Below are 57,671 nucleotides of genomic sequence, written 5' to 3'. Positions count from 1 at the left end.
CGCCGGGCCGCGCTCGCCAGGCTCACACGAAGCTACGGGGACGACATCGACCAGGTCCTGGAATGGGGGCGACGGGCAGCAGCCCGGTTGGACGAACTCGAAGGGTCGCACGATCGAATCGAAGCACTCCGCGCACAAGCGGCCAAGGAACAACAGATCCTGTCCGAAGCCGCAACAGCGCTGAGCCGAGCCCGGCAGAAGGTCGCGACGAGCCTGGGCCGAGCCGTGACCGAGGAACTCGCCCACCTGGCCATGGGACGAGCCCAGGTCGACGTGGTCGTCGACCAACAAGAAGACTCCGGACACGGCCTGCCGCTGGCCGACGGACGTCGGGTGCGTTGCCACCCACATGGCATCGACCTCGTGGAGATCAGACTGGCAGCCAACCCCGGAGCCCCGCCGCGCACCGTCGCCAAAGCGGCCAGCGGCGGAGAACTCTCCCGGGTCATGCTCGCCCTGGAGGTCGTCACCGGAGCCGTATCAGAGGACAGTTCGGCGCCCCGACCTCGTACGTTCGTCTTCGACGAAGTCGACGCAGGAGTAGGAGGAAAAGCAGCCTTGGACGTCGGAGCGAGACTGTCCCGACTGGCCCGCCACGCTCAGGTGATCGTAGTGACCCACCTTCCCCAGGTCGCCGCTTTCGCCGACGCCCACCTCGTGATCCACAAAAGCAGCGAAGGGCAGATCACGACCAGCGGGATCAGCGTCCTGGACGAGGACGGACGCCTCCGAGAACTGGCCAGGATGATGGCCGGAGCCGAAAGTGAGGTCGCCGTGCAACATGCTCGTGAACTGCGTGAACAAGCGACCCAACGCGCCCGATGACCGTTTCTCCCAAGCTCGCTGCCCCACATTCGTTTCCGACATCCTGACATGTGCTGGGGCTGTCCTGCTGCAGCGCAGGGGACCGTCAGCTGGGTCGGAAGGATCCCACCGCTCAGGAGAAAGGTCTGGACCCGGACGAAGGTGACGTAGAATCAAAGTCCGTGGCGCAAACGAAACATATCTTCGTGACCGGAGGCGTTGCCTCGTCCCTCGGCAAGGGACTGACGGCATCCAGCCTCGGATTTCTGCTCCGTCAGCGCGGGCTACGGGTCACCATGCAGAAACTCGATCCGTACCTGAACGTCGACCCGGGGACGATGAACCCCTTCCAACACGGCGAAGTCTTCGTCACGGACGACGGCGCAGAGACCGATCTCGACATCGGCCATTACGAGCGTTTCCTCGACGTCCCCCTCTCCCAGGCTGCCAATGTCACCACCGGGCAGGTCTACAGCCGAGTCATCGCCAAGGAAAGGCGCGGAGAATACCTGGGCGACACCGTCCAAGTCATCCCCCACATCACCAACGAGATCAAAGAACGGATGCGGGAACAAGCCTCGGCGAAGAGACCACCGCAGGTCATCATCACCGAGATCGGCGGAACCGTCGGTGACATCGAATCCCTGCCCTTCCTCGAGGCAGCCCGCCAGGTCCGTCACGACCTCGGACGGGAGAACTGCTTCTTCCTGCACGTCAGTCTCGTGCCCTATCTCGCGCCGAGCGGAGAACTCAAGACCAAACCCACCCAACACTCCGTCGCGGCGCTGCGACAGCTGGGACTCCAACCCGACGCCATCGTGCTACGCGCCGACCGGGAGATCCCCGAGAGCATGAAACGAAAGATCGCGCTGGCCTGCGACGTCGACCACGAGGGCACCATCGCCTGCACAGACGCCCCCTCGATCTACGACATCCCCAAAGTGCTGCACTCCCAAGGACTGGACGCCTACCTGGTCCGTCGCCTCGGGCTGCCTTTCAGGGACGTCGAATGGAAGGAATGGGACACCCTGCTGCGTCGGGTGCATCAACCGTCCCACCACGTCGAGATCGCCCTCATCGGCAAGTACATCGACCTGCCGGACGCCTACCTGTCGATCACGGAGGCGCTCCGCTCAGGTGGGTTCCACCACGACGCCAAGGTGAACATCCGTTGGGTGGCCTCGGACGAATGTCAGACCCCCGAAGGAGCCCAGACCGCACTCGCCGGTGTGGACGCCGTCCTGGTACCAGGAGGCTTCGGTGTCCGAGGGATCGAAGGGAAACTCGGTGCGCTCCGTTGGGCCAGGGAGAACGGCACCCCGACCCTGGGAATCTGCCTTGGACTTCAATGCATGGTCATCGAGTACGCCCGCCACGTCGCGGGGATCGATGGAGCAAGCAGTAGCGAATTCGACCCGCAGACCACAGCGCCGGTGATCGCCACGATGTCTGAACAAGAATCCTTCGTCGAAGGGGCCGGCGGCGACATGGGCGGCACCATGCGACTCGGCTCCTATCCGGCCCGTCTCGCCGAAGGAACTGTCGTCGCCGCAACCTACGGAACCTCGACGGCGGACGAACGCCACCGCCACCGGTACGAGGTCAACAACGCCTACCGGGAACAGCTCGAGAAAGCAGGACTGGTGTTCTCCGGGACCAGCCCCGACGGTTCCCTGGTGGAATTCGTCGAGCTCCCCTCCTCGGTACACCCCTACTACGTCTCCACCCAGGCACACCCCGAGTTCCTCTCCCGCCCCCACCGCGCGCACCCACTCTTCGCCGGACTCGTCCGTGCCGCGCTCAACCAGCAACAGACCGAGCCGAGCACAGATCCTGCGTCGGTGAAAAGCACCAACCGGCGAGGGAACAGCAAAAAATGAGCCTCGACGCTCCTCGCCTCGACGGCGACGCCCTGACCGACGACTTCCAGAGCAGACCGGTGCTCGCCCAGGAGACCGCCTTCCGAGGCATGGTCTGGGACGTCCGCGCCGATCGGATCGACCTCGGACCGGCAGGACAGGTCACCCGCCAGTACATCGAACACCCCGGTGCAGTCAGCATCGTGGCTCTGCGAGAGCGTCCCGGCGGACCTGACATCCTGCTGATCAAGCAGTACCGACACCCGGTGCGAGCCACCGAATGGGAACTCCCCGCAGGACTGTTGGACGTCCCCGGGGAAAGAGCCCAGGAAGCCGCGGCACGTGAGCTGGCCGAAGAAGCCGACCTGCGCGCAGAAACCTGGCACCTGCTCACCGACCTGTTCCCCTCACCCGGCGGACTGGGTGAAGCGATCCGTATCTTCCTGGCCCAAGACCTGTCCGAAGTGCCCGCCACGGAAAGACACGACCGAGACGCCGAAGAACTCGGAATGCCGACAGCCTGGGTTCCTCTCGACCAGGCAGAGAGCGCAGTGCTGTCCGGCAGACTCACCAACGGTGTCGCCCAGCTGGGGATCCTGGCCACGGCCGCTGCCCGGAGACACGGCTGGAACACCTTGCGGTCGGCGGACACGGAGTTCCTCGCGCACCCCGGAGGACGAGGATGAGCGGGGCCTTCGGCGCAGGTGTCTTCGGGAACATCCGACCGGCAGAGGAAGAACGCTGCCCCTGTGGCGGGACGGCGACAGACAGAACGTACGAAGGATGCTGTGCGCCACTGCACTCGGGCAAGGAACGGGCAATCACAGCCGAACAGGTGATGCGCAGCAGGTACAGCGCCTTCGCCCTGGGCGACGAGGCCTACCTGCTACGGACCTGGCATCCCCGGACCAGACCCGAAGCGTTGAACCTGGACCCCGGCCACCGTTGGATCTCATTGGAAATCTTGGAGACCAGGAAGGGAAAAGCCGACGACGACACAGGTGTGGTGACCTACCGGGCCCGATCCCGCGGACGCGAGGGCCGTGAACACGCCATGACCGAGACGAGCCGATTCGAGCGACGTGCCGGGCGGTGGGTCTACGTCGACGGGGAATTCCTCGACTGAGCCCGGGTAGGGCGTCCCCGGGGCCTCCCGCCCGAACCTTAATACGCTCGAAGCCGGCTGCGTCGGACGCGTACCATGGGACACGACCGTTGCGCCGTCCGGAACCTTCATCCACTCCACCGGTGCAGCGCCGTCCCCTGCACGACGCACCGCCCCGGGACATCTCGCGGGCCGGACGAGGCGGGCGACAACCCAGACCAGTGATCCACCGATCGAAGGACCCACCGTGCTCCGTACGCACACCGCCGGCTCCCTGCGGGCCGAGCACGCCGGAACGACCGTCACGCTCACAGGCTGGGTGGCCAACAGGCGCGATCACGGCGGCGTCGAATTCATCGACGTCCGGGACGCCAGCGGGATCGTGCAGATCGTCGCCCGTGACGAAGTGCTCACCGGAGCCGCTCACAGCCTGCGCAACGAGTACTGCGTCAAGGTCGTCGGCGAGGTCACCCCCCGCAGCGCCGAGAACGTCAACCCCGACCTGCCCACCGGACAGATCGAAGTCGTCGCGACCGACATCGAGGTGCTCTCCGAAGCCGCTCCGTTGCCTTTCCAGATCGACGAACGCACCACCGTCGGTGAAGAAGCCAGGCTGCGTCACCGCTATCTGGATCTGCGACGTCCTGGGGCGCACAACGCCGGACACGCGATCCGCCTGCGCAGCAAAGTCAACGAAGCTGCACGGCGGGTACTCGGCGCGCGCGACTTCGTGGAGATCGAGACACCGACCCTGACCCGATCCACCCCCGAAGGCGCCCGTGACTTCCTGGTTCCGGCTCGACTCGCACCCGGATCCTGGTACGCCCTGCCACAGAGCCCACAGCTGTTCAAGCAGCTCCTCATGGTCGCCGGCATGGAGCGCTACTACCAGATCGCGCGTTGCTACCGCGACGAGGACTTCCGCGCCGACCGCCAGCCGGAGTTCACCCAGCTGGACATCGAAATGAGCTTCGTCACCGAAGACGACGTGATCGAGGTCGGCGAGGCCGTCGTCCGCGAGATCTGGAAGCTGATCGGGGTGGAACTGCCGACGCCGTTCCCGCGGATGGCCTACAGCGAGGCCATGGCCCGCTTCGGCTCCGACAAGCCCGATCTGCGTTTCGGTCAAGAACTCGTCGACTGCACTGAACTGTTCAAGGAGACTTCCTTCCGGGTCTTCCAGGCCGAATACGTCGGCGCGGTCGTCATGCCCGGCGGTGGTAGCCAGCCGCGGCGGCAGTTCGACGCCTGGCAGGAATGGGCCAAGCAACGGGGCGCGAAGGGGCTGGCCTACATCACCGTGGGCGAAGACGGGACGCTGGCCGGCCCCGTGGCCAAGAACCTCTCCGAAGCCGAACTGGCAGCTCTGCCCGCGCACACCGGGGCACGCCCCGGAGACTGCATCTTCTTCGCGGCCGGTACGACCAAAGCCAGTCGCGCACTGCTCGGCGCAGCACGCCTCGAGATCGGTCAACGCTGCGGACTCATCGATGAAAATGCATGGAGCTTCCTCTGGGTGAACGACGCTCCCCTCTTCGAACCGACCAGCGAAGCCGTCGCCGCAGGCGACGTGGCCGTCGGCGCAGGAGCCTGGACCGCAGTCCACCATGCCTTCACCTCTCCGAAGGCCGAATATCTCGACACCTTCGACAGCGACCCCGGCCCGGCCCTGGCCTACGCCTACGACATGGTCTGCAATGGCAACGAAATCGGCGGTGGATCGATCCGTATCCACCGGCGCGACGTCCAGGAACGCGTCTTCAAGGTCATGGGCCTGACCGAAGAACAATCCCAGGAGAAATTCGGTTTCCTCCTCGACGCTTTCGCCTACGGCGCCCCGCCGCACGGCGGAGTGGCCTTCGGCTGGGACCGGATCGTCATGCTGCTCGGCGGCTACGACTCGATCAGGGACGTCATCGCCTTCCCGAAATCCGGTGGCGGGTTCGACCCACTGACCGAGGCTCCGGCTCCGATCACTCCGCAACAGCGCAAGGAAGCCGGCGTCGACGCCACACCACAGAGTGGCGGCACGAAGAAAACGGAGACAGAAGCTGACACCCGACCCGGAGCATGACCGGAGAAGGCACGAGACCCCCCTCGGGGTTGCCGACCGCGCCCGGCCCACGCGCGGATCGCAACCCTGAGGAGGGGGAAATACTCAGGGGCGGCGGATCCCACCGCCCCGGTATCGTCCTCCTGGACGCCGACGGAGTACTGCAACGTCCACCGGACGACTGGCTGGAACGTCTGCTCGCCATCGGGGAAACCCCTGACTTCGTCGAAGCCTGCTTCCAGGTGGAGAAAGCCTCCCTCAGGGGAGAGAGCGACTTCCGTGAAGATCTGAAGGCCTATCTCGCCGAACACGGCCCATCGACAGCGGATGTCGAACATGTTCTGGCGCCGTGGTTGCAGATCAATGTCGACCCCGGAGCCATGGCCGTCGTCGCCCAGCTACGGCGCGGAGGAACCCGCTGCTACCTGGCCACCAACCAACAAGCCGTTCGTGCTGCGTACATGAAGGAACACCTCCGGTACGAATCCCTACTGGACGGTTGCTTCTACAGCTACGAACTACAGGTAGCCAAACCTGATCCCGCCTACTTCGTCTCCATCCTCGCTCGGCTCGACGCCGACGCCGACAACGTCCTCTTCGTCGACGACCGTCCAGACAACGTCGAGTCCGCTCGATCAGTAGGCCTGCACGCGGAAGTCGTCGACGGAATCGAAGACGGAGCAGTCCTACGTCGGATCTTCACCGACTACGGTCTCCTGACTTCCTGAAGGTCGTCCGACACCACCGCGTGGGCACGCTCCATCAGGAGGAAGCCCCACGCAATGGTGCCGAACATGCCCCGAGGTCAATGTCGGATAGCGTGTTTCTGATGCCACCTGCGCAATGGGCCCGGCGCCCACCAGTTCCAACGTCCCAGCAGGTGCATCGTCGCCGGGACCAACAACATCCGGACGACAGTGGCATCCAGGACCACCGAGATCGCCAGCCCCACCCCGATCTGCTTCACGATCAGCATCTTCGCCATCGCCAGACCACCCAGAACGATCAAGATCAACAACGCGGCGCTGGTGATGATCCGCCCGGAACGTTGCAGACCCAGTTCGACAGCACGCTCATCGTCATAACCCTGCTCGTGCAATTCGACGATCCGCGACAGCAGGAAGAGCTCGTAATCCATGGCCAACCCGAACCCGAAGGCCAACAGGATGACCGGGGTCACCGACTCCACACCGTGCGTGGCCGTGAACCCCAGGACATCCTGCAGATGCCCCTCCTGGAAGATCCAGGCCAGGATGCCCAGACTCGCCCCCAAGGACAGCACGTTGAAGATCAGTGCTTTCAAGGGCAACGCCAAGGAACCGGTCATCAAGAACATCAACACCATGGTCGCCGCCGCAACGATCCCCGCAGCCCACGGCGCCCGCTCACGGATCGCATCCAGATAATCGACCAGTTGGGCATCCGAACCCGTCACCCAGGTCTGGAAATCAGGACGCTGCGCGCGCAGATCGGAGACGATCTGTTTACCCTGCTCGTTCTCCGCGGTGGCGCCCTGCGCACGGATACCCAAAGCCGAGTACTGGTCATCGATCGGACGTGCCGGGTCGACCGAGGAGACCCCGGGGACCCGGGAAGCGACATCCCGTCCGTACGCAGTCAGCTGCTCCGGAGTGGCCCGGGCGACAACCACGGCCGTCGGCTCGGTCAACATCGGGAAATCGCGGCGGACACCCTCGATGAACTGGCGTTCGGTATTGCCGGCAGGCAGCAGCTCCGTGCTCGAGGAGACCTGTCGCATACCCAGCACCGGCCAGGCCAGCGCCAACAGCAGCGCCGTCGCCGCCACCACCATCGGGACATAGGTGCGGGCGACGAGACGGGCCAGGTTGGCGAAGAGGCCCTCGTCGGGGGAATCGTCGCTGCGTCGGCGCACGAGACGGCGACCGCCCAGGAAACAGAGCGCCGGAACCAGGGTCATCGCCACGGCCAAAGCCACCAGGACGACGGTGACCCCGGCCAGCCCCACGGCGCGGATCACCGGAGCGGGGAAGACCGTGAGGCCGGCCAGCGAGATCGCCACGATGAGCGCGGAGAAGAAAACGGTTCGGCCTGCAGTGTTCACCGTCTGAGCGGTGGCCTCCACGAGATGGTCACGGTCCAACCGGTCGTGGGAGGCGTCCGGAGCGAGTGCACGGACCTCCTCACGGAAACGACTGACGATCAACAGCCCGTAGTCGATGCAGAGCGCCAGACCCAACAAGGTGGTGATGTTGACCACTGTGGCGTCGAGCTCGGTGACGAAGGAGAAGGCCCACAGGCTGGCCAGCCCCCCTGCGATGGAGGCCAGGGCACCGACGATCGGTAGACCGGCCGCGAGGAAACCCCCGAAGACGAAGACCATGACGATCAAGGACAACGGCAGTGCGATGCCCTCACCTTTGGCCAGGTCGGTCTGGATCTGTGAGGTGATGTCGTCGAGGAAGGTGATTCCGCCGCCCATGGTGACGCGGGCGCCGGGCACCGCGGCGAAAGCGTCCTGGGCCTGCTGGCGGGCGTCCCGGGCGATGTCCAGCCGTTCGGTCTGGGAGAGCGCACGGTCGACGACCAGCACCAACATGAAGGCGTCCTCCCGGTCCTGGGCGAACAATCCGCCCGTCTCCGGGGTGCGCACCCCCCCGGGGACGACGAAGGGGGACATCGCCCGGGTCACACCCGGCCGGGAGGCGAACTTCTCCTGCAGACGTGTTCCGGCTTCGACGGAAGCCGGATCGGTCGAGACGGCGCCTTCCACCCGGACAAGGACGCTGGGCCCGGTGTCACGCGCCCTCTCCAGAAGTTTGCTGCCCTCGTGGGACTCCTTCGGGACGAAGGGTTCTGCCTGGTGCAAGCGGGAGAAGAGTGACGGCGTGCCCAGCGCCCCGGTGGCTCCGGCATAACACAAGGCTGAGACGACCAGCCACAGCACGACGACCAGCCGGGCATGTCGAGCCATGGTGGCACCCGCCCGGTGGAGAAGGGGTGTCGATCCGGTATGCACTTCATGTACTTCGGCGGTCACGGGACAACTCTCTCATTCCGGTAGGACGCCGGTGACCGCGGAGATCGAGGTTCAGGTTCCCGGAGTGACAGACTGGCCCGGTGGACGAACCCGACCTCTTCGCCGACATGACGGACACGGCGCAGCCGCAGGACGTCCTGCCTCCGCTGGCGGTGAGGATGCGTCCCCGCTCCCTGGAGGACGTCCGCGGACAGGCTGCAGTCCTACGACCGGGCAGCCCGTTGCGCCGACTGATCGAAGGTCACGGAGGCACAGCCGGGCCCTTGAGCGTGATCCTGTGGGGGCCGCCGGGCACGGGGAAGACGACGTTGGCGCATCTGGTCGCCCGAGCAGCCGGCAGGGAATTCGTGGAACTCTCGGCCATCACCGCCGGCGTCAAGGACGTCCGCACCGTGATGGAGGGTGCCAGGAGGGCGCGCGATCTCCATCGTCGGCAGACGGTGCTCTTCCTCGACGAGATCCACCGGTTCAGCAAAGCCCAACAGGATGCGCTGCTGCCCGGGGTCGAGGACCGTACGGTCATTCTGGTCGCGGCCACCACGGAGAATCCGTCCTTCTCGGTCATCGCGCCGTTGTTGTCCCGGTCGATGCTGATCCGGCTGGAGCCCTTGGCCGACGAACAGATCCGGGAAGTGTTGGATTCCGCCGTGCAGGACGAACGCGGACTCCACGGCGCATACCTGCTGACCGCGCAAGCCCGGGAACATCTGGTCCGGATGGCCGGTGGTGACGTTCGGCGCGCATTGACCTCCTTGGAGGCTGCCGCCGGTGTGGCGCTGGACGCGCGCGCGGCCGGGCGAGGTCTGCCGGACGCTGAGCATCCGGTGGAGGTGGACTTGACACATGTGGAACAGGCCGTGGAGCACGCCGCGGTGCGTTACGACCGCGCCGGGGATCAGCATTACGACGTGGCGAGCGCCTTCATCAAGTCGATGCGTGGTTCGGATGTGGATGCGGCTCTGCACTACCTGGCCAGGATGTTGGAAGCAGGGGAGGATCCCCGATTCATCGCCCGGCGGATCGTGATCTCGGCCAGTGAGGAGATCGCGATGGCGGACCCGACGGCGTTGCAGACGGCGGTGGCGGCGATGCACGCGGTAGCTCAGATCGGGATGCCGGAGGCTCGGCTGATCCTGGCGCAGGCGGTGGTACACAACTGTCTGGCGCCGAAGTCGAATGCGACCTATACGGCGATCAACGAGGCGATCGCCGAGGTGCGGGCCGGTCGTGGCGGACAGGTTCCGGCCCATCTCAGGGGAACCGGATATTCCGGTGCTAGCCGACTGGGGCACGGCCGAGGGTATCTGTACGCCCACGACGAACCGGAGTCGGTGGCGGCGCAACAGTACCTGCCGGACGACCTGGCGGGGAGGACCGACTACTACCGTCCGAAGGAGCGTGGGTTCGAGGCGCGTATGGTCGCCCGCCAGGCCTGGCTGAAGGAACAGTTACGTGCAGGGCCGGGCGCCTGACAGCAGCCGGATTCCCGGTCGACGGCGAGGACTGGCCCACCGCGCGGTGGAGGCGGATCTGCACGGAGACCCACCTTCACCGCGTCGATGACCTCCCGGGACGGTCAGGACGGAAGGACACCGCCCGGCGCAGGGTCGTCCGGGGTGAGGAGACGAGCTGAGCGCGGGGCCTCACCGGACTTGACCGATTCGGGGCTGAGTGTCCCGGTGGGAGCGGAGATCGTGGAGACGTCGATGGCCTCGACGATGACCCTCGGGTGTGCGAAATGGCAGGCGGACTCGTGCTCACCTGCGCCGTCGGGACGAGGGACCAGCGTCGGTTCCTCGGATGTGCAGATGTCCTGGGACATCCAACACCGGGTGTGGAAACGACACCCGGTCGGTGGATTGGCCGGAGAAGGGACGTCCCCGGAGAGGACGATCTGCTCCCGTTTGTCGCGCAGGGTCGGGTCCGGGACCGGGACCGCGGAGAGCAGCGCCTGCGTGTACGGATGGGTCGGCCGGGCGTAGATCTCGTCCTCCTCGCCGACCTCGGCCATCTTCCCCAGATACATGACTCCCACCCGGTCGGAGATGTGCCGGACCACGGACAGGTCGTGGGCGATGAAGACGTAGCTGAGGCCCAGTTCCTTCTGCAGGCGACTCATCAGGTTCACCACCTGGGCCTGTACCGAGACGTCGAGCGCAGAGACCGGTTCGTCGCAGATCAGCACTTTCGGGTTGAGGGCGATGCCCCGGGCGATCCCGATACGTTGCCGTTGTCCACCGGAGAACTGGTGCGGGTAGCGGTTGATGTGCTCGGGGTTCAATCCGACCATCTCGAGCAGGTCGCGTACCGCCTTGTCGTATCCGCCCTTGGGGAGAGCGTCCCGGTGGATCCGGAAGGGTTCGCCGATGATGTCGCCGACCGTCTTACGGGGGTTCAGGGAAGTGTACGGGTCCTGGAAGACGATCTGGATGTCCCGACGGATCCGTCGCATCGCAGCGCCCTTCTGGGCGTACATGTCGACGCCGTCGAAGATCACCCGCCCGCTGGTCGGCTCCTCCAACCGCATGAGCAGGCGCCCCAGCGTGGACTTTCCGCATCCGGATTCACCGACGATACCGAGGGTTTCTCCGCGGCCCAGGGAGAAACTGACACCGTCCACGGCTTTCACCTTGCCCACCGGGCGGCGGAGGACCCCGCTGAGGATCGGGTAGTGCTTGACCAGGTTCTCGGCGATCAGGACAGGTTCAGTCACCGTAGACCTCCTCGGCGAAGTGGCAGGCGGTCGAACGGCCCGGGACGATCTCGCGTAACTCGGGCAGCTCCTCGGTGCATCGCTGCCGTGCGTAACGGCAACGAGGGTGGAAAGGACACCCTGCCGGCATGCGTAACAGGTTCGGTGGAAGTCCACCGATGGCGGCGAGGGTCTGGCCCTTCTGGTCCAGACGGGGGATCGAGTCCAACAGGCCTTTGGTGTACGGGTGGGCCGGCCGCCGGTAGAGCTCGAAGACATCGGCGGTTTCCATCAGGCGGCCTGCGTACATCACCGCGATCCGGTCGGCGACATCGGCGACGACGCCGAGATCGTGGGTGATGAGGATCAATCCCATCTGCCGTTCTTCCTTGAGCTCCTGGAGCAGCCGCATGATCTGGGCCTGCACCGTGACATCCAGGGCAGTGGTGGGCTCGTCGGCGATCAGGACCGCAGGGTCCAGCGCGATGGCCATCGCGATCATGATGCGTTGACGCATCCCGCCGGAGAACTGGTGCGGGTAGGCCTTGACCCGTTGGCGGGCCGCCGGGATCTGCACCCGTTCCATGAGTGCGACGGCGCGGTCCATCGCATCGGACTTGTTCAGTCCCCGGTGTTGCCGGAACATCTCGGCGATCTGCCAACCGACGGGGAACACCGGGTTGAGTGCTGACAGCGCGTCCTGGAAGATCATCGAGATCTCCGGCCCCCGGGTTCGGCGCCTCCTCTCCTCGGCCATCGTCAACAGCTCGTGACCGTGATATTTCACCGACCCTCGCGGGATCCGAGCCGGAGGGCTGTCCAGGATCCCCAGGACCGCCTGGGCGGTCACCGACTTTCCCGAGCCGGACTCGCCGAGGATCGCCAGGGTCTCGCCGGGATCGAGCCGGAAGCTCACCCCGTTGATGGCGTGGGCGATGCCGTCGTCGGTGTGGAAGTCGACATACAGATCTTCCACCTCCAACAGGGAAGCACCGTCGAGCGGCGCGAAGTCGGAGAGCTTCTCCGGTTCGCGGCGGGACACGGACGTGGCGGCGTTCATCGTCTCGTCCTTCCTTTTATCGCTGCTTGGGGTCGAAGGCGTCACGCACGACGTCCCCGAGGGTCATGAAGGCCAGCACACACACGCTGAGGAAGATCGCTGGGCAGAGCAGGTTGTGCGGGGCCGCCTGGTACCAGGACAGGGAGCCGTTGATGGCGGTCCCCCAGGAGGTCGCGGGATACTGCAGGCCGATACCCAGGAAGGACAAGGTGGCCTCGGCGGCGATATACGCCCCGAAGTGGATCGTCGCGATCACCAGGACCGGGGCCATCGCATTGGGCAGGATGTGCTGGACGATGATCCGCAGTGGGGAGGCTCCCAGCGCGCGCGCAGCCAGCACATATTCGTTCTGTTTGATCTGGAGGACGGAGCTGCGCATCAGTCGGGCGATACCGGGCCAGCCGAAGAGCATGAGGACGAAGACGACTTTGAAGACGACGAGGGCGTAGGGGTCGTTGGGGCGACTCACCCAGGTCGACATGAACAGGATGCCGCCTAGGAGCATCGGGATGGCGAAGACCATGTCGGTGATCCGGGAGATGACGGCGTCGACCCAGCCTCCGTAGAAGCCTGCGATGATGCCGAGGACGCTGCCGAAGGTCGCCGTGGCGAGGGTGGTGAGCAGGCCCACCATGATGGAGGCACGGGCAGAGTAGACGGAGCGGGCGTAGACGTCCCGTCCCAGATGGTCGAAACCGAAGAGAGCGCCGTCGCCTGGCCCGCGGTTTTGGCGGGAAAGTTCCCCGTAGTTGGGGTCGACGCTGGTGAACAGGCCGGGGAACAGGGCCATGGACAGGAAGACGAGGATCAGCGAGGAGGCTATCCAGAACAGGGGGCGTTTGCGCAGCTGTCTCCGGGCGTCTTGGGTCAGAGAGCGGCCGGGGGCTGATTCTCCGCCGTCCGGGGCAGGCGAGGGGGTGGGGGAGAGTGTTTCGGCTGTGGCGTCAGTCATGGCTGATCCTGGGGTCGAGCACGCCGCAGAGCAGGTCGACGAGCAGGTTCATGAGGAGGAAGACGAGGACGAGGACGGTCACGGCGCCGACCACGGCGAGTCCGTCCCGATTCGCGATGCCGGTGAAGATCATGCTGCCGACGCCTTGGATGTTGAAGATGCGTTCGGTCACGATCGCGCCACCGAGCAGGCCGCCGAAATCGGCACCGATGAACGTGACCACGGGGATGAGGGAGTTGCGCAGTGTGTGCACGCTGATGGCTCGGCGTCGGGTGAGCCCTTTGGCGATGGCGGTGCGGGCGTAGTCGGCACGGAGGTTCTCGACCAGGCTGGTCCTGGTGAGCCGGGCGACATAGGCCACGGAGAGGAGGGCGAGGACCATTCCGGGCAGGATCAGTTCGTTCAGAGGCGCCTCCGGGGAGACGGTGGTCCGGAACCAGCCCAGTCGGATCGTGAAGATGATCTGGGCGACCGGGCCGATCACGATGATCGGAATTGAGATGAAGATCAGAGTGGTCAAGATCACGGTGGTGTCGATCAGGCCTCCCTTGCGGACACCGGCGAGAACCCCGACAGAAATCCCGATCAGGATTTCGAAGGCGATCGCGATGACGGCCAACTTGGTGGTGGTGGGATACCGCTGGAGGAGTTCGTCGGAGACCTGATTGCCGAAATAGTTCGTGCCGAGGTCGCCTTGGGCCAGTTTCCCGAGGTATTTGCCGTACTGGACCAGCAGGGGGTCGTCCAGATTGTGTTCGGCCCGGTACTGGGCCACATAGGCCGGGGGGCAGGGCCGTTCGCCGCATTTTCCGTCCGTGGGGTCACCGGGTAGGGCGAAGACCATGGTGAATATCACGAAAGTCGCGCCGAGAGCGACGGGGATCATCTGCAGCAGGCGCCTGATGACGTACTTGCCCACGACACCTCCTAGGTTGTCGTCGACGGCGGGATGCTGGCATCAAGGTCAGGAAAGGTGATGTGCCTGGGTGGCAGTCCGGTGCCGTCTGGTGGACGGTGTTTGGTCGGGGGGAACCTCACCGTGGTTGAGAGTGGCAGTGAGAATACATAGCGGGGTGCTTCGCCGTCCGGTGATCGCATTCTCTTGATGGTGCGTGGGTGTTTTCGTCGGGCGGCACACCGGACTTCTCGGGTCGGCTCGCGGACTGGTGTGGCGAGCCGACCCGGTCGTGTTGTTCAGTGCGGTCCGATCAGTGGGGAAAAGACGCTCCGGTCACTTCCGTTTGATCTGTCGGTAGTCGGGCTTCCCGTCGATATCGAGTTTGACGTCGGCGATCTTGTTCGACCATGCGGCGTGTTCGGTGAAACTCCACAGGGGGATGGAGGGCATGTCTGCCACGAGCATCTTCTCGGCTTCGACGAAGAGTTTGAATCCCTCTTCCTTGCTGGTGGCAGCCAGCGCTTCCTTCAGCTTGGCGTCGAAGGCGGGGTTGGAGTAGTCGGAGTCGTTACTCGATCCGCCGGTGCCGTACAGGGGGGTCAGGTAGTTCTCCGGTGAGGGGTAGTCCATCTGCCATCCGGCGCGGAACATGCCCTTCATCTCCCGTTTCTTGACGGTGTTGCGGAAGGTCTTGAAGTCGACGCTGGGCGCGCCCTGGCATTGGATGCCCAAGGTGTTCGTGATCGACTGGCAGGCGGCGTCGACCCAGCTGCGGTGGTCGGAGTCGGCGTTGTAGCCCAGGGTCAGGATGCCGGTGAACCCGCCGGCCTCGGCCAGTTTGGCCTTGGCTTTGTCCTTGTCGTAGGAGCAGTACTCGCCGCAGTTGTCGGTGGGGTAGCCGTCGATCGCGGCTGAGGCGACCCAACCGTTCAACGGTTTGCGTTCGTTGTTGAAGACCGCCTTGATGATCTCCTCGCGGTTGATCGCCATCGATATGGCCTGCTTGAACTTCGGGTTCTGCACGGTGGGGTCGGTCTTCGCCGGTGCGAAGGTGGCGTGCTGGACGGTGGAGGTCTTGTCCCGGACCGAGAAGCGTCCTGGCAGGTCGTTCTTGTAGCGGCCGCCGGCCAGGGCGTCGGCCGGGAAGTTGTAGGTGACGTCGAGGTTGTTGGCCTGGACGTCCTTGTAGGCGGCGCCGCTGTCCTGGTAGATCCGGAAGGTGATCTTGTCGACCTGGCCTTTGAACTCTCCGGCGTAGTCCTTGTTCTTCTCCAGGACGACCTGCTGGTTGGCATCCCACTGGACGACCTTGTACGGACCGGCCCCGATCGGTTTCTTGCCGAAATCGCCCTTGGGATTTGCGAAGAAGGCGTCGGGCATGGGCGCGAAGGCGGTGTACCCCAGGCGGAGAGCGAAGTCGGAGGTGGAGCTGGACAAGGTGACTTCGAAGGTGTGGTCGTCGATGACCTTCAGCCCCTTCATCTCCTTCACGGTGGATTCCGGTTTGGAGACTTCGTCATACCCTTCGATGGGGGCCATGAACGAGCCCGCGCCCATCGCATTGCCTCCGAAGGCGGCGTAGTTCCAGGCGTCGACGAAGTTCTTGGCTTTGACCTCGGTGCCGTCGGAGAACTTCTGGCCCTTCTTCACGGTGATGGTGAACACTTTTGCTCCGACGTCGCTGATCTTCTCGGCGAGATCGTTCTGCGGTTTGGCGGTGTCTGCGTCGTAATGAACCAACCGTGCCGTGGTCAGCCCGAGGATCTCACCGGCGCAGGCTTCGGTGGTGTTCGCCGGGATGAGGTCGTTCTGGGGATTGCAACCTTTGACGGTGATGCTGTTGCTCTGGGTGTCGGATTTGCCGCTACCGCCGCAGGAGGCGGTGACCAGGGATGCGGCGGTGAGACACACAACGACGGCGACGCGGGTTTTTCCTCGCATGAATGGGACCTCCTACGGGGGGTTCACGCCCGGTTGGCGAGAACTGCTGCCGTCGACATATTCACGGAATGGCAGGGGCGTGAAGTGTCTTGTGACGCATGGCAACATCAGAATTGTCAGCCAAAATAAGGGGGGTTCAGGCTGCCTCAACGTGGGGTATATGCAATCGTGACCTTCGCGTGATTCTTTTTGGCCAGCCGACGTCCGACGGGATTTTCCAGAGGGTCGTCTAACCCCTGAACCGCATTCGATGAACTAAAATTCGCCCACCACCCAGAGCCGGACATACCTCATGAGCAAGCCGGTGAGGCGCAACGGCCAGTACTGTAGGTGGAGCGGCGTGTCGGGGCCCCGACACGCCTACGTCGTCACCCGCAAGGACCCCTGCATGGATACCGCCGAGATCAGGCGCCGTTGGCTGACCTTCTTCGAGAAGAACGGACACACCGTCGTCCCCAGCGCTCCGCTGCTCTACGACGACCCCAACCTGCTGTTCGTCAACGCCGGCATGGTCCCCTTCAAGCCCTACTTCCTCGGCCTCGAGAGCGCCCCCTACGCTCGTGCCACCTCCGTGCAGAAATGCGTCCGCACCGGGGACATCGACGAAGTGGGCAAGACCACCCGCCACGGCACCTTCTTCCAGATGAACGGCAACTTCTCCTTCGGCGACTACTTCAAGGAAGGCGCCGTCAAGTACGCCTGGGAGCTGATCACCGGCCCACAGGACCAGGGAGGGTACGGGTTCGACCCGGAGAAGGTCTGGGTCACCGTCCTCGGACCGGGACACCACCCCGGGTATCCACACGGTGACGCCGAGGCCGTCGAGATGTGGCGTGCGGTCGGACTGCCGGACGAACGCATCCAGCGCCGAGGGCTCAAGGACAACTACTGGCACATGGGCGTTCCCGGCCCGGGTGGTCCGTGCTCGGAGATCTACATCGACCGCGGGCCCCAGTACGGCGCGGACGGGGGGCCTGAGGCCGACGAGGACCGCTTCCTGGAGATCTGGAACCTGGTCTTCCAGACCGAGGAACTCTCCGCGGTCCGGGCCAAGGACGACTTCGACGTGGCCAAGGCGCTACCCGCCAAGAACATCGACACCGGCCTCGGCCTGGAACGTACCGCCTATCTCATGCAGGGTGTCGACAACCTGTACGAGATCGACGAGGTCTTCCCGGTGATCCGTCGCGCGGAGGAACTCGCCGGCAAGAAATACGGCATCCACGCCCCCGACGACGTCCGCTTCCGAGTCGTCGCCGACCACGTCCGTTCGTCCTTGATGCTGATCGGGGACGGAGTCACCCCGGGCAACGAAGGCCGCGGCTACGTGCTGCGACGGTTGCTGCGCCGCGCGGTCCGCTCCATGCGCCTGTTGGGCGTGCACGACCCTGCCCTGCCCGAGCTGCTCCCGGTGTCGATGGCGCGGATGAGCCAGTCCTATCCCGAACTCGAACGTGATTTCGGACGCATCGGCCAGATCGCCTACGCCGAGGAGGACGCCTTCCGGCGCACCCTCACCTCGGGCACCAGCATCCTCGACGTCGCCGTCGCCAAGACGAAAGCCGGGGGAGGGGACACGCTGACCGGAGGCGACGCCTTCAAACTGCACGACACCTACGGATTCCCCATCGACCTGACCCTGGAGATGGCTGCCGAGCAGGGGTTGTCCGTGGACGAGGCCGGTTTCCGCCAGCTGATGACCGAACAACGGGAACGGGCCAAAGCCGACGCCAAAGCCAAGAAACAAGGCCACGGAAGCGTCCAGATCTACCGTGAGATCGCGGACTCACTCGGTAGGCCGGTCGAATTCGTCGGCTACGGTGATGTCGTCGGCGAAGGTACCGTCACCGGCCTGGTCTCGGCCGGGAACGGAATCTCCTCGGCTCGCGAAGGCGATCAGGTCGAGATCGTCCTGGACCGGACACCCTTCTACGCCGAAGCCGGTGGGCAGCTGCCCGACAAAGGTCTGATCACTCTCTCCAATGGTGCCGTCGTCGAGGTCGACGACGTGCAGTCCCCGATCACCGGTCTCATCGTCCACCGGGCCCGGGTGATCTCCGGGGAGGTCGAAGTCGGTCTCTCCGCGCTGAGCCAGGTCGACGTTCTGCGGCGTAAGGGGATCAGCCGCGCACACACCGCTACCCACCTGGTCCACCAGGCCATGCGTGAAGCGCTCGGGGAGACGGCGACCCAGGCCGGATCGCTCAACCGCCCCGGAAGTCTCCGGTTCGACTTCAAAGCGGGCCAGCCGGTCCCCGCGGCCGTCCTGCGCGACGTGGAGGCCCAGGTCAACGCGAAGCTGATGGAAGATCTCCCGGTCTACGCCGAGGTCATGTCCCAACAGGAAGCTCTCGACTCCGGTGCGATGGCGCTCTTCGGTGAGAAGTACGGCACACAGGTCCGAGTCGTCTCGGTGGGTGACTGGTCGCGTGAACTCTGCGGCGGAACCCACGCCGAGCGCTCCGGCCAGCTCGGGATCGTCAAGCTCTTCGGCGAAGCCTCCGTCGCCTCCGGAGTCCGCAGGGTGGAAGCCCTGGTCGGCGCGGATGCCTACGACCACCTGGCCCGGGAGAGCGTCATCGTGGGCCAGCTCGCCGAGGTCGTGAAAGCGCGACCGGAAGAGCTGCCCGACCGTATCGGCGGCATCCTGAACAAATTGCGGGAGGCAGAGAAAGAGATCGCGACGATGCGTCGCCAGCAGGTCCTCGCTCAGGCCTCGACGCTCACCGAGCAGGCACACGACATCTCCGGGGTCACCGTGTTGGCCCATCACCTGGGTGATGACATCAACGCCGACGATCTGCGGAACCTCGTCCTCGATCTTCGGGGGCGCCTCGGCATGGACCGGCCGTCTGTGGTGGCGCTCACCTCGGTGACCAAAGAACGCCCGATGGTCGTCATCGCGACCAACGGTCCGGCACGAGAACTGAACGTGAAAGCCGGCGCACTCGTCAAGATCGCCGCGCAGACCCTCGGCGGAGGAGGAGGAGGCAAGGATGACGTGGCTCAAGGCGGCGGCAGCGACCCCACCAGGATCGAAGACGCGCTCTCCCAGGTGAAGCAGGCCGTTGCCACTACGGTGACCGGCTGACGTGCGCCCTGGACGACGTGTCGGCGTCGATGTCGGTCAGGCCAGGGTCGGGGTCGCGATCTGCGATCCCGACGGCCTGATCGCGACCCCGGTGGAGTCCGTGACCCGTGACCTGAACGGGGAGAAGGACCTTGACCGGGTCGCCGAACTGTGTACTGAATTCGAGGCCGTGGAAGTGGTGGTGGGCCTGCCACTGTCCCTGTCCGGCGTCGAAGGTTCGGCGGCAGTCGCCGCGCGCGAGTATGCTCGCAGGCTCGCATCCCGAGTGCGTCCGGTACCCGTCCGTTTGGTGGACGAGCGCCTGACCACCGTCGATGCACACCGATCGTTGCGGGACGCAGGCCGTGGCACGCGTACCCACCGATCTGTCATCGATCAACAGTCTGCAGTCCTCATCCTGCAGACTGCCCTGGACATTGAACGAGCAACGAATTGGCCGGCTGGTGAACAACTACTCTCACGAAAGCCGCGGGCGTCGCGGCGCCGCAACTAGAAGACGGCCCCGGATCGAGGACCCTCTCGACGAGTCGATCTTCGGTGCCCCTGTCTACGAAGAAGAGGAGCCACAGTCACGACGGCGCGACCGAAATCGGCGTCGCCGGGGTCAGCAACGACGTCGCCGCCGTCTGGTGACCTATGTCACCGCCACCGCGGTCCTAGTGGTGGGCGGCGCCGTCGTCGTGACCAACTTCAAACCGCTCTACGAACAGCTCGTCGAATCCGGGGACTACGAAGGAGACGGCGGCGAGTCGGTGACCGTGGTGGTCCGGCCCGGCGACTCCGGTGGCCAGATCGCTCAACGGTTGCAGGAGGCCGGGGTGGTCAAAACCGCTGGAGCCTTCCGCGAGGCCTTGGAGAACAACAAGGGCGACGAGATCCAACCAGGCACCTACACCCTTCGGAAGGAGATGAAGGCCACCGCGGCCCTGTCGAATCTGCGAGGAGGGAACAGGAATGTCGCGAAGGTGACCGTTCGAGAAGGCCTGTGGAAGTCCGAGACCTACGATGTGCTCTCGAAAGCCACCGGGACCCCCCGGGAGGAGTACGACAAGGCGGAGAAAGCTGCGGGAGCAGACCCCTCGCTCCTGGGCCTGCCGGCTGCGACGAAGGGCAATCCCGAGGGCTGGCTCTTCCCGGCCACCTACAATTTCGACAAGAAGAGCCCGGCGATGGACCAGTTGAAAAAGCTGGTGAGCCAGACCGATATGAAGCTCAAAGCGTTGAACGTATCCTCCGACCAGGCACATCGGGTTCTCACGATCGCGAGCATGGTGGAAGCCGAAGCCAGGCATATCGACGACGGCCCGAAGGTGGCGCGCGTCCTGGAGAACCGGCTCACCGCCAAACCGCCGATGAAGCTCGAACTCGACTCCACCTCGATGTACGGCGTCCAACAACGCACAGGTAAAGCGCTCACCAGCGAACAGATGCGTAAAGCCAACAACCCCTACAACACCTATGCGATCGAAGGGATGCCGGCCGGGCCGATCGGTAACCCGGGCGAGAACGCGATCAAGGCCGCCATGAACCCGGCTTCCGGTTCCTGGCTCTTCTTCGTCACCACCAACCCCGTCAGCGGGGAAACCATCTTCACCAGTACCTTCGCCGAGCACAACGTCCAGGTGGCCAAGCTGAACGCGTGGTGCCGGGCCAACCCCGGAAAATGTTGACCGACCCGCCGGCCGACACGAGCTCCGACGAGGAGCTCTGTCGTGCGGCGGTTCTGGGGTCTCCGATCGCTCATTCGCTCTCACCGGTACTTCACCGCGCGGCTTATCGGGCTCTGGGGCTGAGCAGATGGACCTACGAACGAAGACAGGTCGGCGGCCCCGACGATCCTTCGTTGGCGGAATTCCTGTCCGGACTGGGACCGCAGTGGCGGGGACTCTCCGTGACGATGCCGGTCAAGGAGACGGCACTCGCCTGCGCGGACGAGGTCACGCCGGTGGCCGAACTGGTCGGAGCGGCGAACACGCTGATCAGGTCCAGGGAAGGGTGGCGGGCGGCGAACACGGATGTTCACGGATTGGTCCGGACACTCGGTGAGAGCGGGATCGCCACCCCCCGCCGGGCTCTGATTCTGGGCGCGGGGGCCACTGCGCGCGCTGCCTGTGTCGCCCTGGCCGAGCTTGGTGTCAGCGGTGTGGATTTTGCGGTGCGTCGACAGGTCCGGGAGGGGACCTCGACGGTGGCAGACCGGGCCGGTCTGGACACAGGCGTACGTGCGATCGATGAACTTGCTTCGTACGCAGGTGAGTACACGCTGATTATCAGTACCTTGCCCACCGGCGTCGGGATAGAACTTCCAGCTGACGGAACAGGATCACCGGGGCCCGGCGGGCTACTGGTCGACGTGGTCTACGGCGGATGGCCCACTCCGCTGGCACGCTGGGCCTCAGCAGGTGGCGCTCGTGTGCTCTCCGGCCGAGAGATGCTGCTGCACCAGGCTGCCGCCCAGGTGCAGTTGATGACCGGCCGGGAGGCGCCCTTGTCCCAGATGCGGGCAGCTCTGGCTGCAGTCTGACCGCAAGCGCACTTCGACGAGACGGGCTGTGTCCGTCATCCGAGCATCTGGCAGCATGGCCGATATGGTGCGTTGGTTGACCGCAGGAGAATCGCACGGTCCGTCCCTGGTCGCGATCGTCGAAGGTATCCCGGCCGGGGTCGAGGTGGCCACGGCCGATATCGCCGAGGCCTTGGCCCGGCGTCGGCTCGGCCACGGACGTGGCGCCCGGCAGAAGTTCGAGCAGGACGCTCTGGAGATACTCGGTGGGATCCGACACGGGATGACCCTGGGCTCACCGATCGCTGTGGAGATCGCCAACAGTGAGTGGCCACGATGGCGCACGGTGATGAGCCCCGACCCGGTGGAGGCCGCCGAGTACGCCGAGGCCGACGACATTAACGCCCCTCGGGAAATCGCTCGTAACCGCCCGTTGACCAGGCCTCGGCCAGGACACGCCGACCTGGTGGGGATGCAGAAGTACGGCTTCACCGAGGCACGGCCGGTGCTGGAACGGGCTTCGGCGAGGGAGACCGCAGCCCGGGTGGCTCTCGGCGCGATCGCTGCCGCTTTCCTCGACCAGGCCTGCGGTATCCGACTCGTCGCGCACACCGTGGTCATCGGGGAGGCCTGTGCACCGGAGGACGGAGAGCTTCCGGGGCCGGACGAGGTCGCTCGTCTCGATGCGGATCCGGTGCGTGCCCATGACCCGCAGGTCTCCGCGGCGATGGTGGCCCAGATCGACGAGGCGCACAAGGAGGGGGACACCCTGGGCGGTGTGGTCGAGGTCGTGGCTTACGGGTGCCCTCCTGGACTGGGCTCGTACGTGCACTGGGACCGTAGGCTCGACGCCCGTCTGGCCGGCGCGTTGATGAGTGTTCAGGCGATCAAGGGGGTCGAGGTCGGAGACGGTTTCCGGAGCGCCACCCGGAGGGGGTCGGCCGCCCACGACGAGATGGACCGTGACGAGGAGGGCGTCATCCGACGTCGGACCGGGCGCGCTGGTGGCATCGAGGGCGGGATGACGACCGGGGACCCGCTGCGGGTCCGAGCTGCGATGAAACCGATCAGTACGGTTCCGCGAGCTCTGGCCACCGTCGATGTCACCGGGGACGATCCTGCACGAGCCATCCATCAGCGTTCTGACGTGTGTGCGGTACCTGCCGCAGGTGTCGTGGCCGAGGCGATGGTGGCCTTGGTCCTGGCCGACGCGGTCTCGGAGAAGTTCGGCGGTGACTCGGTGGGTCAGGTTCGCTCCGCCCACGAGAGCTATCTGGCAGGAATCCCCGGAAGGATGCGTACATGGTGAGTTCCGAGGCGACCGGCGGGCCGGTGGTGGTGCTCATCGGCCCGCCTGGGGCCGGCAAGTCGACTGTCGCGAGGGAGATCGCAGTCAGGACCGGCCATGACGTGGCCGACACCGATCTGCTGGTCGAGGAACAGGTCGGTATGACGATCCCGGACATCTTCATCGAGCGAGGCGAGGCCTTCTTCCGGGAGGTGGAGGCCGATGTCGTGGTCGACGCGATGTCCCGGCACCGAGGAGTGTTGGCGCTGGGCGGGGGAGCGATTCTGGCGCAGCGTACGCAACAAGCGTTGAGTGGGCATCCGGTGGTCTTCCTCGACCTGTCCTTGCGGGAAGCGGTCAGGAGAACCGGGCTAGACCACGGGAGGCCGCTGTTGGCCTTGAACCCGCGAGGGGCCTGGCTGCGGTTGATGGAGGAACGCCGTGAGATCTACCAGCGGCTCTCCGTACTCAGGATCGACACCAGCGATATGTCGGCCGCGGAAGCCGCCGGGCAGGTCGTGACAGCACTGGGGTTGGAAGGAGACGGCGGCGATGAGTGAGGATTCGACCTGTATCCGGGTCGGAGGCTCCGGGGGTTACGACGTGCTGATCGGGCACCGGCTGACCGACCGGCTCCCGGCTCTGCTGGGGGATCAGACCAGGAGGGCACTGGTGGTCCACTCCGCGCCTTTGCGGCAGTTGGCCGGGCCGATCTGTAGAGTCCTGCGGGAACAGGGCACAGAGGTCCATGAGGTTGCAGTCCCCGATGCCGAACAGGCGAAGTCCGCTGCGGTGGCGAGCTCTCTGTGGGAGATGCTCGGAAAAGCCGGATTCACCCGTTCCGACGCTGTGGTGACTGTCGGGGGCGGTTCGGTGAGCGATCTGGGTGGCTTCGTGTCCGCCACCTGGTTGCGGGGAGTCCGGGTGGTGCATGTGCCGACCACCTTGCTCGGCATGGTCGACGCCGCAGTAGGTGGAAAGACCGGCATCAACACAGCGGAGGGGAAGAATCTGGTCGGGTCCTTCCACCCTCCGAGCGGGGTGCTCGTCGACCTCGACCATCTGGAGAGCCTCCCCCGGCCCGACCTGGCTGCGGGGATGGCCGAAGTGCTCAAGGGGGGATTCATCGCCGACACTCGGATCCTGGAACTGGTCGAGGAAGACCCGAAGACGGTGCTCGACCCGTCCGGGCCGGTGCTCGCGGAGCTGGTCCGACGCAAGATCCAGGTCAAGGCGGATGTGGTCACTGCTGACCTGAAGGAATCCTCGCTGCGGGAGATCTTGAACTACGGACACACCTTCGCCCATGCTGTCGAACAGGTCGAGAACTATCGGTGGCGGCACGGGGACGCGGTCGCTGTGGGCATGGTCTATGCCGCCGAGCTGGCTCGCCTGGCTGGTCGACTCGGGGCAGCAGATGTGGACAGGCATCGCCGGGTCATCGGATCTCTCGGACTGCCCACCGCCTACGTTTCCGGACGCTGGGCTGAGCTCCACACCGCGATGTCCCGGGACAAGAAGACCAGGGGGGCGACCCTACGTTTCGTGGTACTCGACGGAGTCGGGTCGCCGAGCCGATGGGAAGGGCCTCCGGAGCAAGCCCTGCGTGCCGCGTACGAAGCCGTCATCTGAGCCAGGACCGGTCCCAGGGGACGAGAGGGGTTCGTGGTCACAATAGCTCTGCGTCGTGTACCCGGATCGCGATCTGCACCCGGTTGTCGGCTTCGAGTTTCTCGAACAGCCGGGCGACATGCCCTTTCACGGTGGCGATGCTCAGACAGAGCTCGCGGGCGATCTCGGCATTGGACGCACCTCGACCGACGGCCAGTGCGACATCCCGTTCGCGGGCGGTGAGTGCCCGGATCGCTGCGGCGGCTCGATCTCTGCGTTCGTCGGAGGTACCGGGGCGGGTGGCGCGGGTGGCTGCGGCGATCACCTGGGTCATCACCGACGGTGACAGGGAATGCTCTCCGCGGGCGACTGAACGGATGGACTCCACGATGGTGTGCGGTGGGGTGTGTTTGAGCAGAAAACCCGATGCGCCGGCGGCGAGGGAGCTCAGCACCATGTCGTCGGCGTCGAAGGTGGTCAGCACGATCACCTTCGGGGGGCAGGGGTCGCCCAGGAGGATACGGGTGGCGGTGAGCCCGTCCATCTTCGGCATCCGGACGTCCATGAGGACGATGTCAGGTCGCAGCGCTCTGGCCTGGGCGATCCCGGCCTCTCCGTCGTCGGCTTCTCCGATGATGTCCAGGCCTGGGGAACCGCCCAGGATGAGGCGCAGCCCGGCTCGGACGAGGTGATCGTCGTCGACGATCAACAGGCGGATCGACCTCGGTGTGGCAGGCCGGGCGCCGACATCTTCCGGGACATAAGGTCCTGCGTCGTGCTCGTGTCGGCATACGCTCGGATCGGTCATCATTTCGCTTCTTTCTCCGACGGCCAGGGCAGACGGGCGCGTACCCGGTAGCGACGGTCCCGGGTACGCATGTGGTCGAGTGATCCTCCGGCCAGGTGGGCCCGTTCGGTCAGCCCGATGAGCCCCACACCGGACCCGGGGGTGCTCTGACCGGTATGGGAGCTGGGCAGTGGGTTGGACACCTCGATGATCAGTTGTTCCCCAGGGCGACCGCCCAGGACCACGGACACGGGTTCCTCCGACGCATGCTTACGGGAATTGGTGCAGCACTCCTGGATGATGCGGTAAGCATGTCTTCCGGTTGCCGCAGGAAGCCCGTCGGGGGTCGCTCGATGGTCGTACAAGGTGATGTCCAACCCTGCGGCACGGAGGTCGTCCAGCAGCTGCGGTAGGTCGTCCATCGTCGGCTGGGGCCGCTCCGGGAGGAGCGAGCCCGAGAGTGGATCGGTGGCTCGGAGAACACCCAGGATGTCCCGCAGCTCGGTCAGTGCACTGTGCGCATTCTCCTGGATCAGTCCTGCGCTGTCCTTGATCTGTTCCGGGTTGAGGTCGGTGCGATAGGACAGGACGCCGGCGTGCATGGCGACCAGGGAGATACGGTGCGCCAGTGTGTCGTGCATCTCCCTGGCGATGGCTGCGCGCTCTGCGCTCCGTGCCTGGGCGACCCGGGCCTCCTGCTCCCGTTCCGCTGTTTCGGCGCGGGCGACCAAGGAAGCCATCAGTTCGCGCCGGGCCCCCCGGTAGGCGCCGATGGCCAGGACGATCACGGTGAGCATGATCTGGCCTGCGGCGACGACCCGCCAGATGTGCAGATCCGATTCGTCGACCTGCCAGAAGAACTGCAGAAGGAGAGCGCAGGCCTGTGCAAGGAGGATCGTGATGACCTGCCACCACTGGCGGCGGGCCCCGATGGCACCTGTGGTGATCACCCGGGGAACGACTGCAGGCAGGCTGAATGTCGAGAGCACCGTGGTGAGGCTTCCGGTAGCGACCGGCCAATGTCGCCGCAGCGGGAGGGCGAGGAAAGCCACCCAACCGAGGTCGCCCATGCTGCTGCCAGGCCGGGTACCCGCAGGCGCCGTCACCTCCCACCACAAGGCGCCCAGGAGGGCCAGGACCAGGACGACGAGGCAAGCGTGGTGCGCCAGGGTCATCGGCGCCGAAGAGCCGACCTCGTCGTCCTGGGGAGTCATGCCCGGTTCAACGACGTCCTGGGACGTTCGGAGCGTCGCCACCGGTCACGGACGGGCCATCTCGGTGTAGATGGGCAGCCCGAAGACGTCGATCTTCAACGGTTGGATACGTTCGCCGCGGCCGACTGTCGCGTTGACGTACCACAAGGGGATCTCCGGCATGTCGTGCAGGATCGCTTTCTCGGCCTCCTGGTAGACCTTGGTCCGCTGCTCGACGTCGGTGGTGGCGGCAGCCTTGGCCAACAGGGTCTGTGCCGTGGGTCCGCTGTATCCGCTGAGATTCTCGCTGGAACCGGCCATGAAACGGGGGGAGAGGAAACCGCTGAGGTCCGGATGGGTCATCCGCCGGGTGGTCAGCATGGGGATGGTGATCTGGTGCAGGGCTGCGGCCCGCTCCAGAGCGGCCTGCCTGGGCACCGGGTGCGGAACACAGGTGATCCCGACCGCCGAGGTGATGGCTGAACACAGGGCTTCCACGACGGGCCGTCCGCCGGAGTCCGCCCCGTAGGCGATCTCCAGTGACCGCATGGGTTGGGCGACCCGGTTGAGCTCGGTGCGAGCCGCGTGAGGGTCATGGCGACAGTCGTCCCCGCACATGTCGTTGGAGTATCCGGCGACCACCGGGGAGGCCAAGTCGTTGGCCGGAGCCCTGGTTCCGGCGTAGATCCCCTCGGCGAGAGCCTTGCGGTCGATGGCGCGGGAGATGGCTTGACGGGTGTATCGGCCTTCCTCTCCGGTCCATTCCGGGCGGGTCACCGGGAAGACCAGGGAGGTGGTGACACCGACGGCCTGGTTCGACGCACGGAACCCCAGGTCGCCTTTGTACCGGTCGAGTGCGGTGACCGGCATGGAGTCCAGGACGTCCAGACGGCCGCTCGTCAAAGCCGGGTAGGTTCCGCTGGGATCGGGGAAGAAACGGAAGGTCAGGCCGCCGTTACGGGCCGGTTCGCCTCCTGAGTAGGAAGCATTGGGGATGAGGCGGACTTCCTTGCCGGCGAGCCAACCCCCACTGAGCTGGTAGGGGCCGTTACCGACCGGGGCGGTGGCGAATGCGGTGGGATCCTTCAACGCTGCGGAGGGCAGCGGCGAGAAGGGGAGCTGAGCCAACCGGTCGGTGAAGGTCGAGTCGGGGGCGGCCAACCTGATGGTGAACTCCAGTTCGTCGACGACCGCCAGGCCGACCAGGGCCCCGGACGGGGGACCTGCAGGATCGTCCTGGGGTCCGGACGGGCTGGGCGTCGACGTAGGCGAGGCCGATGCCGAGGCGCGTTGGGTGTGCCGGGTGGGGTTGACCGATGGCTTCGTGGTACTGGTCGTGGGTGTGGGCTCGACCTTGCCTCCGGCCGGCGGGACCGCCGGTTCGTTCAACCCGCGTAGGGTCCGGAATCCGGCGATGGAGGAGAAGGCGTCGGCGTGCAGCTGTTTGTTCGCCGGGTCGGCGGCGAAATTCCAGGCGTCGACGAAGGACGCTGCGGTGACCGGCTCGCCGTTGCCGAAAACCCACCCCTTGCGGATCTTTACCCGGTAGAAGGTGGAATTGATCGTCGCGATCTCTTCGGCGACCTCGTTCACCAGACGGCCTTTGGCGTCGTAACGGACGAGACCGCGGTAGATCAGTGAACCGATCCTGGTGCCGTAGTCGTCACCGATGTCGGCAGGAAGGAGCGCTCGTTCGGGTTCGACGGCGTTCACGATGACGGGGACCTTGTCGGGGCTGTTCACCGTGTTGGCCGGCAGTTGCGCTGCCGGAGGCGGCTGCGGCGAACTGCTGCACGCGGCGAGCGCGCCGCACGTGAGCGCCAGCAGCGCCGCACTGACGCGATGCCGGGGGGACATGGGGCCTCCTCGGGCGGACGCGACCGGGAACCTGGCCGGGACATCCGGGACAGGCCCGCGGTACGGGCGGGACGACTCGAGATTACGCGATGCTGGGGGGATGGCGCGTCGCGGGGAGGTCGTGCGCAGGCCGGTAGAATTTATGACGAACCGAAGAGTCGAGAAGAGAGACGATCCGTGGCAACCACGAATGACCTGAAGAACGGCCTGGTCCTGAACATCGACGGCCAGCTCTGGACCGTGGTGGAGTTCCAGCACGTCAAGCCGGGCAAGGGTGGCGCCTTCGTGCGCACCAAGCTGAAGAATGTGCTCTCGGGCAAGGTCGTCGACAAGACCTTCAACGCGGGCACCAAGGTCGAGACCAGCAATGTCGACAAGCGGACGATGCAGTACCTGTACAAGGACGGCGACGACTTCGTCTTCATGGACGGGAAGACCTTCGACCAGATCAATGTGAGCAGCACCGTCGTCGGTGAGGCCGAGAAGTACATGCTGGAGAACCAGGAAGCCATCGTCGCCACCCACGACGGGGCTCCGCTGTTCGTCGAGCTGCCGGCCTCGGTCGAGCTCGAGATCACTTACACCGAGCCTGGTCTGCAGGGCGACCGGTCCACCGGTGGCACCAAGCCGGCCACCTTGGAGACCGGCGCGGAGATCCAGGTCCCCTTGTTCCTGGAGACCGGCACGCGGGTCAAGGTCGACACCCGGGACGGCAGCTACCTGGGTCGCGTCAACTGATGGCTTCTTCCTCCGGCGGGCGGGCACCGCTGTCCGGCGCGCGTACGAAAGCGCGTCGGGCGGCACTGGACCTGCTCTTCGAGTCGGAACAACGGGGTTTGAACGCCGGCACCCTGTTGGCCGAACGGATGACCAAACCGGTCGCCGAGACGCCTCTGCGGGGGTACACGGTGGAGATCGTGGACGGGGTCGTCGAGCACTGGCAGCGGATCAACGAGGTGCTGGGGACGTACAGCCAGGGGTGGCCGGTCGAACGTATGCCTGCTGTCGATCGGGCGATCCTGCGGGTCGGCGCCTGGGAGGTCCTGTACAACTCCGACGTTCCGGACGCGGTGGCAACCCAGCAGGCAGTGGAGTTGGCGACGGCTTTGTCGACCGATGAGTCACCGAGTTTCGTCAACGGACTGCTCTCCCGGTTGTCAGAGGTGAAGAACACCCTCGATCTGACCTGACCGGTCACGGTGAGGCAGGTCGTTCACTGACGACATGGCGAGGGGCCGCCCTGATTTTCGGGCGGCCCCTCGCCCTATGCCGGTCCGAGGTCCGGGATCAACGTCGGTCGTCCTCGGGAGGGGAGCCCGGAGGGAGAGCAGCAGCGGCTGCATCTGTGCTGCGCTCGGCGTCGTCGTGACGGTTCTCTCTCCGGAAGGCCCAAGTCGCCGCACCGATGAGGGCGAGAGGGATCAGCATCACGATCAGCCAGGGGCCTGCTTCGTCCTGCACCCAGGCCTCGACCACGGCAAAACCGATCGTGGTGTAGATCGCTGCCCAGATCAACGACCCCACCAACGATGCCGGGAAGTAACGCCGCATCGGCATCCGGAGAGCTCCTGCCGCGAGATTGATGGCTGTTTGCACCCCGATCGTCAGGAAGGAGAGCACGATGATCGGGGCGCCCCATCGGGCGACCAGCCGTTCTGCAGTACGCACCGCAGGTCGGTCGAGCCGGCGGGCCAGGCGTGAGCGTTCTCCGCCCACGCGCAGACCCCGGCCCGTCCAATAGGTGGCCTGGCTTCTCGTCAGGGCCCCGAAGAGGAAGAAGGCGTAGAGGGCAGCGAATGGCCACGTATTGAGGTCATTCCACCCGTCCACGCTGCGGATCAGCGCCGCTGCGCACGGTAGTAACGGATCAGGTTCCGTGTGGAGGGATCCTGTTTCGTCAGGGCCTCCTCGTCACCGGATACTGCGGGGGCGACTTCCTTCGCGAGTTGTTTGCCCAGTTCCACGCCCCACTGATCGAAGCTGTCGATGCCCCAGACGGAACCCTGGACGAAGGTGATGTGTTCGTAGAGGGCGATCAACTGTCCGAGGACAGCAGGCGTCAGCGCCGGAGCCATGATCGATGTCGTCGGCCGGTTGCCCTCGAAGACACGGGCGGTGACGATCGCTTCCGGGGTGCCCTCAGCACGGACTTCCTCGATGGTCTTGCCGAAGGCCAATGCTGCCGTCTGTGCGAAGAAGTTCGCCAGGAAGATCTCGTGGACGTCGACCTCGCCGTCGAGGAGAGGATGGGCAGGGGTGGCGACGGCGATGAAATCGGCCGGGATGAGTCGAGTTCCCTGATGGATCAGCTGGTAGAAGGCATGCTGTCCGTTGGTTCCGGGTTCTCCCCAGAAGATTTCACCGGTCGGGCAGGTAACCGGAGTCCCGTCCCAGCGCACCGACTTGCCGTTCGACTCCATGGTCATCTGTTGCAGATAGGCGGGGAAGCGGTGCAACTGTTGGGCGTAGGGCAGGACAGCATGGGTGTGCGCGCCGAGGAAGTCGACATTCCAGACGTTGAGCAGCCCCATCAGAGCGGGAACGTTCTGAGCCAACGGGGCCGTACGGAAGTGCTCGTCCATGGCGTGGAGACCGTCGAGGAAGGACTCGAAATTCTCGCGCCCGATCGCGCAGACCAGTGAGGCGCCGATGGCGGAACTGACCGAATACCGCCCGCCGACCCAGTCCCAGAACCCGAACGCATTCGCCGGGTCGATCCCGAAGTCGGCGACCTTGTCCAGCGCGGTGGAGACGGCGACGAAATGACGGGCCACGGCGTCCTGGTCCTGGGCCTGGGAACCGTCGACGGCCCCGGAGGAACGGAGCCCGTCCAACAGCCAGGAGCGCACCAGCTTCGCATTGGTGATGGTCTCCAAGGTGGTGAAGGTCTTACTGGCCACGATCACCAAGGTGGTCTCCGGGTCGAGCCCCCGGGTCTTCTCCGCAACATCGCTCGGGTCGATATTGCTGATGAATCGGCAGGTCAGACCGTCCTGGACGTAGGGCTGCAGGGCTTCGTAGACCATGACCGGGCCCAGGTCGGACCCGCCGATGCCGACGTTGACCACGGTTTCGATGCGTCGTCCGGAGATCCCGGTCCATTCTCCGGACCGGACCTTGTCCGCGAAGGCATAGACCTGGCGCAGGACGGCGTGCACATCGCCGTCCACGTCCTGGCCGTCGACGCACAGTCGGGGCTGCGCGTCCTGCGGACGACGCAGCGCGGTGTGCAGCACGGCCCGGTCCTCGGTGACATTGATCCGCTGACCGGCGAACATCGCGTCACGATGGTCCTCCACCCCGGTCTCCTCGGCGAGCGCGACCAGCGCTGCGACGATCTCGTCGGAGATCAGGTTCTTGGACAGGTCGACGTGCAGGTCGGCTGCTGCGAAGGACAACCGGTCGGCCCGGTCCGGATCTTGAGCGAACCAGGCGCGCAGGTCGGGCTTCAGCCCGTTCTCGAGCTCGGTCAACCTCTCCCAGGCTCGGGTCGAAGTCGGATCCACGGGAACGCGCATCATCTTCACCTCTCGTCGACGTGCTCGCGGAGGCGTGGCGCCTCCGTACCAACCCTACAAAGCAGGAATGGATACTGTGGAACGGTGATCCCTGAGCCAGCTGCTTCGGTTCGAGACGCCCGGAACGGGCGTCTCGAACCGAAGCAGCTGTGGGCGATCAGTAGACCGTGAGCCCTCGGGAGGCGAAGACCTCACGGGTCCGGGCGACCTCGTCCACCGAGGGCGCCTTGGTCCCCTCCAGCTGGTACGTCATGCCCAGCCGTTGCCACTTGTCGCGACCCATCTGGTGGAAGGGCAGGACCTCGACCCGCTGAACGCTGCCCCAGGCGGCCACGTGGTCGGCGACCGCTTCGATGTTCTCCGGGGCGTCGGTCAGCCCCGGGACCAGGACGAAACGGATCCAGATGGGGGTCTCCCGTTGAGCCAGGCGTTCACCGAAGGCCAAGGTCGGGGCCAGGTCCCGACCGGTCACCGTCCGGTAGGTCTCAGGCAGCCCGGACTTGACGTCCAGCAGGACCAGGTCGACGTCGTCGAGCAGGGAGTCGCTCGCCCGGGCCCCCAGAAAACCCGATGTGTCGATGGTCGTGTGGATGCCCATCTCCTTGGCACCGCGCAGGATCCGCGCCAGGAAAGCGGGCTGCTGCAGCGGCTCACCTCCGGACACGGTGATCCCGCCACCGGTGCGGGCGAAGACACCCCGGTACCGGCTGATCCGGTTCAGCACGTCCACCACGTCCGTCGGATCCCCGTCCCGGGCGCGCATCGTGTCCGGGTTATGGCAGTAAAGGCAACGCAGCGGGCATCCGGACAGGAACAAGGTCATCCGGGTACCCGGTCCGTCGACCGCGGTCACCAGCTCCCAGGAGTGCACCGAGCCGAGCCGCCCGTCGCGCACGTCCGCCAGGCGGCGTGCGTCGTCGGGCGACTCGACAGCGGCAGGAGCTACTGCAGTCCCGCCGAGGGTGAGGCTGCAGACGCCCAACTCAGGCCCGCTCGTGGAAGGTACGCGAGATGACGTCGAGCTGCTGCTCGCGGGTCAACCGGACGAAGTTCACCGCGTACCCGGAGACCCGGATCGTGAGCTGCGGGTACTTCTCCGGGTTCTCCATGGCGTCGTACAAGGTGTCGCGGTTCAACACGTTGATGTTGACGTGGTATCCCTCGGCGCCCATGTAGGAGTCGAGGATGCCGACCAGGTTGGCGACCTGCTCCTCCTTGGTGCGACCCAGCCCGGAGGGGACGACGGTGTTCGTCAGCGAGATGCCGTCCTGGGACTCGGCGTAGGGCAGCTTCGCCACCGACAGCGCGGAGGCCAACATGCCGTGGGTGTCACGACCGTTCATCGGGTTGGCGCCCGGAGCGAAAGGCTGCCCAGCCCGACGTCCACACGGGGTGTTCCCGGTGTGCTTGCCGTAGACGACATTGCTGGTGATGGTGAGCACGGACTGGGTGTGCAGGCTGTTGCGGTAGGTGGGCAGCCTGCGGATCTTCGCCATGAAGCTCTCCACGAGCTCGGCGGCGATCGAGTCGACCTTGTCGTCGTCGTTGCCGAAGGTCGGGAAGTCCCCCTCGACGGTGTAGTCGACGACCAGGCCGGTCTCGTCCCGCACCGGACGGACCTTGGCGTACTTGATCGCGGACAGCGAGTCGGTGGCCACCGACAGGCCGGCGATGCCGCAGGCCATGGTGCGCAGGATCTCCCGGTCGTGCAGGGCCATCTCGATGCGCTCGTAGGCGTACTTGTCGTGCATGTAGTGGATGCAGTTCAGTGCGTCCACGTAGGTCTGGGCCAGCCAGTCGAGCAGGCTGTCGTACTTCGCCCGGACATCGTCGTAGTCGAGGAATTCACCCTCTGCCGCGGCGCAGACCGGAGCGACCTGCTTGCCGGAGATCTCGTCACGGCCACCGTTGATGGCGTACAACAGCGCCTTGGCCAGGTTGACCCGTGCGCCGAAGAACTGCATCTGCTTGCCGATGGCCATGGCGGAGACGCAGCAGGCGATCCCGGCGTCGTCACCCCAGTGGCCGCGGATGTGGTGGTCCGACTCGTACTGGATGGCGGAGGTGTCGATGGACACCTGGGCGCAGAAGTCCTTGAAACCCTGCGGCAGGTCTTCCGACCAGAAGACGGTGATGTTCGGCTCCGGCGCCGGCCCCAGGTTGTACAGGGTCTGCAGCATGCGGAAGCTGTTCTTGGTGACGAGGGTGCGTCCGTCCTCGCCCATGCCGCCGATGGATTCGGTCACCCACGTCGGGTCGCCGGAGAAGAGTGCGTCGTACTCCGGGGTGCGCAGGAAGCGCACGATGCGCAGCTTGATGACGAAGTCGTCCATCAGCTCCTGGGCACGCTCTTCGGTGATGACCCCGTTGCGCAGGTCACGCTCGATGAAGACGTCGAGGAAGCTGGTGGTCCGCCCCAGGCTCATGGCGGCGCCGTTCTGCTCCTTCACCGCCGCGAGGTAGGCGAAGTACAGCCACTGGATCGCTTCGTGGGCGCTGCCGGCCGGGCCGGAGATGTCGTAGCCGTAGGAGGCGGCCATCTCCTTGAGTTCACCCAGGGCGCGAATCTGCTCGGAGAGCTCCTCGCGGTCCCGGATGACGTCCTCGGTGGAGCGCAGGGCGTCCAGCTCGTCACGTTCGTTCTTCTTGCCCTCGATCAGGGCGTCGACACCGTAGAGCGCGACGCGGCGGTAGTCGCCGATGATGCGCCCACGGCCGTAGGCGTCGGGCAGACCGGTGACGATGTGTGCCGAACGGGCGGCCCGGACGTCGGCCGTGTAGGCGTCGAAGACACCGGCGTTGTGGGTCTTGCGGTACTTGGTGAAGATCGTCCGCAGGTTTTCGTCGACGGGGTACCCGTAGGTCTTCAGTGCACCCTCGACCATGCGCCACCCGCCGTTGGGCATGATGGCCCGCTTCAGCGGGGCGTCGGTCTGCAGGCCGACGACCAGTTCGTCGTCCTTGCTGATGTAGCCCGGCTGGTGGGAGGTGATGGTCGACGGCGTGGTGGCGTCGACGTCGTAGACGCCGCGCTCGCGCTCCTCGGGGAACAACGCGGTGAGGCGTTCCCACATCTGTGTCGTCCGCGGGGTGGCCTCGGCCAGGAAGGAGGAATCGCCTTCGTAGGGGGTGTAGTTGCGCTGGAGGAAGTCCCGGACGTCAACGTGGTCACACCATCGGCCCTGCTCGAAATCGCGCCAGGCGACATCTGCCAGAGAAGGCGTGGAGATGGGAAGTCCGTTGCTCGGACAGCCTTGGGGGGCGTCGGTCATCGACACGGGCGTGCACTCCTCCATGATCTGGGCACGCATGGGGTGACGCGGCGCGGAGCCGCGATGCTCCCTGCGTGTACCGCTGGAACGGCGCATCGGACGTGCGGAGGATACCGCTCCGATGTGTTCGCGACGTCCTTGTCGCGCACCGTTGCCCCCTCGGTGGGGCCGAATGATATTGCTGGATTAAGACTAACGCGCGGCTTTTGCTCAGAAAAACCGGCCTCAGTTCTGCGATGACCCCTGCTGGCCAGGGAGTTTCGCGTAAAAAACGACTCTCGGTCGGATCGGGACCTTCGTCACGGATCTGCCTGGAAAGGGTATTTCGAGGAATCGATGAACCTTTGATCACTTCCTCGTGGGCACACCCTACGGAACGCTTTCCAGGCCCTACAACCCACCCCCCGAACCACACTTTCGGAGGGGGCGCACCCGCCGGGAACCCCCTCTAAAGTCGCGGAATCTCCACCCCACGGACGATTGTGTCCGGCGCCCCGCCCCGGCAATGTTGAACATATGATCGAGGTAGAACATCTGACCAAGCACTATCGAGGCGTACGCGCCGTCGACGACATCTCCTTCACCGTGCGGCCCGGACGCGTAGTCGGCTTCCTCGGCCCGAACGGCGCAGGAAAATCCACCGCGATGCGCTGTATGACCGGACTCACCCACCCCACCTCCGGCACCGTCCGGGTGCTGGGACGTCGCTATGTCGACCTCCCCAACCCCGGCAGATACGTCGGTGTCCTCCTCGACGCCTCCGCCCAACATCCAGGACGGAGCGGCCGGGAGATCCTGACGCTGGGGGCCCAGATGATCGGGGCGCCCAAAGGCCGGGTCGCCGAGATCCTCACCACGGTCGGACTCTCCGACAAGGAAGCGAACCGGCGGTGCGGCGGGTACTCCCTGGGCATGCGCCAGCGGCTGGGCCTGGCCCACGCCCTGCTCGGCGAACCTCGCGTCCTGATCCTGGATGAACCCGCCAACGGGCTGGACCCCGGCGGCATCCGCTGGATGCGCGACCTACTGCGCAACTTCGCCGATCAGGGCGGAGCGGTCCTCCTGTCCAGCCATCTCCTCAAAGAGGTCGAACACGTCGCCGACGACATCGTCATGATCGGCAAGGGCAAGATCGTCGCCCAAGGCTCGAAAGCGGAACTCCTCGCCGCGAAGGACGGGAAACACAGCGTCCAGGTACAAGCCGTCGACACCGAAGGGACCGTCGCCCTCGACGCCGCACTGCGTGCGCAGGGGATCGACATCATCGCGGTGGAAGGCGAGCTGCTCACCGTCGGCGCCGCGTCTGCCGAGGTCGGTCGGATCGCCCTGGACGCGCACGTGGCACTGAGGCGATTGGCCGAATCACAACCGGAAGACCTGGAGGACATGTTCCTCGCCCTGACCGCCGACACCTCCCGGGAAGGAAAAGCAGCATGACCGCCCCGACCTCCGCCCCCGGAGCGCACCTCGACCTCGCCGGCGTCCCCGGGATCCCCTTCTGGCGACTCTTCGCGGTCGAACTACGGAAGGTCCTCGACACCCGCGCCAACCGCTGGTTGCTGATCGTCATGCTCGGGCTGAGCGCAGCCATCCTGACCGTCCTGGCCACCACGGCCCCGGAGGAAATGCGGTCCTTCGCCGCCTTCAGCAAGGTCGGGTTCCAGCCGCTCACCCTGCTGCTCCCGGTCCTGGGCATCCTCGCGATGACCTCGGAATGGAGCCATCGCAGCGCACTGGCCACCTTTGCCCTCGAGCCGCGTCGGATCAGGGTCTTCCTGGCCAAGTCCATCGCCACCCTCATGGTGAGCCTGGTCGTGGCATCAGTGGGAATGCTGATGTCGGTGCTGGCCACTGCGGCCTCAAGCGCAATGGTTCCCCTCCCGCCGAACGCCTGGACCCTGGAGGCGAAGCCGATCCTGATGTCCGTCGCCCTGCTGGAGATCTACACGCTCATCGGCCTCGCGCTCGGCCTGCTGCTGTCCAGCAACGCCCTCGCCATCACGATCTACTACATCGCACCCATGATCACCCTGTCGCTGTCCATGTGGGAGAAAGCCCGCCCCGTCATGGAATGGGTGAGCCAGAGCGTCCTGACCCAACCGTTCGAAAAGGCCCATTTCACAGCCGAACAGGCGCAGCGCAGCGCGGTCGCAGCACTGGTCTGGATCGTCATCCCCTTCCTCGTCGGTGCCTGGCTCAGCTACCGACGCGAGGTGAAATGACCCGGCGCATCATCGCCGCCCGAACATGCCAGGCGGTGCGTCCCGGCTCCGGCCGAGTCGCACCGCCTGGCATGTTCGACCCCGCGGGCAGCGGAACGTCCCGGGCCGGATCGCACAGAAGCCCGTCCGAAGATCTGCTTCAGCCCGGCCATCTCCTGCCGAATAGGCCGGGAACCTGGCCTCTTCCGTCGCGACCAGGCGCCGCGATGCCCGACCTTGGAGTAGACCGATGCCCGCTGTCCCAGCCTTCGACCCACCGCCGTCCATCTCCCGGGTCGGAGGACTCGGACGGGGCCTGAAACTGCGCGGGCAGATCCTCGCGGTCCTCGCCGTGATGGCCCTCGCCTCCCTGGCCATCACCCTGGCCAGCATCGTCTCCTTCGGGAGGATGGCCGACGCCTCCGCGAAACAGGCCTCCATCGAGGAGATCAAGAGCCCGCTGACCGTCGTCCAACACCGCCAGGTCTACAACCGGATGATGTTCGACTGGGTCGCACTGGAACAGACCCAGAAGGGCAAGGACGACACCCTGGCGGTCGTGAAGAAGACCGACGGCCAGATCGCCGACGCCGTCGCCCAGATCCGCGCCAAAGGCGGCGACAAGATCATGCCCTCCTTCGAACAGTTCGTCACCACCTACGGCGAATGGCAGAAGAACCGGGACAGCGTCCTGGTCCCCCTCGCCTACGGCAAGAACTGGGATCTGTACATGACGACGTCCTTCAGCTCGGAACCGAACGGGAACGTGGGCATCATCCGCCGGTACGAACCCCAGCTGTACTCCGCGGAGAAGGAACTGGCCGAATACTCCAAACGCCTGTCCGCCGAGGCCGACAGCACACGGACCGGCGCGGTGACTCTGGTCGTCGCAGTCCTGCTCGGCGCACTCGGGGTCACTACAGCACTGGCCGTCCTCGTGCTGCGACGGATCGGTACCAATGTGGAGACCGTCCGGACCGGACTGGCCGCACTCGCCGAAGGCGACCTGAGCCGACCCACCGTCGTCGACTCGGCGGACGAGATCGGGCAGATGGCCAAGGACCTCGAACGGGCACGGCTCAACCTGCATGCCGTGGTGGAAGACGCCGCCCAGACCGCAGGCTATGTCGCCCAGGCCTCGGCCCAGCTGGCCTCCTCGGCGCAGAACGCCAGGCAGGAAGCCGGAACCGTCACCACCCAGGTCGGTCTCACCTCGACCAAGGCCTCGGAGGTCAACACGAACATCCAGACCGTGGCGGCCGGCACCGAGGAGATGACGGCCTCGATCCGGGAGATCGCCAAGAACGCCCAGGACGCCGCAGGAGTCGCCGCGTCGGCGGTGACAGTGGCCGACCGGACGAATGCGACGGTGGCGAAGCTGGGCGACAGCTCGGCGAAGATCGGCGAAGTGGTCAAGGCCATCACCTCCATCGCGGAACAGACCAACCTGTTGGCCTTGAACGCCACCATCGAAGCCGCCCGGGCCGGCGAGGCCGGCAAGGGCTTCGCCGTCGTCGCCAACGAGGTCAAGGACCTCGCCCAGGAGACCGCTAAGGCGACGGAGGACATCGGGCACCGGGTCGAACAGATTCAGGTCGACACCGAAGCGGCGGTCGCCGCGATCAGCGAGATCTCGGTGATCATCTCCCAGATCAACGACACCCAGGCCACGATCGCCTCCGCGGTGGAGGAACAGACCGCCACCACCAACGAGATGGGCCGCAATGTCGCCGAAGCAGCAACCGGAGCAGGGGACATCGCCCAAGGCGTGGACATCGCAGCCTCGGCGGCCAACTCGGCCGGGCAGTCGATGGAAGAAATCGGCACCGGCATCGGCGACCTCGCCGAACGGGCGGTACAACTGCGGGAGAAGGTCAGCACCTTCCGGCTCTGAGGACACACCGGGAACGGTCCGGTACACCCCTGACACACACCTAAAACGGTGCAAAGTGGTCGGATCGTGCTTCGACGGCTACGCTCAGTAAGCGTTCGACATCCTTTAACCACCGTCCTGTGAGGCGGGGAAGGAGGTCTGGCGCCATGGTGCGTCCTGACTCGGCACGATCCCATCCCGAGCAGGCTGGAAGGACACCAGCCGCGGGAACATCCACCGATCCCACAGCCCCCCCGGACGTCAAGATCGTCCTGGGCGAGGCCGACATCTCCCGAGCGCTGCGCCGAATGGCCCATGAAGTGCTCGAACGCAACAAAGGCGGCGACAAGCTCGTCGTCCTCGGCATCCGAACCCGGGGAATGCCCCTGGCAGCCCGCCTCGCCCGCCTCATGAGTGAGGTCGAAGGACACGAGATCCCCGTCGGCAACCTCGACGTCACCCTCTACCGGGACGACCTACGGCGTCATCCCACCAGAAGGGTCGAATCCACCGACATCCCCGAATGCGGGATCGACGACCTCGTCGTGGTACTGGTCGACGACGTGCTCTACTCCGGCCGCACGATCCGCGCAGCCCTCGACGCCCTGAACGACATCGGACGACCCCGGGCCGTGCGACTGGCAGTGCTCGTCGACCGCGGACACCGCGAACTGCCCATCCGGGCTGACCACGTCGGCAAGAACCTGCCCACCTCCAGCAGCGAACGGGTCGACGTGCTGCTGGCCGAGGCCGACGGTCTCGACGAGGTACGGATCACCGGAGGCGACCGCTGATGAAGCTGCCCCATTTCCTCTCCACCGACGGACTCACCCGCGATCAGATCACCCAGCTCCTCGACACCGCCGAAGAGATGGAAAAAGTCCGCCGCCGCCGCGAGATGAAGAAGATCCCTGCGCTACGCGGAGTCACCGTCGTCAACGCCTTCTTCGAGGACTCGACCCGAACCAAGAACTCCTTCGACCTGGCCGCCAAATCACTGTCGGCCGACACGATGAGCTTCTCCGGCAAAGGATCGTCGACCTCCAAGGGCGAATCACTGCGGGACACAGTGCTCACCATCGCCGCCATGGGCGTGGACGGCTTCGTCATCCGCCACTCTGCTTCAGGGGCCCCGAAACTCGCGATGGACTGGACAGGACTGCCCGTCGTCAACGCCGGCGACGGCACCCACGAACATCCCACCCAGGCATTGCTGGACGCCTACGCCATGCGGCAACGCCTGGGCGACCTCGAAGGACGCCACGTCGCCATCGTCGGTGACCTGCTGCACAGCAGGGTCGTCCGATCGAACATCTTCTGCCTGCGGACCCTCGGCGCCCACGTCACCCTGGTAGCCCCTCCGACCCTGATGCCCCCGGGCATCGAGGAACGAGCCGCCGCCGAAGGATTCTCCACCACCTACGACCTCGACTCGATGATCGGAGACGTCGACGCACTGATGATGCTGCGCGTCCAACGCGAACGGATGAGCGGCGGTTTCTTCCCCACCGAAGCGGAGTACAGCGCCCTGTTCGGCCTCACCCGGCCGCGATTGGAAAGACTGGGCAAGGAAGCCGTCATCTGCCACCCCGGGCCGATGAACCGCGGACTGGAGATCTCACCCGAAGCCGCAGACGCGGCGAACTCGCTGATCCTCGACCAGGTCGCAGCCGGTGTGTACACCCGCATGGCCGTCCTGTTCCACGTCTTCTCCGGGGAAGGGAGCGCGGCATGAGCCTGCTCGTCAAAGGCGCCGACCTGCTCGGGCAGGGGCGCGGGGACATCCTCGTCCGCGACGGACGGATCGACGCGATCGGCCAGGACGTCGACATCCCCGCCGGGACAAAGACCATCGACGCCGACGGACTGATCGCCCTGCCCGGCCTGGTGGACATGCACACCCACCTGCGCGAACCCGGACGGGAAGACGCAGAGACCATCGAATCCGGGTCCAGAGCGGCAGCCCGCGGCGGCTATACGGCCGTGCTGGCGATGGCCAACACCGAACCGGTCACCGACACCGCGATCCTCGCCGAATGGGTCTGGGAACACGGACGACGCAGCGCCTACGCCGACGTATACCCCGTCGGGGCGGTCACCAAGGGCCTGCGAGGAGAAGAACTCGCCGAACTGGGACTGATGCACCGCAGCCGGGCCGCCGTATCCATGTTCTCCGACGACGGCCGCTGCGTCCACGACCCCCAGGTCATGCGCCGAGCCCTCGAATACGTGAAAACCTTCGGCGGAGTCATCGCACAACACGCCCAGGACCCGCGACTGGCCCCGCACACGGCCTGCTGCCACGAAGGAACGGTCTCCGGACGGCTCGGCCTGCCCGGATGGCCCGCCGTCGCCGAGGAGACGATCATCGCCCGGGACGTGATGCTGGCACGACAGACCGGATCACGACTGCACATCTGCCACCTGTCGACCGCAGGCAGCGTGGAGATCGTCAGATGGGCCAAGTCCCAAGGCATCCAGGTCACGGCCGAAGCGACCCCGCACCACCTGATGCTCACCACCGACCTGCTCGAAGGCTACGACCCGGTCTACAAGGTCAATCCGCCACTGCGCCCGCTCGAGGACGTCGAAGCTGTACGGGCCGGCCTGGCCGACGGGACGATCGACGCGGTCGCCACCGACCACGCCCCCCACGCCCGCAACGACAAGGAACACGACTTCCAGATCGCCGCCTTCGGGATGCTCGGCCTGGAAACCGCGCTCTCGGTGGTGACCGAGGTCATGGTCAGACCCGGTCGGATGACCTGGCCCGACGTGGCCCGGACGATGTCGACCGAGCCCGCGCGGATCGCCGGGTTGACCGACCACGGGCGCCCGCTGGCCGCAGGCGAACCGGCGAACATCACCCTCGTCGACCCGGAAGCCACGATCGTGGTCGACCGAGACGACAGTGCATCCATCTCCCGCAACAACCCCTACCACGGACGTACCCTGCACGGACGGGTGAAGACCACCCTGCTCCGCGGCGTCCCGACCCTGTTGGAGGGCCGACTGCAATGACGACGACCGCTACACGGTCGCCCCGGACCCCGGCCGTCCTCGTTCTCGAGGACGGCCGGGTGTTCACCGGGCGGGCCTACGGAGCCGAGGGCGCAGCCGTGGGGGAGATCGTCTTCTCCACCGGAATGACCGGCTACCAGGAGACACTCACCGACCCCAGCTATCACCGACAGATCGTGGCCATGACCGCACCGCACGTCGGCAACACCGGGATGAACGACGAGGACGCCGAATCGAGTCGTATCTGGGTCGCCGGGTTCGTCGTCCGCGATCCCGCACCACGTCCCAGCAACTGGCGTAGCCGCCGTGACCTGGAATCCGAGCTGCAGGCAGCAGGGGTCGTCGGACTGTGCGAGGTCGACACGAGGGCGATCACCCGGCACGTCAGGGAAGCAGGCGCCATGCGGGCCGGGATCTTCTCCGGCGACCAGGCCCAGGCCGGGCAGAACGAACTACTGGCCCGGGTCCGTTCCGCCCCGACCATGTCCGGCGCGCGCCTGGCCGAGGAGGTCAGTACCGATGCCGCCTACGTGGTACCGGCTGTCGGCCGGCGACGCGCCGTGGTCGCCGCGCTCGACCTCGGACTCAAATCGATGACCCCGCACCGGATGGCCGAACGGGGCATCGAGGTGCACATCCTGCCCGCAGGATCCTCCTACGAGGACCTGCGCACGATCCCCGGCGTCACTGAAGGTTCCCGGGCCCGCGGTGGTGGACCGGACGGAGCCTTTCTGTCCAACGGCCCCGGAGACCCCGCCACCGCAGACGCCCAGGTCGCACTCCTGCAACAGGTGTTGGACGCCCGCATCCCCTACTTCGGGATCTGCTTCGGCAACCAACTGTTCGGCCGGGCGTTGGGCTTCGACACCTACAAACTCCGCTACGGACATCGCGGCATCAACCAACCTGTCCTGGACCGCGCCACCGGCCGAGTGGAGATCACTGCACAGAACCACGGTTTCGCCGTCGACGCCCCGCTCGACGCGGTGGTGACCGCGCCGAGCGACACCGGGCAGCACACGACCTACGGGCGTGTCGAGGTCTCCCATATCTCCTTGAACGACCAGGTCGTCGAAGGCCTCCGATGCCTCGACATCCCGGCCTTCTCCGTGCAGTACCACCCCGAGGCGGCAGCCGGACCCCACGATTCGGCGTATCTCTTCGACCGTTTCCTCGACCTCATGCTCGACGCCACGACCACCATCGTGTCGGCGTCCCCGACTTCTTCCCTCGGAGGCCAGGACTGATGCCGAAAAGGACAGACCTCAGCAGCGTGCTCGTCATCGGTTCCGGGCCCATCGTGATCGGGCAGGCGGCCGAATTCGACTACTCGGGCACCCAGGCCTGCCGGGTCCTGCGTCAGGAAGGCCTGCGGGTCATCCTGGTGAACTCCAACCCTGCGACCATCATGACCGACCCGGAGATCGCCGACGCGACCTACGTCGAGCCGATCACCCCGGAGGTCCTCGAGGCGATCATCGCCGCCGAACGTCCCGACGCGGTCCTGGCCACCCTCGGCGGGCAGACCGCGCTCAATGCGGCCATGACCCTGCACGACGACGGCGTCCTGGAACGCTACGGATGTCCGCTCATCGGCGCGAACGTCGAGGCGATCCGACTCGGTGAGGACCGCGAGGCCTTCAAGGGTGTCGTCGAACGATGCGGGGCGCAGAGCTGCCGCAGCGTCGTCTGCCACTCCATGGACGAGGTGTGGGCCGCAGCCGAGGACCTCGGATACCCCGTGGTCGTCCGCCCCAGCTTCACCATGGGAGGGCTCGGCTCAGGGTTCGCCCACACTCCCGAAGACCTGGCCCGGATCGCCGGCGCGGGCTTGCACGACAGCCCGACCACCGAGGTGCTCCTCGAGGAGTCGATCCTGGGATGGAAGGAGTACGAGCTCGAGGTCATGCGCGACCACGCCGACAACGTCGTGGTCGTCTGCTCCATCGAGAACCTCGACCCGTGCGGGGTCCACACCGGCGACTCGATCACCGTCGCCCCGGCGATGACCCTCACCGACCGGGAATACCAACATCTGCGGGACATCGGCATCGCCGTCATCCGGGAGGTCGGCGTCGACACCGGAGGGTGCAATATCCAGTTCGCCGTCAACCCGGAGGACGGCCGGGTCGTCGTCATCGAGATGAATCCCCGGGTCTCCCGGTCCTCGGCGCTCGCGTCCAAGGCCACCGGTTTCCCGATCGCGAAGATCGCCGCCCGGATGGCCATCGGTTACACCCTCGACGAGGTCCCCAACGACATCACCGAGAAGACTCCGGCGAGCTTCGAACCGGCCCTCGACTACGTCGTGGTGAAGGTGCCCCGATTCGCCTTCGAGAAGTTCCCCGCAGCCGACCCGACGCTGACCACGACCATGAAGTCCGTCGGCGAGGCCATGTCCATCGGACGTAACTTCACCGAGGCATTGCAGAAAGCGCTCCGGTCCACCGAACGCCGAGGAGACGGTTTCCACTGGCGTGGCCCGAAACCCACTCGCGAGGAGGCGCTCGACCTCCTGGAGTCCGCGAAGGTGCCCACCGACGGTCGGATCACCGTGGTCCAGCAGGCCCTGCGCGGTGGGTGCACCGTCGAGGAGGTCCACGAAGCCACCGGCATCGACCCCTGGTTCCTCGATCAGATCTGCCTGCTCAACGGAGTGGCCGGTGAGATCCGTGAATCCGGCCGCAGCGTCCGCCACCTGGAGGCGGACAGCCTGAGGTCGGCGAAGAGGCACGGGTTCTCCGACGCGCAGATCGGGGAGATCGTCGGGGTGAACGAAGCCGTGGTCCGCGGTGTCCGGCAGGCCTTGGACATCCGACCGGTCTACAAGACCGTCGACACCTGTGCGGCTGAGTTCGCAGCCCGGACTCCCTACCATTACTCGACCTACGACTCCGAGACCGAGGTGGCCCTGCGGGAGCGGCCTGCCGTCCTGATCCTGGGCTCCGGGCCGAACCGGATCGGGCAGGGGATCGAGTTCGACTACTCCTGTGTCCACGCCAGCTTCGCGCTGCAGGAAGCCGGTTACGACACGGTGATGGTCAACTGCAATCCCGAGACGGTTTCCACGGACTACGACACCTCCAGCAGGCTCTACTTCGAGCCGCTCACCCTCGAGGACGTGCTCGAGGTCTACGAGGCGGAGAAGGCCGCAGGGCCGATCGCAGGCGTGATCGTGCAGTTGGGCGGGCAGACCCCGCTCGGCCTCGCCCAGGCGTTGAAGGACGAGGGACTGCCCATCGTGGGTACCGCCCCGGAGGCGATCGACCTCGCCGAGGACCGCGGGCACTTCGGCCGCGTGCTCGCCGAGGCCGGGCTTCCCGCGCCGCGGCACGGTATCGCCTTTTCCTCGGCGGAAGCGGCGTCCGTGGCGGTCGACATCGGCTACCCGGTGCTCGTACGGCCCTCGTACGTCCTGGGCGGCCGGGGTATGGAGATCGTCTACGACGACGCCACCTTGCGGGCGTACGTGGACCGTGCCACCGAGGCCTCGCCGGAGCATCCGGTCCTCATCGACCGTTTCCTCGACGACGCCATCGAGATCGACGTGGACGTCCTCTACGACGGCCGGGAGATCTTCGTCGGCGGGATCATGGAGCACATCGAGGAAGCCGGCATCCATTCGGGGGACTCGGCCTGTGTCCTGCCGCCGGTGACCCTCGGACCCCGTGAGCTGCGTCGGGTCCGTGAGTCGAGCCTGGCGTTGGCCCGGGGCCTGGAGGTCCGGGGCCTGATGAACGTGCAGTTCGCCCTCGCGCAGGACGTGCTCTACGTCCTGGAGGCGAATCCGCGTGCTTCCCGGACCGTCCCTTTCGTGGCGAAGGCCACAGGGGTTCCGTTGGCGAAGGCCGCGGCCCGGGTCATGTTGGGCGCATCCGTGGCCGATCTGCGGGCGGAGGGTCTGCTCCCACCGGTCGGGGACGGTGGCACCATGCCGGTCGACGCCCCGGTCTGTGTGAAGGAGGCGATCCTGCCGTTCAAACGTTTCCGTACGGCCGAAGGACGGGTCGTCGACTCGGTGCTCGGCCCGGAGATGCGTTCCACCGGGGAAGTGATGGGGATCGATGTCACTTTCGGGGCTGCTTTCGCCAAGACCCAGATGGGCGCCCTGGCTGGTTTGCCTCGTGCGGGTCGGATCTTCGTGTCGATCGCGAATCGGCACAAACGAGGCATGATCTTCCCGTTGAAGCGGCTCGCCGATCTCGGTTTCGAACTGTTGTCCACCCACGGCACGGCCGATGTGTTGCGCCGTAACGGGGTGCAGGCGAGGGTCGTCCGTAAACACAGTGAAGGGCCCGGGGCGGACGGTGAGCCGACCATCGTGCAGATGATCGAGGCCGGCGAGATCGACATGGTCGTCAACACCCCGGAGGGCAGTGACGCCCGCCGGGACGGTTACGCGATCCGGACGGCGGCGACGAGCATGGACCGCCCGATCATCACCACGATCCAACAACTGGGAGCGGCCGTCCACGGCATCGAGTCAGCTGTGGGGCATCCGGTGCGGGTGCGATCCCTGCAGGGGCACGGGGACGCGCTGGACCTGGCGGCGGGAGCTGCGCAGGCCCTGCCGATGCGCGAAGGAGTCGTCGGTGTCTGAGCATTCAACGGCCGGGGTGTCCCCGGCGCAGGTCACGGCGACTCTGGTGGATGCGGCGTGGACGGGTGCCTACCGTCGGATGGTTTTCGAGGCGGACCGGATCGCCGACATCGCCGAACCCGGGCATTTCGTGACGGTGACGGTGGGGGGTGAGTTGAGCGGTGCCCTGTTGCGCAGAGCTTTCTCGCTGAGCCGGGTCGTCCCGTCGGGGGGTGGTCGTCGAGGTCTGGTCGAGCTGGTGGTGGCCCCGCACGGCCGGGGGTCGCGCTGGCTGACCGCTCTGGGTATCGGCGGGCAGGTCGACATGGTGGGCCCGTCGGGCAGGCCGTTCCCGCTGCCGGAGGTCCCGGTCTCCTGCGTTCTCGTGGGGGGTGGGTACGGGAGTGCGCCGTTGTTCTGGCTGGCCCGGTCGCTGCGTTCCCGAGGATGCGAGGTGGCGATGGTCCTGGGTGCTGCGGACGAGGAACGGCTGTACGGGGTCGGGTCGGCGGCGGAGTGCGCCGACCCGGTGCTGGTCACGACGGACGACGGCAGTGCCGGGGTCCGCGGGTGGGTGTCCGACGTCCTGCCGGGCCTGATCGACGACGTGGGAGCGACCGTCGTCTACGCCTGTGGGCCGATGCCCATGTTGCAGGCGGTGACTCGGATCGCCGACGCACACGGAGCAACAGCTCAGGTGACGGTGGAGGAGTCCATGGCCTGTGGCATCGGGGTCTGTATGACCTGCGTGATGCCGGTCCGGGACACGGACGGGCGTACGCGCATGGTGCGTTCCTGTACGGAGGGGCCGACCTTCCGGGGTGATCTGGTGCGCTGGGAGTCCTTCGAGGACGGCCGTTGCCGGGTGCCCTCCGACGCGGTGGGTGCGCCCGGGACGGGGGGCCACTGATGTCGCAGGTGTGTCTTGAGGTGGATCTCGGGGGGCGGATGCGGTTGCCGAACCCGGTGATGACGGCCTCGGGCTGCGCGGCGAACGGCCGTGAACTGGCTCATTTCTTCGACCTGGGGAAGCTGGGCGCTTTCACCACGAAGACGGTGATGGGTGCTCCTCGGTCGGGTCGAGGGACTCCCCGGATGGCGGAGACCAGCGGGGGGATGCTCAATTCGATCGGCTTGCAGGGTCCCGGGATCGAGGCCTTCGTGGCCGAGGACCTGCCCTGGCTGGCATCGGTCGGGGCGCGGGTCCTGGTGTCGGTCGCAGGCGGTGACGCGGCTGAGTTCGCTGCGGTGACGAGGACGCTACGTGAGAGCACGGCTTTCGCGTCCTGTGTGGGTGTGGAGATCAACATCTCCTGCCCGAACGTGGCCAATCGGGGGTTGGTGTTCTCCTGTGATCCGGTTTCGACGGCTGAGGTGGTCCGGGCTGTGCGGGCCGAGCTCCCCGCAGAGGTTCCGACTTTCGCGAAACTCAGTCCGGATGTGACCGACCTGGTGTCGATCGCCGGGGCCGCGCTGGGAGCCGGTGCCGACGGGCTCACGATGATCAACACGATCCTGGGCATGGAGATCGACATCGACCGGTTGCGTCCCGTTCTGGGAGGGATCACCGGAGGGCTCTCCGGCCCTGCGGTGCGTCCGGTGGCCGTACGGGCTGTCTACCAGGTGAGGGCGGCGATGCGGTCGGGACGGATCCCTGCTGCGCCGATCATCGGGGTCGGCGGGATCGCTTCGGGCGCCGATGCTTTGGGCCTCATCGCGGCCGGTGCGGACGCGGTGCAGGTCGGGACGGCGATCTTCCATGATCCTCAGGCGCCGGTTCGGGTCGGTCACGAGTTGGGGGCTCTGATCGCGGAGAGGGGTTTCACCTCGTTGGCCGAGGTGGTCGGGATCGCGCACGAACGGACGGTGGCATGAGCGGCGAAGGGCAGGGTGGGCCGGTGGGCTCGGATCGTGGCGGGGCGCAGAGAGACGAGAGGCATGCCATGGCGGGTTCGGAGAGCTCGTTCGGGGCGCGACTCCGGGCGTCGATGGACAGGTACGGTCCGCTGTGCGTGGGGATAGACCCGCATCCGGCGTTGCTGGACAGCTGGGGGTTGGCAGACGACCCTGCCGGGCTGGAGAGCTTCGCGATGACCTGTGTGGAGGCCTTTTCCGGAGCCGTGGCCTGTGTGAAACCGCAGTCGGCGTTCTTCGAGAGGCACGGGTCGGCGGGGATCGCCGTGTTGGAGAAGGTCCTGGCGGAGTTGCGTGGTGGGGACACCCTGAGCGTCCTGGACGTCAAGCGGGGGGACATCGGCTCGACCATGGCCGGTTATGCCCAGGCGTATCTGACCGACGGGCCCTTGGGCGCCGACGCCATCACGGTGAGCCCCTATCTGGGGTACGGTTCCTTGCGACCGGCTCTGGACGCTGCGCGGGACGCGGGCCGTGGTGTCTTCGTCCTGGCGTTGACCTCGAATCCGGAGGGGCCGGGAGTGCAGCACGCCCGGGCCTGGGATGCGCAGCCCGAGGAGTCGGGAGCGGTTTCGGCGACCTCGGTGGCGGGAAGCGTCGTCTCCGGTGCTGCGGCGGACAATGCCGAGGCGGGGCGGCGAGGGGTGCTGGGCCATGTGGGTCTGGTGATCGGTGCGACGGTCGGGGATGCGCTGCAGGAGCTCGGCGTCGATCTTGCCGCCGCGAATGCTCCCGTTCTGGCCCCGGGGATCGGCGCGCAGGGCGCGGACGCGGACGATCTGCGTCGGGTGTTCGGCGCTGCTGTGGGGAACGTTCTGCCTTCGAGCAGTCGTGAGATCCTGTCGGTCGGTCCGCAGATCGAGACACTTCGGGAGCGAGCTCGGCTTTCTGCGGAGCAATTGGCGCATGTATTGGAGCTGTGATGACAGGTCAGGAAACGGGGGCAACAGTCCCTGATCAGGATGGCCCAGAGGGGTCGTCGGCGATGGCCGAACTCGTCGAGATCCGCGGGAGCATCGACAATATCGATGCGGCTCTGGTGCATTTGCTCGCGGAGCGTTTCAAATGCACTCAACGGGTAGGGCGGTTGAAGGCCGAACATGGCCTCCCACCTGCGGATCCTGACCGTGAGACGGCTCAGATCGCGAGGCTGCGCGGGCTCGCTGTCGAATCGCGTCTGGACCCGGCCTTCGCCGAGAAGTTCCTGGCGTTCATCATCGATGAGGTCATTCATCATCATCAGGCGATAGCGGCCAGTCGGGAGCAGTGAGGGTGGAGGTCCGGAGGCGGGGCAGGAAGGCTCTCATGCCGGGGTGATCGGCAGGGTGAGTCCCGTTGCACCTGACCGGTGCTTTCGCTAGGTTCAACCCTGGGCTTCGCGAGAAACCACCGGTAGCAAGCGTGTACGACTGTCTGGGTCGTGCGCCTGTATCCGGGGTGCGCGGCCCGTGACAGACAATCGGCAGCTTCTTCGAGGAGAGACCCGTGGCCCTACCCCAGCTGACCCCCGAGCAGCGCGCGGAAGCGCTCGAGAAGGCCGCAGCCGCGCGGCGTGAGCGGGCTGCGGTCAAGAACAGGCTGAAGAACTCGCAGGGATCTCTCGCTGACGTCGTGAAGGAAGGCAAGACCAATGACGTCATCGGCAAGATGAAGGTTTCCTCCCTCCTGGAGTCCATGCCCGGCGTCGGCCGGGTTCGGGCCCGCCAGATCATGGAGGAGATCGGTATCTCCGAGACCCGCCGGGTGCGCGGTCTGGGAGCGAACCAGATCGCCGCTCTGCTCGAGCGTTTCAAGCAGGGCTGAGCCCTGAGCACTGAGCCCGGCCGGGTCGACACGACCCGGCCCGGCTCACTCCGGCCCGCTGTCCTCGCCGGCCCTACGGCAGTGGGCAAGGGCACCGTCTCGGCCTGGGTGCGCGAGCATCATCCCGAGGTGTGGATGTCCGTGTCGGCGACGACACGCCGTCCGCGCCCCGGGGAGGTCGAGGGTCGGCATTACTACTTTGTGAGCGACGAACGTTTCGACGAGATGATCGCCGGTGGTGAGCTGCTGGAGTGGGCCGTCGTGCACAACCTGGCCCGTTACGGCACCCCTCGCGCCCCGGTGGAGGCAGCCCTGGCCCAGGGCCGGCCGGTGTTGTTGGAGATCGATCTCCAAGGGGCCAGGCAGGTCCGTAGATCGATGCCGGAGGCACTCTTCGTCTTCCTGGCTCCGCCCAGCTGGGAGGAGTTGGTGCAACGTCTCCTGGGGCGGGGCACGGAGACCGAGGTCGAACGGGAAGCACGTCTGGCCACGGCCCGCGTGGAATTGGAAGCAGCCAGCGAGTTCGATGTCGTCGTGGTGAACGACGACGTACGACGTGCGGCCGAAGAACTCGTACACTTGATGAAGCCCTGACGTCCGCGTCAGCTTCTCCTGTTCAGTTTTCTGAGTCCCCGAGCGAAACGAGAATCTCCTTGTCCGGCACCGTCGCGAACCCGATCGGCATCACCAACCCGCCTATCGACGACCTGCTGGAGGTCGCCGACAGCAAGTACGCCCTGGTGATCTACTCGGCGAAGCGCGCCCGTCAGATCAATGCGTACTACAGCCAGCTCTCCGAGGGCCTGCTCGAGTACGTCGGGCCGCTGGTCGAGACCCAGGTGCACGAGAAGCCCTTGTCGGTGGCCCTGCGTGAGATCAACGGTCGTAAGTTGACCTCGACCCCCACCGAGGGCTGACCGGGCGGCTCTGCGCCCGAGCTATCGAGACATCACGATGAATGCCGCTCCTGGAACAGGACGTCCGTTGCGTGTCGTCCTGGGTGTCGGGGGCGGCATCGCCGCATACAAGGCCTGTCTGTTGTCGAGGCTGTTCTCCGAACGCGGCGCGGCCGTGACGGTGGTGCCGACCGAGGCGGCCTTACGTTTCGTCGGTGCGCCGACCTGGGAGGCACTTTCCGGACGCCCGGTGAGCGCGTCCGTCTTCGACGGGGTCGACGAGGTCCGGCATGTGCGGGTCGGCCAGGAGGCCGATGTGGTGGTGGTGGCTCCGGCCACTGCCGATCTGCTGGCCCGGGCCGCGCACGGGTTGGCGAACGATCTGCTCACCAATGTGTTGTTGACGGCTCGTTGCCCGGTGGTGATGGCGCCGGCGATGCACACCGAGATGTGGCTGCATGCTGCGACTCAGGCGAATGTGGCTCTGCTGCGCGCGCGTGGGGTGACAGTCGTCGAGCCGGCCAGCGGGCGTTTGACCGGGGCGGATTCGGGGCCTGGGCGGCTCCCGGACCCGGAGGCGATCCTTGGTGAGACGTTGGCGGCCTTGGCGCGGGGCGGGGTCGTCGAGGCATCGACGGAGGCTTCGGGCGAGTTGTGGCGCGGCCGACGGGTCGTGGTGACGGCAGGAGGCACTCGCGAGCCGGTGGATCCGGTGCGTTTCATCGGTAATCGGAGTTCGGGCAAACAGGGTTATGCGATCGCGGTCGAGGCGGCTCGCCGTGGCGCGTCCGTCGACCTGATCAGTGCGCATGTCGACATACCCGCACCTGACGAGACTTCTTGCCGGCGGAGGATCTCTCTGGTCCGGGTGGAGTCGGCGCTGGAGATGAAGGCTGCGGTGGACGCAGCTGCGCCGGGTGCCGACGTGATCGTCATGGCAGCGGCCGTGGCAGATTTCCGGCCTCGGGAGTGCGCCGGGCACAAGATCAAGAAAAGTCACGAGGGCGCGGCGGCCGAGGCCGGGATGACCATCGAGCTGATCCGTAATCCCGACATCCTGGCGGGTCTGGTCGAGCGACGTGAGCATTCGGATCGCGCATCGGAACAGGTGATCGTGGGATTCGCTGCCGAGACCGGGGACCCGTCGGGTTCGGTGCTCGACCTGGCGCGGCGGAAGTTGGCCAGGAAGGGATGCGACCTGCTGGTCGCCAACGAGGTCGGCCAGGATGTCGTCTTCGGCCAGGACGACACGACGGTGTCCATCCTTCGACAGGGATGCGACACGCCGGTCCGGGAGCTCAGTGGAAGCAAGCGCGATACCGCGTGCGCCCTGCTCGACGTGGTGGAGGAATTCTTCGAGGGTCCGGGCCGGGGGCGCTGAAGCCGATCGGGCCCGGGGGCATCAGTACTCCGCAGCGAGCGCCGATAGGATGAAGAAACTGTGTGTTCCCTGACACAGGGTTTCTGCCGCATGACGCGGCATCAACGATCGCCACACCGCTAGGAGAACCCGTGGCCCGCCTGTTTACCTCCGAGTCCGTCACCGAAGGACACCCTGACAAGATCTGCGACCAGATCTCGGACAGCATCCTCGACGCCATGCTGGAGCAGGATCCTTATGCGCGAGTGGCTGTCGAGACGATGGTGACCACTGGGCTGGTGCACGTGGCCGGAGAGGTCGACACCACCGGATATGTCGACATCCCGCGACTCGTCCGGGACACCATCGTCGGGATCGGGTACGACAGTTCTGTCAAGGGCTTCGACGGCCGCACCTGCGGGGTCGAGATCTCGATCGGCCAGCAGAGCAGCGATATCGCGCAGGGCGTGAATACCGCCTACGAGAACCGTACGGGCGGGATCGACCCGAAGGACAAGCAGGGCGCGGGCGATCAAGGGCTGATGTTCGGTTACGCCTGTGACGACACTCCCGAGCTGATGCCCCTGCCGATCTTCCTGGCCCACCGCCTGGCCGAGCGGCTCACCGCGGTGCGCAAGTCGGGACAGATGGCTTATCTGCGACCGGACGGCAAGACCCAGGTCACCATCGCCTACGACGGTGACCGGCCGGTTCGGGTCGACACCATCGTGGTCAGCAGCCAGCACGCTTCTGACGTCAGCCTGGATGCCCTGTTGGCTCCGGACGTCGAGAAATATGTCATCAAGCCGGTCATGGAGGGGTTGGCCGACTCCGGGGTCGAGCTGGACTTCGCCGAGGCCCGTACCCTGATCAACCCGACCGGACGTTTCGAGATCGGCGGTCCGATGGGAGACGCCGGTCTGACCGGACGCAAGATCATCGTGGACTCGTACGGCGGGACAGCTCGTCACGGTGGGGGTGCCTTCTCCGGGAAGGACCCGAGCAAGGTTGACCGTTCCGCGGCTTATGCGACCCGATGGGTGGCCAAGAACGTGGTGGCGGCCGAGCTGGCCCGCCGGTGCGAGGTTCAGGTGGCCTACGCGATCGGGAAGGCCCAGCCGGTCGGCCTGTACGTGGAGACCTTCGGCACCGAGAAGGTTCCGGTCGAGGTCCTGGAGAAAGCGATCCTCGAGGTCTTCGACCTGCGTCCGGCCGCGATCATCGAGGAGCTGGAGTTGTTGCGGCCCATCTACCGGCCCACCGCGGCCTACGGGCACTTCGGACGCACCTCCGTGCCGGATGTGACGAATGCTTTCACCTGGGAGAAGACCGACCGGGTCGAGGAGCTTCGCCGCGCGATCGGCTGAGTCGAGGTCGTAGCCCCGATTCGGGTCAGGGGGCCGTCGGACATCCGGGGATACCGGTCCGGCGGTCCTCTGGCCTGTCGGGTGGATGCGGTAGAACATCCTTCATGGGCAGGGACCAGGCCACGGGGACGGACGCAATACCGTCGTCGGGCAGAGTGACCACGAGGGGATGTGGGGAGCAGTGGACGAGGCCCTGATCCCACTGGACGAGCTCCGGTCACCGGTACTGGTGCACAACGACATCCCGCTGGCCGAGGAGGACCCGGTCGCCGTGGTGGCTCTGGACCTTCCGTTGCCCCACCTGGACAGGGGGTTCGAGTACGCGATTCCCGCCGAACTGGATCAAGCCGCCCAACCCGGCGTCCGGGTGAAGGTGCTCTTCTCGCGCCGCGAGACGAACGGATATCTGCTGGAGCGGCGGTCCCGCCCCGAGTACGAGGGACGTCTGTCCCCGCTCCGCAGGGTGGTGAGCCCGGAAACGGTTCTGACCGGTCAGCTGGCCCGGCTGTCACGCCGGATCGCCGACGAACAGGCGGGGACTCTCGCCGATGTCGCCCGGCTCGCGGTTCCCCCTCGACACGCCCGGGCCGAGAAACAGTTGCGCGCACCCGAGAGCCTGACTGAACCTCCTCCCGCGCCGGAACGATCGGCATGGTCGATCTATCCGGCCGGTGAGACCTTGCTGCGCAGGCTGGCCAGCGGGGAGGACGCTTCTGCGGCCTGGACCGCCACGACCCGCCACGATCCGACGCTCGACTGGCCTGCGGCTCTGGCCGAGGCCGCTCGGGCGGCCTTCACCGGGGGACGCGGCGCACTGATCGTCCTCCCGAACGGTCGGGACGTGGAACTGGTGGACCGAGAACTGACCCGGTTACTGGGGACGGGCCGTCACGTGGTGCTCACCGCGGCTTCCGGACCGGAGGCCCGGTACCGCGCATGGTTGAAGATCCTGCGCGGGTACGTCCGGGTCGTGGTGGGGACGAAGGCCGCGGCTTTCGCCCCGGTCGCGGACCTCGGCCTGGTGGCTTGGTGGGACGACGGGGACAGCAACCATGTGGAGAAGAGATCTCCGTATCCTCACGTCCGCCAGATCCTGCTGGCTCAGGCCGAACTGGCCGGGGCCTCGGTCCTGGTCGGCGGAGTGACCCGTACCGCTGCGGTACAGGCCCTGGTCGAGCAGGGGCGGTTGAAGGACGTCCTGGCAGGCCGAGAGGAGCGTCGGGTCGCGGCACCCAAGGTGCGCATCGCCGGCGAAGGACTGGACGAGGAACGCGACGGGCCTGCTGCACGCGCCCATCTGCCCGGGATCGCCTGGCGGGCGGCCCGAGCAGCCCTGGAGACGGGGCCGGTGCTGGTGCAGGTGCCTCGACGGGGATATATTCCGGCGCTGTCCTGTGAACGGTGCCGGGCGCCGGCTCGATGTCCGGAGTGCTCCGGCCCGTTGAGTTGGCAGGAAGGCGCGTCGGTGGCGAGCTGCCGATGGTGCGGGCGGTCCGCGGCGGATTTCTGCTGTGTGCTGTGCGGAGCGTTCCGGTTGCGGATCCGGGTGATGGGCGCCCAACGGACGGTGGAGGAACTGGGCCGGGCCTTCCCCGGGGTGCCGGTGCTGTACTCCAGGGCGGGCTCGCTGGTGGGGTCCGTCGAGGCACGGCCGGCAGTGGTGGTGGCCACTCCCGGAGCAGAACCGCGCGCCGATCTGGGTTACGCGGCGGTGCTCCTGCTCGACGCCTGGGCAAGTCTGGACCGTCCGGTGCTCGACGCGGGCGAAGAGGCCCTGCGCCGATGGATGGGGGCTGCCTGTCTGGCCGGCCCGGGCGGCCGAGTGGTTCTGGCCGGGGTACCCGAGACGTCGGCCGTGCCCGCGGTGGAGGCCTTGGCACGGTGGGCGCCGGAGTGGTTCGCCGGCCGGGAGCTGGCCGAGCGCGCTGAGCTGCACCTGCCGCCCACCGCCTGGGTGGCTTCCTTGAGGGGACGACGTCGAGCTGTGTCCGACCTAGTCGAGATCGCTCGTCTTCCGTCGGAGGTCGAACGGCTGGGACCGCTTCCGGTACCGGACAGCGACGATGTCCATCTGCTCTTGCGTGCCCCACACGAGCTCGGCATACAGGTCGCCCGAGGTCTGCATGCTGCCCGGGCGGTCCGGGGAGCCCGGGCAGAGTCGGATCTGGTGTCCGTCCGGGTCGGGGTCGTTGACTTCTGAGTAAGGGAAAGCTGAGGTCAAGCGCGCGTCAAGAGTGTTCTTCGTCAGGTCGTTCGAGCCTTTCCTGTCCTAGGCTGGGCATGTCGGTCGTGGGGGAGGCTGCCACTGTGCTGGAGCGACGACCTAGGGAGACGGCGGATGGGCGGGAGTCTCGCGTTCGCGCCGCTGAAGGACGCGCGATTCGTGTGGTTCTTCGTGGGGAGGTTCATCTCCACGGCTGGGTCGGTGATGGCGCCGATCGCCTTGGCTTTCGCGGTGCTGGAGATGACGTCGTCCGTGACCGCGCTGGGGCAGGTGCTGGCCGCGCGGAGCATCCCTTTGGTGGTGCTTCTGCTGGTCGGCGGGGTCGTAGCGGATCGTTTCTCGAGGTCGACGGTGCTGATGCTCTCCCACGTGGCCTCGGCAGCGACCCAAGGGTTGGTGGCCTATCTGGTGATCACCGGTCAGGCCCGTTTGGAGTCGGTCATCGTCCTGGAGGCGCTCAACGGGGCGATGACGGCCTTCACGATGCCGGCCATCCAGGGGATGGTGCCACAGATCGTGGACCGGGCGGTGATGCAGCAGGCCAACGCCCTGTTGGCCTTCAGCCGGAGTGTCCTCGCGGTGATCGGCCCGGCGCTGGCCGGCCTTCTGGTGGTGACGGTAGGGGCCGGGTGGGCGCTGGCGTTCGATGCTTTGACCTGGGCGTTGGCCGCCTTCTGTATGGTTTTCGTCCGGGTCAGCGCGGCTACGGACCGGGAGAGGTCGACGATGTGGAAGGAGCTGCGCTCGGGATGGGCCGAGTTCATCTCCTTCACCTGGTTGTGGGTGATCGTCCTGGCCTGCGGCGTATTGAACGCGGTGCACGCCGGCGCGTGGGCGACCTTGGGGCCGATGGTGGCCAAGAGCGATCCCGGGATCGGAGAGCAGGGTTGGGGGATGCTGGTCTCCGCTGAGGCGGTGGGTCTGCTGGTG

At 66.2% G+C, this 57,671-nt stretch carries 48 protein-coding genes (2 of these 48 cut by a window edge); 35 read left to right on the top strand and 13 right to left on the bottom strand.

From position 1 onward, the window contains the following. The 6 genes from recN to AUCHE_RS06415 all read left to right on the top strand — a co-directional run. Positions 1-825, top strand: partial view of a DNA repair protein RecN gene (gene recN / locus AUCHE_RS06440; protein ID WP_006502474.1) — the 3' end only. It extends 927 nt beyond the left edge of the window; 825 of the gene's 1,752 nt are visible here — the last part of the coding sequence; its start codon lies off the left edge, out of view; its stop codon occupies positions 823-825. A gap of 161 nt (positions 826-986) precedes the next feature. Beyond that, entirely contained in the window at positions 987-2,684 is a 1,698-nt protein-coding gene (locus AUCHE_RS06435; RefSeq protein WP_052024830.1) for a CTP synthase, read from the top strand. Beyond that, positions 2,681-3,349, top strand: a complete 669-nt coding sequence (locus AUCHE_RS06430; RefSeq protein ID WP_006502472.1) for an NUDIX domain-containing protein — start codon at positions 2,681-2,683, stop codon at positions 3,347-3,349. Before AUCHE_RS06435 ends, AUCHE_RS06430 begins: the two co-directional genes overlap by 4 nt. After that, complete coding sequence (locus tag AUCHE_RS06425; protein WP_006502471.1) at positions 3,346-3,789, top strand: YchJ family protein; 444 nt, start codon at positions 3,346-3,348, stop codon at positions 3,787-3,789. The genes AUCHE_RS06430 and AUCHE_RS06425 overlap by 4 nt, the downstream gene beginning before the upstream one ends. A gap of 226 nt (positions 3,790-4,015) precedes the next feature. Then, positions 4,016-5,842 carry an aspartate--tRNA ligase gene (gene aspS / locus AUCHE_RS06420; RefSeq protein WP_006502470.1) on the top strand — a complete coding sequence of 609 codons (1,827 nt, stop codon included), beginning with the start codon at positions 4,016-4,018 and terminating at the stop codon, positions 5,840-5,842. Between the two features lie 29 nt (positions 5,843-5,871). After that, a complete protein-coding gene (locus AUCHE_RS06415; RefSeq protein ID WP_177175342.1) occupies positions 5,872-6,549 on the top strand; it encodes an HAD family hydrolase in 678 nt (225 codons plus the stop codon). A 77-nt stretch (positions 6,550-6,626) separates the two neighbouring features. Here the strand turns inward: AUCHE_RS06415 and AUCHE_RS06410 are convergent, their stop codons facing one another. Then, positions 6,627-8,840, bottom strand: coding sequence for an MMPL family transporter (locus tag AUCHE_RS06410; RefSeq protein WP_245706817.1), 2,214 nt, complete (start codon positions 8,838-8,840; stop codon positions 6,627-6,629). Between the two features lie 107 nt (positions 8,841-8,947). Here AUCHE_RS06410 and AUCHE_RS06405 point away from each other — a divergent pair, with 107 nt between their 5' ends. After that, complete coding sequence (locus AUCHE_RS06405) at positions 8,948-10,312, top strand: replication-associated recombination protein A (RefSeq protein WP_052024829.1); 1,365 nt, start codon at positions 8,948-8,950, stop codon at positions 10,310-10,312. Positions 10,313-10,416: 104 nt separating this feature from the next. Here the strand turns inward: AUCHE_RS06405 and AUCHE_RS06400 are convergent, their stop codons facing one another. The 5 genes from AUCHE_RS06400 to AUCHE_RS06380 form a co-directional block, all read right to left on the bottom strand. Then, on the bottom strand, positions 10,417-11,553 hold the full coding sequence (locus AUCHE_RS06400) for an ABC transporter ATP-binding protein (RefSeq protein ID WP_006502466.1): 1,137 nt from the start codon (positions 11,551-11,553) through the stop codon (positions 10,417-10,419). Continuing rightward, complete coding sequence (locus AUCHE_RS06395) at positions 11,546-12,592, bottom strand: ABC transporter ATP-binding protein (protein WP_006502465.1); 1,047 nt, start codon at positions 12,590-12,592, stop codon at positions 11,546-11,548. Before AUCHE_RS06395 ends, AUCHE_RS06400 begins: the two co-directional genes overlap by 8 nt. Before the next feature lie 16 nt (positions 12,593-12,608). Continuing rightward, the gene (locus AUCHE_RS06390; protein WP_006502464.1) at positions 12,609-13,544 is read right to left on the bottom strand and encodes an ABC transporter permease; all 936 of its coding nucleotides are present in this window, start codon (positions 13,542-13,544) and stop codon (positions 12,609-12,611) included. After that, the gene (locus AUCHE_RS06385; RefSeq protein ID WP_006502463.1) at positions 13,537-14,463 is read right to left on the bottom strand and encodes an ABC transporter permease; all 927 of its coding nucleotides are present in this window, start codon (positions 14,461-14,463) and stop codon (positions 13,537-13,539) included. The genes AUCHE_RS06390 and AUCHE_RS06385 overlap by 8 nt, the downstream gene beginning before the upstream one ends. Positions 14,464-14,775: 312 nt before the next feature. Beyond that, positions 14,776-16,383 (bottom strand): peptide ABC transporter substrate-binding protein, encoded by a 1,608-nt coding sequence (locus AUCHE_RS06380; protein WP_006502462.1) that lies wholly within the window; start codon positions 16,381-16,383, stop codon positions 14,776-14,778. Between the two features lie 388 nt (positions 16,384-16,771). On the opposite strand from AUCHE_RS06380, the gene alaS reads away from it, so the two are divergent. The 7 genes from alaS to aroB all read left to right on the top strand — a co-directional run bounded on the left by alaS (position 16,772) and on the right by aroB (position 24,897). Beyond that, on the top strand, positions 16,772-19,474 hold the full coding sequence (gene alaS, locus AUCHE_RS06375) for an alanine--tRNA ligase (RefSeq protein WP_006502461.1): 2,703 nt from the start codon (positions 16,772-16,774) through the stop codon (positions 19,472-19,474). 1 nt (position 19,475) lies between these two features. Further along, complete coding sequence (gene ruvX, locus AUCHE_RS06370; RefSeq protein WP_006502460.1) at positions 19,476-19,967, top strand: Holliday junction resolvase RuvX; 492 nt, start codon at positions 19,476-19,478, stop codon at positions 19,965-19,967. Next, positions 19,918-21,144: an endolytic transglycosylase MltG gene (mltG, locus tag AUCHE_RS06365; RefSeq protein WP_162137225.1), complete on the top strand. Its 1,227-nt coding sequence runs from the start codon at positions 19,918-19,920 to the stop codon at positions 21,142-21,144. The genes ruvX and mltG overlap by 50 nt, the downstream gene beginning before the upstream one ends. Continuing rightward, positions 21,138-21,998: a shikimate dehydrogenase gene (locus AUCHE_RS06360; protein ID WP_006502458.1), complete on the top strand. Its 861-nt coding sequence runs from the start codon at positions 21,138-21,140 to the stop codon at positions 21,996-21,998. The genes mltG and AUCHE_RS06360 overlap by 7 nt, the downstream gene beginning before the upstream one ends. Positions 21,999-22,062: 64 nt before the next feature. Next, positions 22,063-23,286, top strand: coding sequence for a chorismate synthase (gene aroC, locus AUCHE_RS06355; RefSeq protein WP_006502457.1), 1,224 nt, complete (start codon positions 22,063-22,065; stop codon positions 23,284-23,286). Further along, complete coding sequence (locus tag AUCHE_RS06350; protein ID WP_006502456.1) at positions 23,280-23,825, top strand: shikimate kinase; 546 nt, start codon at positions 23,280-23,282, stop codon at positions 23,823-23,825. The genes aroC and AUCHE_RS06350 overlap by 7 nt, the downstream gene beginning before the upstream one ends. Then, the gene (gene aroB, locus AUCHE_RS06345; protein WP_006502455.1) at positions 23,818-24,897 is read left to right on the top strand and encodes a 3-dehydroquinate synthase; all 1,080 of its coding nucleotides are present in this window, start codon (positions 23,818-23,820) and stop codon (positions 24,895-24,897) included. The genes AUCHE_RS06350 and aroB overlap by 8 nt, the downstream gene beginning before the upstream one ends. A 37-nt stretch (positions 24,898-24,934) precedes the next feature. Here the strand turns inward: aroB and AUCHE_RS06340 are convergent, their stop codons facing one another. Genes AUCHE_RS06340 through AUCHE_RS06330 form a run of 3 tightly spaced genes read right to left on the bottom strand, consistent with a single transcriptional unit; the run spans position 24,935 to position 28,713 of the window. Continuing rightward, on the bottom strand, positions 24,935-25,687 hold the full coding sequence (locus AUCHE_RS06340; protein ID WP_006502454.1) for a response regulator transcription factor: 753 nt from the start codon (positions 25,685-25,687) through the stop codon (positions 24,935-24,937). After that, a complete protein-coding gene (locus AUCHE_RS06335; protein WP_006502453.1) occupies positions 25,684-26,877 on the bottom strand; it encodes a sensor histidine kinase in 1,194 nt (397 codons plus the stop codon). The genes AUCHE_RS06340 and AUCHE_RS06335 overlap by 4 nt, the downstream gene beginning before the upstream one ends. Positions 26,878-26,922: 45 nt before the next feature. Beyond that, positions 26,923-28,713: a peptide ABC transporter substrate-binding protein gene (locus AUCHE_RS06330; RefSeq protein ID WP_006502452.1), complete on the bottom strand. Its 1,791-nt coding sequence runs from the start codon at positions 28,711-28,713 to the stop codon at positions 26,923-26,925. Between the two features lie 177 nt (positions 28,714-28,890). Between AUCHE_RS06330 and efp the strand changes: the two genes are divergently transcribed. Both efp and nusB read left to right on the top strand, forming a co-directional pair. Beyond that, on the top strand, positions 28,891-29,451 hold the full coding sequence (gene efp / locus AUCHE_RS06325) for an elongation factor P (protein ID WP_006502451.1): 561 nt from the start codon (positions 28,891-28,893) through the stop codon (positions 29,449-29,451). Then, positions 29,451-29,903 (top strand): transcription antitermination factor NusB, encoded by a 453-nt coding sequence (nusB, locus tag AUCHE_RS06320; protein ID WP_006502450.1) that lies wholly within the window; start codon positions 29,451-29,453, stop codon positions 29,901-29,903. Before efp ends, nusB begins: the two co-directional genes overlap by 1 nt. A 97-nt stretch (positions 29,904-30,000) precedes the next feature. Here the strand turns inward: nusB and AUCHE_RS06315 are convergent, their stop codons facing one another. From AUCHE_RS06315 to pflB, 4 genes are all read right to left on the bottom strand, one after another. Then, positions 30,001-30,543: a DedA family protein gene (locus AUCHE_RS06315; protein WP_006502449.1), complete on the bottom strand. Its 543-nt coding sequence runs from the start codon at positions 30,541-30,543 to the stop codon at positions 30,001-30,003. An 8-nt stretch (positions 30,544-30,551) separates the two neighbouring features. Next, positions 30,552-32,231 (bottom strand): glucose-6-phosphate isomerase, encoded by a 1,680-nt coding sequence (gene pgi, locus AUCHE_RS06310; RefSeq protein WP_143114916.1) that lies wholly within the window; start codon positions 32,229-32,231, stop codon positions 30,552-30,554. A gap of 157 nt (positions 32,232-32,388) precedes the next feature. Then, positions 32,389-33,213 (bottom strand): pyruvate formate-lyase-activating protein, encoded by an 825-nt coding sequence (gene pflA, locus AUCHE_RS06305; RefSeq protein ID WP_006502447.1) that lies wholly within the window; start codon positions 33,211-33,213, stop codon positions 32,389-32,391. 1 nt (position 33,214) lies between these two features. Beyond that, complete coding sequence (pflB, locus tag AUCHE_RS06300) at positions 33,215-35,542, bottom strand: formate C-acetyltransferase (protein ID WP_006502446.1); 2,328 nt, start codon at positions 35,540-35,542, stop codon at positions 33,215-33,217. A 477-nt stretch (positions 35,543-36,019) separates the two neighbouring features. Here pflB and AUCHE_RS06295 point away from each other — a divergent pair, with 477 nt between their 5' ends. From AUCHE_RS06295 to AUCHE_RS06205, 19 genes are all read left to right on the top strand, one after another. Beyond that, positions 36,020-36,940 (top strand): ABC transporter ATP-binding protein, encoded by a 921-nt coding sequence (locus AUCHE_RS06295; RefSeq protein WP_006502445.1) that lies wholly within the window; start codon positions 36,020-36,022, stop codon positions 36,938-36,940. Then, positions 36,937-37,725: an ABC transporter permease gene (locus AUCHE_RS06290; protein ID WP_006502444.1), complete on the top strand. Its 789-nt coding sequence runs from the start codon at positions 36,937-36,939 to the stop codon at positions 37,723-37,725. The genes AUCHE_RS06295 and AUCHE_RS06290 overlap by 4 nt, the downstream gene beginning before the upstream one ends. 229 nt (positions 37,726-37,954) lie before the next feature. Further along, the gene (locus tag AUCHE_RS06285) at positions 37,955-39,598 is read left to right on the top strand and encodes a methyl-accepting chemotaxis protein (RefSeq protein WP_006502443.1); all 1,644 of its coding nucleotides are present in this window, start codon (positions 37,955-37,957) and stop codon (positions 39,596-39,598) included. Between the two features lie 146 nt (positions 39,599-39,744). Beyond that, entirely contained in the window at positions 39,745-40,371 is a 627-nt protein-coding gene (gene pyrR, locus AUCHE_RS06280; protein ID WP_006502442.1) for a bifunctional pyr operon transcriptional regulator/uracil phosphoribosyltransferase PyrR, read from the top strand. After that, positions 40,371-41,312: an aspartate carbamoyltransferase catalytic subunit gene (locus tag AUCHE_RS06275; RefSeq protein ID WP_006502441.1), complete on the top strand. Its 942-nt coding sequence runs from the start codon at positions 40,371-40,373 to the stop codon at positions 41,310-41,312. The genes pyrR and AUCHE_RS06275 overlap by 1 nt, the downstream gene beginning before the upstream one ends. Next, on the top strand, positions 41,309-42,598 hold the full coding sequence (locus tag AUCHE_RS06270) for a dihydroorotase (protein ID WP_006502440.1): 1,290 nt from the start codon (positions 41,309-41,311) through the stop codon (positions 42,596-42,598). The genes AUCHE_RS06275 and AUCHE_RS06270 overlap by 4 nt, the downstream gene beginning before the upstream one ends. Then, the gene (gene carA / locus AUCHE_RS06265; RefSeq protein ID WP_006502439.1) at positions 42,595-43,845 is read left to right on the top strand and encodes a glutamine-hydrolyzing carbamoyl-phosphate synthase small subunit; all 1,251 of its coding nucleotides are present in this window, start codon (positions 42,595-42,597) and stop codon (positions 43,843-43,845) included. The genes AUCHE_RS06270 and carA overlap by 4 nt, the downstream gene beginning before the upstream one ends. Next, on the top strand, positions 43,845-47,198 hold the full coding sequence (gene carB, locus AUCHE_RS06260; RefSeq protein WP_006502438.1) for a carbamoyl-phosphate synthase large subunit: 3,354 nt from the start codon (positions 43,845-43,847) through the stop codon (positions 47,196-47,198). The genes carA and carB overlap by 1 nt, the downstream gene beginning before the upstream one ends. Beyond that, a complete protein-coding gene (locus AUCHE_RS06255; RefSeq protein WP_006502437.1) occupies positions 47,191-48,087 on the top strand; it encodes a dihydroorotate dehydrogenase electron transfer subunit in 897 nt (298 codons plus the stop codon). The genes carB and AUCHE_RS06255 overlap by 8 nt, the downstream gene beginning before the upstream one ends. Positions 48,088-48,107: 20 nt before the next feature. Beyond that, positions 48,108-49,052, top strand: coding sequence for a dihydroorotate dehydrogenase (locus AUCHE_RS06250; protein WP_245706816.1), 945 nt, complete (start codon positions 48,108-48,110; stop codon positions 49,050-49,052). Continuing rightward, entirely contained in the window at positions 49,049-50,014 is a 966-nt protein-coding gene (gene pyrF, locus AUCHE_RS06245) for an orotidine-5'-phosphate decarboxylase (RefSeq protein ID WP_006502435.1), read from the top strand. The genes AUCHE_RS06250 and pyrF overlap by 4 nt, the downstream gene beginning before the upstream one ends. A 62-nt stretch (positions 50,015-50,076) precedes the next feature. Continuing rightward, a complete protein-coding gene (locus AUCHE_RS06240; RefSeq protein ID WP_006502434.1) occupies positions 50,077-50,361 on the top strand; it encodes a chorismate mutase in 285 nt (94 codons plus the stop codon). 215 nt (positions 50,362-50,576) lie between these two features. After that, the gene (mihF, locus tag AUCHE_RS06235; protein ID WP_006502433.1) at positions 50,577-50,894 is read left to right on the top strand and encodes an integration host factor, actinobacterial type; all 318 of its coding nucleotides are present in this window, start codon (positions 50,577-50,579) and stop codon (positions 50,892-50,894) included. Positions 50,895-50,897: 3 nt separating this feature from the next. Further along, positions 50,898-51,488 carry a guanylate kinase gene (gmk, locus tag AUCHE_RS06230; RefSeq protein WP_052024813.1) on the top strand — a complete coding sequence of 197 codons (591 nt, stop codon included), beginning with the start codon at positions 50,898-50,900 and terminating at the stop codon, positions 51,486-51,488. 59 nt (positions 51,489-51,547) lie between these two features. Beyond that, the gene (gene rpoZ, locus AUCHE_RS06225; RefSeq protein WP_006502431.1) at positions 51,548-51,811 is read left to right on the top strand and encodes a DNA-directed RNA polymerase subunit omega; all 264 of its coding nucleotides are present in this window, start codon (positions 51,548-51,550) and stop codon (positions 51,809-51,811) included. Positions 51,812-51,878: 67 nt separating this feature from the next. After that, positions 51,879-53,171, top strand: coding sequence for a bifunctional phosphopantothenoylcysteine decarboxylase/phosphopantothenate--cysteine ligase CoaBC (gene coaBC / locus AUCHE_RS06220; RefSeq protein ID WP_006502430.1), 1,293 nt, complete (start codon positions 51,879-51,881; stop codon positions 53,169-53,171). Between the two features lie 131 nt (positions 53,172-53,302). Next, a complete protein-coding gene (gene metK / locus AUCHE_RS06215; protein WP_006502429.1) occupies positions 53,303-54,517 on the top strand; it encodes a methionine adenosyltransferase in 1,215 nt (404 codons plus the stop codon). A gap of 181 nt (positions 54,518-54,698) precedes the next feature. Beyond that, positions 54,699-56,717 (top strand): primosomal protein N', encoded by a 2,019-nt coding sequence (locus tag AUCHE_RS06210; protein ID WP_245706815.1) that lies wholly within the window; start codon positions 54,699-54,701, stop codon positions 56,715-56,717. Between the two features lie 138 nt (positions 56,718-56,855). Next, positions 56,856-57,671: the 5' portion of an MFS transporter gene (locus AUCHE_RS06205; protein WP_006502427.1), read on the top strand. 561 nt of this gene lie beyond the right edge of the window; the window shows 816 of its 1,377 coding nt (coding positions 1-816); its start codon is at positions 56,856-56,858; its stop codon lies off the right edge, out of view.

The organism is Austwickia chelonae NBRC 105200 (assembly GCF_000298175.1).
In the GTDB taxonomy this organism is placed as follows: Bacteria; Actinomycetota; Actinomycetes; order Actinomycetales; family Dermatophilaceae; genus Austwickia; species Austwickia chelonae.
Note: the sequence above shows the minus strand (reverse complement) of the source record. Positions and strands in the feature narration are given on the sequence as shown.

Bases quoted from the DNA above. Each gene is read 5' to 3' on its own strand.
- AUCHE_RS06430 (WP_006502472.1), top strand. From the start codon at position 2,681: ATGAGCCTCGACGCTCCTCGCCTCGACGGCGACGCCCTGACCGACGAC.
- AUCHE_RS06425 (WP_006502471.1), top strand. From the start codon at position 3,346: ATGAGCGGGGCCTTCGGCGCAGGTGTCTTCGGGAACATCCGACCGGCA.
- AUCHE_RS06405 (WP_052024829.1), top strand. From the start codon at position 8,948: ATGACGGACACGGCGCAGCCGCAGGACGTCCTGCCTCCGCTGGCGGTG.
- AUCHE_RS06395 (WP_006502465.1), bottom strand. From the start codon at position 12,592: ATGAACGCCGCCACGTCCGTGTCCCGCCGCGAACCGGAGAAGCTCTCC.
- AUCHE_RS06390 (WP_006502464.1), bottom strand. From the start codon at position 13,544: ATGACTGACGCCACAGCCGAAACACTCTCCCCCACCCCCTCGCCTGCC.
- AUCHE_RS06380 (WP_006502462.1), bottom strand. From the start codon at position 16,383: ATGCGAGGAAAAACCCGCGTCGCCGTCGTTGTGTGTCTCACCGCCGCA.
- alaS (WP_006502461.1), top strand. From the start codon at position 16,772: ATGGATACCGCCGAGATCAGGCGCCGTTGGCTGACCTTCTTCGAGAAG.
- AUCHE_RS06360 (WP_006502458.1), top strand. From the start codon at position 21,138: ATGTTGACCGACCCGCCGGCCGACACGAGCTCCGACGAGGAGCTCTGT.
- aroC (WP_006502457.1), top strand. From the start codon at position 22,063: ATGGTGCGTTGGTTGACCGCAGGAGAATCGCACGGTCCGTCCCTGGTC.
- AUCHE_RS06350 (WP_006502456.1), top strand. From the start codon at position 23,280: ATGGTGAGTTCCGAGGCGACCGGCGGGCCGGTGGTGGTGCTCATCGGC.
- aroB (WP_006502455.1), top strand. From the start codon at position 23,818: ATGAGTGAGGATTCGACCTGTATCCGGGTCGGAGGCTCCGGGGGTTAC.
- AUCHE_RS06340 (WP_006502454.1), bottom strand. From the start codon at position 25,687: ATGATGACCGATCCGAGCGTATGCCGACACGAGCACGACGCAGGACCT.
- AUCHE_RS06335 (WP_006502453.1), bottom strand. From the start codon at position 26,877: ATGACTCCCCAGGACGACGAGGTCGGCTCTTCGGCGCCGATGACCCTG.
- AUCHE_RS06330 (WP_006502452.1), bottom strand. From the start codon at position 28,713: ATGTCCCCCCGGCATCGCGTCAGTGCGGCGCTGCTGGCGCTCACGTGC.
- nusB (WP_006502450.1), top strand. From the start codon at position 29,451: ATGGCTTCTTCCTCCGGCGGGCGGGCACCGCTGTCCGGCGCGCGTACG.
- pgi (WP_143114916.1), bottom strand. From the start codon at position 32,231: ATGCGCGTTCCCGTGGATCCGACTTCGACCCGAGCCTGGGAGAGGTTG.
- pflB (WP_006502446.1), bottom strand. From the start codon at position 35,542: ATGCGTGCCCAGATCATGGAGGAGTGCACGCCCGTGTCGATGACCGAC.
- AUCHE_RS06295 (WP_006502445.1), top strand. From the start codon at position 36,020: ATGATCGAGGTAGAACATCTGACCAAGCACTATCGAGGCGTACGCGCC.
- AUCHE_RS06290 (WP_006502444.1), top strand. From the start codon at position 36,937: ATGACCGCCCCGACCTCCGCCCCCGGAGCGCACCTCGACCTCGCCGGC.
- AUCHE_RS06285 (WP_006502443.1), top strand. From the start codon at position 37,955: ATGCCCGCTGTCCCAGCCTTCGACCCACCGCCGTCCATCTCCCGGGTC.
- pyrR (WP_006502442.1), top strand. From the start codon at position 39,745: ATGGTGCGTCCTGACTCGGCACGATCCCATCCCGAGCAGGCTGGAAGG.
- AUCHE_RS06275 (WP_006502441.1), top strand. From the start codon at position 40,371: ATGAAGCTGCCCCATTTCCTCTCCACCGACGGACTCACCCGCGATCAG.
- AUCHE_RS06270 (WP_006502440.1), top strand. From the start codon at position 41,309: ATGAGCCTGCTCGTCAAAGGCGCCGACCTGCTCGGGCAGGGGCGCGGG.
- carA (WP_006502439.1), top strand. From the start codon at position 42,595: ATGACGACGACCGCTACACGGTCGCCCCGGACCCCGGCCGTCCTCGTT.
- carB (WP_006502438.1), top strand. From the start codon at position 43,845: ATGCCGAAAAGGACAGACCTCAGCAGCGTGCTCGTCATCGGTTCCGGG.
- pyrF (WP_006502435.1), top strand. From the start codon at position 49,049: ATGAGCGGCGAAGGGCAGGGTGGGCCGGTGGGCTCGGATCGTGGCGGG.
- AUCHE_RS06240 (WP_006502434.1), top strand. From the start codon at position 50,077: ATGGCCGAACTCGTCGAGATCCGCGGGAGCATCGACAATATCGATGCG.